The organism is Micromonospora sp. SL1-18 (assembly GCF_047921505.1).
In the GTDB taxonomy this organism is placed as follows: Bacteria; Actinomycetota; Actinomycetes; order Mycobacteriales; family Micromonosporaceae; genus Micromonospora.
This window is the reverse complement of the sequence record NZ_JBLROA010000047.1, coordinates 1-47,609: the sequence shown is the minus strand read 5'-3', so window position 1 is coordinate 47,609 and position 47,609 is coordinate 1. Positions and strand designations below refer to the sequence as shown.

The 47,609-nt window shown below is 71.4% G+C and carries 40 protein-coding genes, 1 tRNA gene and 1 pseudogene; 15 read left to right on the top strand and 27 right to left on the bottom strand.

The window, feature by feature from the left end:
* Positions 1 to 250 precede the first annotated feature (250 nt).
* The 4 genes from uvrC to rsgA form a co-directional block, all read right to left on the bottom strand.
* Positions 251 to 2,191, bottom strand: a complete 1,941-nt coding sequence (gene uvrC, locus ACNAW0_RS21305; protein ID WP_416289706.1) for an excinuclease ABC subunit UvrC — start codon at positions 2,189 to 2,191, stop codon at positions 251 to 253.
* Between the two features lie 92 nt (positions 2,192 to 2,283).
* The gene (locus ACNAW0_RS21300; RefSeq protein ID WP_416289705.1) at positions 2,284 to 2,784 is read right to left on the bottom strand and encodes a Rieske (2Fe-2S) protein; all 501 of its coding nucleotides are present in this window, start codon (positions 2,782 to 2,784) and stop codon (positions 2,284 to 2,286) included.
* Between the two features lie 155 nt (positions 2,785 to 2,939).
* Positions 2,940 to 5,885, bottom strand: coding sequence for an excinuclease ABC subunit UvrA (gene uvrA / locus ACNAW0_RS21295; RefSeq protein WP_416289704.1), 2,946 nt, complete (start codon positions 5,883 to 5,885; stop codon positions 2,940 to 2,942).
* Positions 5,886 to 6,092: 207 nt separating this feature from the next.
* Positions 6,093 to 7,172: a ribosome small subunit-dependent GTPase A gene (gene rsgA, locus ACNAW0_RS21290; protein WP_416289703.1), complete on the bottom strand. Its 1,080-nt coding sequence runs from the start codon at positions 7,170 to 7,172 to the stop codon at positions 6,093 to 6,095.
* A 290-nt stretch (positions 7,173 to 7,462) separates the two neighbouring features.
* Here rsgA and ACNAW0_RS21285 point away from each other — a divergent pair, with 290 nt between their 5' ends.
* Together ACNAW0_RS21285 and ACNAW0_RS21280 are read left to right on the top strand one after the other, a co-directional pair.
* The gene (locus ACNAW0_RS21285) at positions 7,463 to 8,179 is read left to right on the top strand and encodes a maleylpyruvate isomerase family mycothiol-dependent enzyme (RefSeq protein ID WP_416289702.1); all 717 of its coding nucleotides are present in this window, start codon (positions 7,463 to 7,465) and stop codon (positions 8,177 to 8,179) included.
* A gap of 8 nt (positions 8,180 to 8,187) precedes the next feature.
* Positions 8,188 to 8,841, top strand: coding sequence for an MBL fold metallo-hydrolase (locus tag ACNAW0_RS21280; RefSeq protein ID WP_416289701.1), 654 nt, complete (start codon positions 8,188 to 8,190; stop codon positions 8,839 to 8,841).
* Positions 8,842 to 8,923: 82 nt separating this feature from the next.
* On the opposite strand, the gene ACNAW0_RS21275 is transcribed toward ACNAW0_RS21280, so the two are convergent.
* On the bottom strand, positions 8,924 to 9,610 hold the full coding sequence (locus ACNAW0_RS21275) for a class I SAM-dependent methyltransferase (RefSeq protein ID WP_416289700.1): 687 nt from the start codon (positions 9,608 to 9,610) through the stop codon (positions 8,924 to 8,926).
* 166 nt (positions 9,611 to 9,776) lie between these two features.
* Between ACNAW0_RS21275 and ACNAW0_RS21270 the strand changes: the two genes are divergently transcribed.
* A complete protein-coding gene (locus ACNAW0_RS21270; RefSeq protein WP_416289699.1) occupies positions 9,777 to 9,980 on the top strand; it encodes a cold-shock protein in 204 nt (67 codons plus the stop codon).
* A gap of 144 nt (positions 9,981 to 10,124) precedes the next feature.
* Here the strand turns inward: ACNAW0_RS21270 and ACNAW0_RS21265 are convergent, their stop codons facing one another.
* Both ACNAW0_RS21265 and ACNAW0_RS21260 read right to left on the bottom strand, forming a co-directional pair.
* Positions 10,125 to 11,066: a hypothetical protein gene (locus tag ACNAW0_RS21265; RefSeq protein ID WP_416289698.1), complete on the bottom strand. Its 942-nt coding sequence runs from the start codon at positions 11,064 to 11,066 to the stop codon at positions 10,125 to 10,127.
* A 386-nt stretch (positions 11,067 to 11,452) separates the two neighbouring features.
* Positions 11,453 to 12,325 carry a transglycosylase SLT domain-containing protein gene (locus ACNAW0_RS21260; RefSeq protein ID WP_416289697.1) on the bottom strand — a complete coding sequence of 291 codons (873 nt, stop codon included), beginning with the start codon at positions 12,323 to 12,325 and terminating at the stop codon, positions 11,453 to 11,455.
* A 519-nt stretch (positions 12,326 to 12,844) separates the two neighbouring features.
* On the opposite strand from ACNAW0_RS21260, the gene typA reads away from it, so the two are divergent.
* Together typA and ACNAW0_RS21250 are read left to right on the top strand one after the other, a co-directional pair.
* Positions 12,845 to 14,713, top strand: a complete 1,869-nt coding sequence (gene typA, locus ACNAW0_RS21255; protein ID WP_416289696.1) for a translational GTPase TypA — start codon at positions 12,845 to 12,847, stop codon at positions 14,711 to 14,713.
* Positions 14,714 to 14,867: 154 nt separating this feature from the next.
* Positions 14,868 to 15,734: a serine hydrolase gene (locus ACNAW0_RS21250; protein ID WP_416289695.1), complete on the top strand. Its 867-nt coding sequence runs from the start codon at positions 14,868 to 14,870 to the stop codon at positions 15,732 to 15,734.
* A 43-nt stretch (positions 15,735 to 15,777) separates the two neighbouring features.
* Here ACNAW0_RS21250 and ACNAW0_RS21245 read toward each other — a convergent pair whose 3' ends face one another.
* Positions 15,778 to 16,575, bottom strand: coding sequence for a tyrosine-protein phosphatase (locus tag ACNAW0_RS21245; RefSeq protein WP_416289694.1), 798 nt, complete (start codon positions 16,573 to 16,575; stop codon positions 15,778 to 15,780).
* A gap of 44 nt (positions 16,576 to 16,619) precedes the next feature.
* Here ACNAW0_RS21245 and ACNAW0_RS21240 point away from each other — a divergent pair, with 44 nt between their 5' ends.
* Both ACNAW0_RS21240 and ACNAW0_RS21235 read left to right on the top strand, forming a co-directional pair.
* A complete protein-coding gene (locus ACNAW0_RS21240) occupies positions 16,620 to 17,699 on the top strand; it encodes a mandelate racemase/muconate lactonizing enzyme family protein (RefSeq protein ID WP_416289693.1) in 1,080 nt (359 codons plus the stop codon).
* A gap of 73 nt (positions 17,700 to 17,772) precedes the next feature.
* Positions 17,773 to 18,690, top strand: a complete 918-nt coding sequence (locus tag ACNAW0_RS21235; RefSeq protein WP_416289692.1) for an NlpC/P60 family protein — start codon at positions 17,773 to 17,775, stop codon at positions 18,688 to 18,690.
* 57 nt (positions 18,691 to 18,747) lie between these two features.
* Here the strand turns inward: ACNAW0_RS21235 and ACNAW0_RS21230 are convergent, their stop codons facing one another.
* Complete coding sequence (locus ACNAW0_RS21230; RefSeq protein ID WP_416289691.1) at positions 18,748 to 19,746, bottom strand: TerC family protein; 999 nt, start codon at positions 19,744 to 19,746, stop codon at positions 18,748 to 18,750.
* Between the two features lie 407 nt (positions 19,747 to 20,153).
* On the opposite strand from ACNAW0_RS21230, the gene ACNAW0_RS21225 reads away from it, so the two are divergent.
* Positions 20,154 to 20,447, top strand: coding sequence for an antibiotic biosynthesis monooxygenase family protein (locus ACNAW0_RS21225; RefSeq protein WP_416289690.1), 294 nt, complete (start codon positions 20,154 to 20,156; stop codon positions 20,445 to 20,447).
* A gap of 406 nt (positions 20,448 to 20,853) precedes the next feature.
* Here the strand turns inward: ACNAW0_RS21225 and ACNAW0_RS21220 are convergent, their stop codons facing one another.
* From ACNAW0_RS21220 to uvrB, 4 genes are all read right to left on the bottom strand, one after another.
* A complete protein-coding gene (locus ACNAW0_RS21220; RefSeq protein WP_416289689.1) occupies positions 20,854 to 21,810 on the bottom strand; it encodes a DUF5753 domain-containing protein in 957 nt (318 codons plus the stop codon).
* 154 nt (positions 21,811 to 21,964) lie between these two features.
* A complete protein-coding gene (locus tag ACNAW0_RS21215) occupies positions 21,965 to 22,333 on the bottom strand; it encodes a VOC family protein (RefSeq protein WP_416289688.1) in 369 nt (122 codons plus the stop codon).
* A gap of 24 nt (positions 22,334 to 22,357) precedes the next feature.
* Positions 22,358 to 23,242, bottom strand: coding sequence for a DUF6597 domain-containing transcriptional factor (locus ACNAW0_RS21210; protein WP_416289687.1), 885 nt, complete (start codon positions 23,240 to 23,242; stop codon positions 22,358 to 22,360).
* Between the two features lie 14 nt (positions 23,243 to 23,256).
* Positions 23,257 to 25,365: an excinuclease ABC subunit UvrB gene (gene uvrB, locus ACNAW0_RS21205; RefSeq protein WP_416289686.1), complete on the bottom strand. Its 2,109-nt coding sequence runs from the start codon at positions 25,363 to 25,365 to the stop codon at positions 23,257 to 23,259.
* 296 nt (positions 25,366 to 25,661) lie between these two features.
* Here uvrB and ACNAW0_RS21200 point away from each other — a divergent pair, with 296 nt between their 5' ends.
* Complete coding sequence (locus tag ACNAW0_RS21200) at positions 25,662 to 27,503, top strand: hypothetical protein (protein WP_416289685.1); 1,842 nt, start codon at positions 25,662 to 25,664, stop codon at positions 27,501 to 27,503.
* A 21-nt stretch (positions 27,504 to 27,524) separates the two neighbouring features.
* Here the strand turns inward: ACNAW0_RS21200 and coaE are convergent, their stop codons facing one another.
* Together coaE and rpsA are read right to left on the bottom strand one after the other, a co-directional pair.
* Entirely contained in the window at positions 27,525 to 28,703 is a 1,179-nt protein-coding gene (coaE, locus tag ACNAW0_RS21195) for a dephospho-CoA kinase (RefSeq protein WP_416289684.1), read from the bottom strand.
* Between the two features lie 323 nt (positions 28,704 to 29,026).
* Positions 29,027 to 30,511, bottom strand: a complete 1,485-nt coding sequence (gene rpsA, locus ACNAW0_RS21190) for a 30S ribosomal protein S1 (protein ID WP_416289683.1) — start codon at positions 30,509 to 30,511, stop codon at positions 29,027 to 29,029.
* Between the two features lie 342 nt (positions 30,512 to 30,853).
* Between rpsA and ACNAW0_RS21185 the strand changes: the two genes are divergently transcribed.
* Both ACNAW0_RS21185 and ACNAW0_RS21180 read left to right on the top strand, forming a co-directional pair.
* Positions 30,854 to 31,660: a class I SAM-dependent methyltransferase gene (locus tag ACNAW0_RS21185; protein WP_416289682.1), complete on the top strand. Its 807-nt coding sequence runs from the start codon at positions 30,854 to 30,856 to the stop codon at positions 31,658 to 31,660.
* Positions 31,661 to 31,699: 39 nt separating this feature from the next.
* Complete coding sequence (locus tag ACNAW0_RS21180) at positions 31,700 to 31,918, top strand: DUF2945 domain-containing protein (RefSeq protein ID WP_416289681.1); 219 nt, start codon at positions 31,700 to 31,702, stop codon at positions 31,916 to 31,918.
* Between the two features lie 45 nt (positions 31,919 to 31,963).
* Here ACNAW0_RS21180 and polA read toward each other — a convergent pair whose 3' ends face one another.
* The 11 genes from polA to ACNAW0_RS21125 all read right to left on the bottom strand — a co-directional run bounded on the left by polA (position 31,964) and on the right by ACNAW0_RS21125 (position 44,653).
* Entirely contained in the window at positions 31,964 to 34,663 is a 2,700-nt protein-coding gene (gene polA, locus ACNAW0_RS21175; protein WP_416289680.1) for a DNA polymerase I, read from the bottom strand.
* 138 nt (positions 34,664 to 34,801) lie between these two features.
* Positions 34,802 to 35,692 carry an amino acid ABC transporter ATP-binding protein gene (locus ACNAW0_RS21170; RefSeq protein ID WP_416289679.1) on the bottom strand — a complete coding sequence of 297 codons (891 nt, stop codon included), beginning with the start codon at positions 35,690 to 35,692 and terminating at the stop codon, positions 34,802 to 34,804.
* Positions 35,689 to 36,672, bottom strand: coding sequence for an amino acid ABC transporter permease (locus ACNAW0_RS21165; RefSeq protein WP_416289678.1), 984 nt, complete (start codon positions 36,670 to 36,672; stop codon positions 35,689 to 35,691). Before ACNAW0_RS21165 ends, ACNAW0_RS21170 begins: the two co-directional genes overlap by 4 nt.
* A gap of 7 nt (positions 36,673 to 36,679) precedes the next feature.
* Complete coding sequence (locus ACNAW0_RS21160) at positions 36,680 to 37,585, bottom strand: ABC transporter substrate-binding protein (RefSeq protein ID WP_416289677.1); 906 nt, start codon at positions 37,583 to 37,585, stop codon at positions 36,680 to 36,682.
* A 28-nt stretch (positions 37,586 to 37,613) separates the two neighbouring features.
* Positions 37,614 to 38,324: an ABC transporter ATP-binding protein gene (locus tag ACNAW0_RS21155; RefSeq protein WP_416289676.1), complete on the bottom strand. Its 711-nt coding sequence runs from the start codon at positions 38,322 to 38,324 to the stop codon at positions 37,614 to 37,616.
* The gene (locus tag ACNAW0_RS21150; protein WP_416289675.1) at positions 38,314 to 39,159 is read right to left on the bottom strand and encodes an ABC transporter ATP-binding protein; all 846 of its coding nucleotides are present in this window, start codon (positions 39,157 to 39,159) and stop codon (positions 38,314 to 38,316) included. The genes ACNAW0_RS21155 and ACNAW0_RS21150 overlap by 11 nt, the downstream gene beginning before the upstream one ends.
* On the bottom strand, positions 39,152 to 40,297 hold the full coding sequence (locus tag ACNAW0_RS21145) for a branched-chain amino acid ABC transporter permease (protein WP_416289674.1): 1,146 nt from the start codon (positions 40,295 to 40,297) through the stop codon (positions 39,152 to 39,154). Before ACNAW0_RS21145 ends, ACNAW0_RS21150 begins: the two co-directional genes overlap by 8 nt.
* Positions 40,294 to 41,244: a branched-chain amino acid ABC transporter permease gene (locus ACNAW0_RS21140; RefSeq protein WP_416289673.1), complete on the bottom strand. Its 951-nt coding sequence runs from the start codon at positions 41,242 to 41,244 to the stop codon at positions 40,294 to 40,296. The genes ACNAW0_RS21145 and ACNAW0_RS21140 overlap by 4 nt, the downstream gene beginning before the upstream one ends.
* Before the next feature lie 105 nt (positions 41,245 to 41,349).
* Positions 41,350 to 42,510 (bottom strand): branched-chain amino acid ABC transporter substrate-binding protein, encoded by a 1,161-nt coding sequence (locus tag ACNAW0_RS21135; RefSeq protein ID WP_416289672.1) that lies wholly within the window; start codon positions 42,508 to 42,510, stop codon positions 41,350 to 41,352.
* Between the two features lie 261 nt (positions 42,511 to 42,771).
* A complete protein-coding gene (locus ACNAW0_RS21130; protein WP_416289671.1) occupies positions 42,772 to 43,971 on the bottom strand; it encodes a hypothetical protein in 1,200 nt (399 codons plus the stop codon).
* Between the two features lie 61 nt (positions 43,972 to 44,032).
* On the bottom strand, positions 44,033 to 44,653 hold the full coding sequence (locus ACNAW0_RS21125) for an ANTAR domain-containing response regulator (protein ID WP_416289670.1): 621 nt from the start codon (positions 44,651 to 44,653) through the stop codon (positions 44,033 to 44,035).
* A 95-nt stretch (positions 44,654 to 44,748) separates the two neighbouring features.
* Between ACNAW0_RS21125 and ACNAW0_RS21120 the strand changes: the two genes are divergently transcribed.
* Both ACNAW0_RS21120 and ACNAW0_RS21115 read left to right on the top strand, forming a co-directional pair.
* A tRNA-Leu gene (locus tag ACNAW0_RS21120) sits at positions 44,749 to 44,821 on the top strand.
* Between the two features lie 33 nt (positions 44,822 to 44,854).
* Positions 44,855 to 45,604, top strand: a complete 750-nt coding sequence (locus ACNAW0_RS21115; RefSeq protein ID WP_416289669.1) for a helix-turn-helix domain-containing protein — start codon at positions 44,855 to 44,857, stop codon at positions 45,602 to 45,604.
* A gap of 15 nt (positions 45,605 to 45,619) precedes the next feature.
* Here ACNAW0_RS21115 and ACNAW0_RS21110 read toward each other — a convergent pair whose 3' ends face one another.
* Positions 45,620 to 46,777, bottom strand: coding sequence for a trans-sulfuration enzyme family protein (locus ACNAW0_RS21110; RefSeq protein ID WP_416289668.1), 1,158 nt, complete (start codon positions 46,775 to 46,777; stop codon positions 45,620 to 45,622).
* Positions 46,778 to 46,879: 102 nt separating this feature from the next.
* Between ACNAW0_RS21110 and ACNAW0_RS21105 the strand changes: the two genes are divergently transcribed.
* Positions 46,880 to 47,359 carry an Lrp/AsnC family transcriptional regulator gene (locus ACNAW0_RS21105; protein WP_416289667.1) on the top strand — a complete coding sequence of 160 codons (480 nt, stop codon included), beginning with the start codon at positions 46,880 to 46,882 and terminating at the stop codon, positions 47,357 to 47,359.
* A gap of 46 nt (positions 47,360 to 47,405) precedes the next feature.
* A pseudogene (locus tag ACNAW0_RS21100) lies at positions 47,406 to 47,609 on the top strand (hypothetical protein); the annotation flags it as partial.

Below are 47,609 nucleotides of genomic sequence, written 5' to 3'. Positions count from 1 at the left end.
CACCCCCACAGGCCGCACCTGGAGTGGATCAGGCCCGTTCGGCGGCTCGACGAGTGCCCACCGGGCGGCGTGGCCGTGCGGCTGGGCGATACCGGACATGGCGCCCGGTGGGTATGACGGCCGGATCAACAGGCCGCCACGGTCGCATGCCATGGTCCGCACACGATCCGGGAAGTTGCTGCCTCCAGGCGCACGGAGGCAGCAACTTCCCCGATTGCGCGGATCGCGCCGCCCCGCAGGCGCGACAGGATCAGGGGGCGGGGGTGGGTTTGGGGTTCTCGTCGAGGGCGGCGAGGATCGCCTCGGCGGTCCGCATTCCGACGCCGGGGACCTCGGTGATCTCCTCGACCGTGGCGGCGGAGAGCCGCTTGAGCGAGCCGAAATGGCGCAGCAGTGCCTTGCGGCGTACCTCGCCCAGGCCGGGGATGTTGTCCAGCGCCGACTCGGTCATCCGTTTTGAGCGCCGCTGCCGGTGGAAGGTGATGGCGAACCGGTGCGCCTCGTCGCGTACCCGCTGCAGCAGGTAGAGCGCCTCCGAGGCGCGCGGCAGGATGACCGGGAACTCGTCGTCAGGCAGCCAGACCTCCTCCAGCCGCTTGGCCAGCCCGCACAGCGCCACGTCGTCGATGCCCAGCTCGGCGAGGGCCTGCGCGGCCGCCGCCACCTGCGGCGCACCACCGTCGACCACGACCAGCTGCGGCGGGTACGCGAACTTGCGCGGCCGCCCGGTGGTGGGATCGATGCCGGGCCGGTCCGGGTCACTGGCCGTCTCCTCGCCGATCTCCCCGGTCTCGGCACGGGCGTCGAGGTAGCGGGCGAAGCGTCGGCGCAGCACCTCCGACATGGCGGACAGGTCGTCGGTGGCGCCCCGGATGATGAACCGCCGGTACTCGCTCTTGCGCGGCAGCCCGTCCTCGAAGACGACCATGCTGGCAACGACGTCGGTGCCCTGGATCTGGGAGACGTCGAAACACTCGATGCGCAGCGGCGCCGTACGCATGCCGAGCGCCTCGACGATCTCGTCGAGGGCCTTGCTGCGGGTGGTCAGGTCACCCGCCCGCTTGAGCTTGTGCCGGGCGAGCGCGTCCTTCGCGTTGCGTTCCACGGTCTCCAGCAGCGACCGTTTGTCGCCGCGCTGCGGAACGCGCAGCGACACCCGGCTGCCCCGGCGGGCGGAGAGCCAGTCGGCGAGTGCGTCGACGTCGCCGGGCAGCTCGGGGACGAGCAGCTCGCGGGGGACGTCGGCCTCGCCCTGCTCGCCGCCGTAGACCTGGGTGCAGAAGTGGTGCACCAGATCGCCGGTGGTCAGCTCCTCGGTCTTCTCCACCACCCAGCCGCGCTGGCCGCGCACCCGCCCGTCGCGGACGTGGAAGACCTGGACCGCGGCCTCGAGCGGATCCTCTGCGAAGGCCACCACGTCGGCGTCGGTGCCGTCGCCGAGCACCACCGTCTGCTTCTCCATCGCCCGGCGCAGCGCGGCGACGTCGTCGCGCAGCCGGGCGGCCCGCTCGAACTCCAGCTGCTCGCTGGCCTCCTGCATCTCCCGTTCGAGCCTGCGGACCATACTGTCGGTGCGGCCGGCCATGAAGTCGCAGAACCCGTTGACGATCTCGCGGTGCCGCTCGGCGGTCACGCTGCCGACGCACGGCGCGGAGCACTTGCCGATGTAGCCCAGCAGGCAGGGGCGACCGACCTGGCCGGCCCGCTTGAAGACCCCGGAGGAGCAGGTGCGGGCCGGGAAGACGCGCAGCAGCAGATCCAACGTCTCGCGGATGGCCCAGGCGTGCGAGTACGGCCCGAAGTAGCGCACCCCCTTGCGCTTGGCGCCGCGCATCACCTGCAGCCGCGGGAACTCCTCGTCGAGGGTCACCGCCAGGTACGGGTACGACTTGTCGTCGCGGTAGCGGACGTTGAACTTCGGGTCGTACTGCTTGATCCAGGTGTATTCCTGCTGGAGCGCCTCCACCTCGGTGGCCACGGTGATCCAGTCCACCGACTCGGCGGTGAAGACCATCTGCCGGGTGCGCTGGTGCAGGCTGACCGGGTCGGCGAAGTAGGAGTTGAGCCGGCTGCGCAGACTCCGCGCCTTGCCGACGTAGATCACCCGGCCGGTGCCGTCACGGAAGCGGTAGACCCCTGGCGACTCCGGGATGGTGCCAGGTGCGGGACGGTAGGTCGAGGGGTCAGCCACGTGGCAAGCCTAGTGCGCACCTCCGACACCCCACCGCCGCCGCGCGCCCACTCCCCGGCGGGTCACGCGGATCCGGACGCCGCCGGCAGCGGTCAGGCCAGCGAAATCTGGTCGCCGGTGACCTTGATGTTCTTCGGAGGCAGGGGCCGGGTGGCCGGACCCATCTTGACGGAACCGTCGACGATCGAGAAGCGGCTGTTGTGGCAGGTGCAGATGATGGTGTCACCCTCGATCCTCGACACCGGGCAGCCCTGGTGGGTGCAGATCGGGCTGAAGCCCTTGAACTGGCCCGCGTGCGGCTGGGTGACGACGACACCCTTGCTGGCGAATATCTCCCCACCACCGACCGGGATGTCGGTGGTCCGGGCGATGGCTTCGCCGGCGCTGGCGCTCACGCCGGGATCGCTGCTGGTCGCGCCCGGGCCGCCGCTGGTCGGGCCGCCGCTGGTCGGGCCGCCGCCGCTGGTCGGGCTCGTCTCCTCGTCGCTGCCGCAGGCGGCCAGCACCACCGCCGTGCCGACCGCGCCGGCACCCGCGAGCAGGGCCCGCCGGGTCTGCGTACCCGGTGCGGTCAGCATCTGGTCATCACTCATATCCGGCCTTTCTCTCGGCTACCGCCGCCCCGCACTACCAGGGTTCAGATGTGAACACGGAACACTGTGCCGCACGGTTCATACTGGCGCGTCACGAAATGAGTATCCGAACGGGGACGGACCCGGGTGGCCCGCCCCGCCCGTCGTACTGTCGCTCAGCGCGCCCCGGCCGGGACCTTGCGGGTACGCGACTTCACGCCGCTGCCGTTGGCCTTCGCCGCCCGGGTGGTGGCCGCCCTCGCCCCCTTGGCCTCACCGTCGAGCTTGAGCATCGGGCGCAGGAACTGACCGGTGTGGCTCTCCGGGACCTCGGCGACCTCCTCCGGGCTGCCGGTGGCGAGCACCGTGCCGCCCCGGTGGCCGCCTTCCGGCCCCATGTCGATGATCCAGTCGGCCGTCTTGATCACGTCGAGGTTGTGCTCGATGGTGATCACCGTGTTGCCCTTGTCGACCAGGCCCTCCAGGACCATCAGCAGCTTGCGGATGTCCTCGAAATGCAGGCCGGTGGTCGGCTCGTCGAGGACGTAGACCGTCCGGCCGGTGGAGCGCTTCTGCAGCTCGGAGGCGAGCTTGACGCGCTGCGCCTCGCCGCCGGAGAGCGTCGGGGCGGGCTGGCCGAGGCGGACATACCCGAGGCCCACGTCGACCAGGGTCTTGAGGTGCCGGTGGATCGCCGGGATGGCGGAGAAGAACTCGGCCGCCTCCTCGATCGGCATGTCCAGCACCTCGGCGACCGTCCGGCCCTTGTAGTGCACCTCGAGGGTCTCCCGGTTGTACCGGGCGCCCTTGCACACCTCGCACGGGACGTAGACGTCGGGCAGGAAGTTCATCTCGATCTTGATGGTGCCGTCGCCGGAGCACGCCTCGCAGCGGCCGCCCTTGACGTTGAACGAGAACCGGCCCGGCCCGTACCCCCGGACCTTGGCCTCGGTGGTCTCCGCGAAGAGCTTGCGGACGTGGTCCCAGACGCCGGTGTAGGTGGCCGGGTTCGACCGGGGCGTACGGCCGATCGGCGACTGGTCGACGCCGACGACCTTGTCCACGTGCTCCAGGCCGCTGACCCGGGTATGCCGGCCGGGGACCAACCGGGCACCGTTGATCTGGTTGGCCAGGACCGCGTACAGGATGTCGTTGACCAGGGTCGACTTGCCGGAGCCGCTCACCCCGGTGACCGCGATGAGCTGGCCGAGCGGGAAGCTCACCGTGAGGTTGCGCAAGTTGTGCTCGCGCGCCCCGTGCACCACCAGCTCCCGGCCCGGGGTCTGCGGCCGGCGCTGCTTCGGCGTCGGGATCTCCTTTCGCCCGGACAGGTACGCCCCGGTGATCGAGTCCTCGCTGTCCAGCAGGGCCGCCACCGAACCGCTGTGCACGATCCGGCCGCCGTGCTCACCGGCGCCCGGGCCGATGTCGACGATCCAGTCGGCCACCCGGATGGTGTCCTCGTCGTGCTCGACCACGATCAGCGTGTTGCCCAGCCCGCGCAGCCGCAGCAGGGTCTCGATCAGCCGGTGGTTGTCCCGCTGGTGCAGGCCGATGGACGGCTCGTCCAGCACGTAGAGGACGCCGACCAGGCCGGAGCCGATCTGGGTGGCGAGCCGGATGCGCTGCGCCTCCCCGCCGGAGAGGGTGCCCGCCGGGCGGTCCAGGGAAAGGTAGTCCAGCCCGACGTCGAGCAGGAACTTCAGCCGGGCGTTGATCTCCTTGAGCACCCGCTCGGCGATCATCTTCTGCCGGTCGGTCAGCTCGATGCCGGCGAGCAGCTCGGCCGCCTCGCCGACGGACAGGTTGCAGACCTCGGCGATGCTCTTACCGGCCAGGGTGACCGCGAGCACCTCCGGCTTGAGCCGCGTGCCCCCACAGGCCGCACAGGGCACGTCCCGCATGTAGCCCTCGTACTTGTCCCGCGACCACTCCGACTCGGTGTCCGAGTGGCGGCGCTCGATCCACTGCACCACGCCCTCGAAGCCGGTGTAGTAGGAACGCTCGCGCCCGTACTTGTTGCGGTAGCGGACGTGCACCTGGTCGTTGGAGCCGTGCAGGATCGTCTTCTGCGACCGGGACGGCAGCGCCCGCCACGGCGTGTCCAGGTCGAAGTGCTCGGCCTCGCCGAGCGCCTCCAGCAGGCGGAGGAAGTATTCCAGGTTGTGCCCGGTGGACCAGGGCTGGATGGCGCCCTCGCGCAGGCTGCGCTCCGGGTCCGGGATCACCAGCTCCGGGTCGACCTCCTTCTTGGTGCCCAGCCCGGTGCACTCCGGGCAGGCGCCGTACGGGGCGTTGAAGGAGAAGACCCGGGGCTCCAGGTCCTCGATGGCGAGGGGGTGGTCGTTGGGACAGGCCAGGTGCTCGGAGTAGCGGCGCTCCCGCTCCGGGTCGTCCTCGGCCAGGTCGACGAAGTCGAGCAGCACCAGGCCGCCGGAGAGGCCGAGCGCCGCCTCGACCGAGTCGGTCAGCCGCTGCTTGGCGCTGGGCTTGACGCTGAGCCGGTCGATCACCACCTCGATCGTGTGCTTCTCCTGCTTCTTGAGCTTCGGCGGCTCGGTCAGCGGGTGCACCACGCCGTCGACCCGGGCCCGGGCGTAGCCCTTGGCCTGGAGCTCGGCGAACAGGTCGACGTATTCCCCCTTGCGGCCGCGCACGACCGGGGCGAGCACCATGAACCGGGTGCCCTCGGCCATGGCCAGCACCCGGTCGACGATCTGCTGCGGGGTCTGCCGGGAGATCCGCTCGCCGCAGACCGGGCAGTGCGGCTCACCGACGCGGGCGAACAGCAACCGGAGGTAGTCGTAGACCTCGGTGATGGTGCCGACGGTGGAGCGCGGGTTACGCGAGGTGGACTTCTGGTCGATGGACACCGCGGGGCTGAGGCCCTCGATGAAATCGACGTCGGGCTTGTCCATCTGGCCGAGGAACTGCCGGGCGTACGACGACAGCGACTCCACGTAGCGGCGCTGGCCCTCCGCGAAGATGGTGTCGAACGCCAGGCTCGACTTGCCCGACCCGGAGAGCCCGGTGAAGACGATCAGGGCGTCCCGGGGCAGGTCGAGACTGACGTCACGCAGGTTGTGCTCGCGCGCGCCACGGATGATCAGTCGGTCGGCCACGGTACGTGTGCTCCCGGAAGAAGAATGTGAGGCGTATCTGTCCGCTCGGAGGATGATCTGAGCGGTTTCTCAAGGTTGTCGGGGCGCAGGAAACACGCCTCGGCAACTCTAGCCCTGAGGTACGACAAGTTCCGTCGTGCGCACATTCCACCAGGTCAGCCCGGTCGCGCCGGCCCCGGTGGGGCCGGCGCGAGGCGGTGCGCGGGCTCAGTATCCGCCGGGCGACGGCGGCGACGCCGGACGCGCCCTGCGCCGCCGCTCGCCCCGCCAACTCCCCCGCCGCTCGGCGGCCAGCCGGACCTCCCGGCGCCGGCTCTCGTACACCAGCTCCCGCTGGAGCCGGCGCCAGCTCTCCCAACGCCGGACGGGCAGCTCGCCGCTGTCCAGGGCCGCCCGCACCGCGCAGGCCGGCTCGGCCTCGTGCGCGCAGTCGGCGTACCGGCAACCGGCGGCGAGATCGGTGATGTCCGCGAAGGCCCGGTCCAGCCCGGCCGAGCCGTCCAGCAGGCCGACCGCCCGTACGCCGGGGGTGTCCAGCACGGCACCGCCGCCGGGGATCGGCACCAGCGCCCGCCAGGTGGTGGTGTGCCGACCCTTGCCGTCGGAGCGGCGAATCGCCTGGGTACGCATCACCTCCGCCCCGGCGAGGGCGTTGACCAGGCTCGACTTGCCCGCCCCGGAGGGCCCCAGCAGGCCGAGGGTCCGCCCCGGCGCGACGTACGGGCGCAGCGGGTCCAGCCCGGTGCCCTGCTCGGCACTGACCGGCAGCACCGGCACCCCGGGCGCCAGCGCGGCGAGCTGACGGGCGACGGCCGCCGGGTCGGCCGCCAGGTCCGACTTGGTGAGCACGAGCAGCGGCTCCGCACCGGACTCGTGGGCGAGGGAGAGCAGCCGTTCGATGCGTGCGGCGTCCGGCTCGGGGTGCACCGGCTCGACCACCGCGGCGGCGTCGAGGTTGGCGGCGAGCACCTGCCCGCTGGCGTCCTTGCCGGCGGTCCGCCGCACCAGCGCGGTACGGCGGGGCAGCACCGCCTCGACGGTGACCGGCCCGTCCGGCCAGGTGGCCAGCAGCACCCAGTCGCCGGCGCAGGGCAGAGCGGCCAGGTCCCGGGCCGCGGCGGCCAGCACCACCCCGCCCAGGCTGGCCCGCACCGGCCCCTCGGGTCGCAGCACGGTGCAGATCCCGCGGTCGACCCGGGCCACCCGGCCCGGGCGGTGATCGGTGTGTCGTCGTACGTGCGCCGCCCGGTCGGCGTCCCAGCCGAGGGCGGTCAGATCGAGTGTCATGGAATCCTCAGAGGTGTCGAGGGGGTTCATGGCGGAACACGCGTGCTACGACCGGCATGCTCACCACCTCCGCTCCGACTTCCGGCGCCGCGTTCTGCGACGACTTCAGCTCGGCGCGACCTGACGCCGCGCCGCGGCCTGAAGCCGTCGGACCGACGGTAGGGGGCCCGCCGACGCGCCGAAAGCGATTTCCCCGGCGACGCGGCGGTCCCGTACGGCTAGGGTCGGGGCGTGAGCGCGAGGAGTGAGCCGATCCTGCGAGCCCCGCAGTCGCGAACCGAGGTGGCACCGTGACCAGCGATCCGCTGTTGCTGACCGGGGCGGTGGGCGACGCCACGACCGGACTGCTGCGTACCGTCGCCGCCTTCGACGCCGCGGACGTGGCCGCCGCGTCCCTGCTGCCGGGCTGGACCCGCGGCCATGTGCTGACCCACCTGGCCCGCAACGCCGACGGCTTCGTCAACCTCCTCACCGCCGCCCGCACCGGCGAGCCCATCCCGATGTACGCCAGCGCCGAGGCCCGGTCCGCCGACATCGAGGCCGGGGCCGGCCGCCCGCCGGACGACCTCCTCGACGACCTGCGCCACAGCGCGCAGCGGTTCGCGGCGGCGGTCGACGCGATGCCGGTCGAGGCCTGGGCGGCCACCGTGCAGACCCGCCACGGCCCGTCGCCGGCGACCATGCTGGCCTGGTGGCGGCTGCGGGAGATCGAGGTGCACCACGTCGACCTGGTCGCCGGCTACCGGCCGGCCGACTGGCCGGAGGCGTTCGCCCAGCGGCTGCTGCACGAGGTGGCGACCGGGCTGGCCGACAATCCGGAAGCGCCGGCGATGGTGCTGCGCTTCGACGGCTTCCGCCACGAGATCGTCGTGGGTGAGGCCGCGGGGGCGCCCACGATCACCGGCGCGGCGTCGGAGCTGGCCGCGTGGCTGATCGGCCGCAGCGCCGGCGAGGTGCTCACCGTCACCCCCGAGAGCCCCCTGCCGGCCCCGCCAGAATGGATATAGACGTCGTCATGGCCTACACCGGAAATGTCACGCCCGGCGGCGTGCCAGCCGTCCGCGAGCTCGACCGGCTCACCATCACCAAGGTGTCGGTGGGGCCGATGGACAACAACGCCTACCTGCTGCGCTGCCGGGACAGCGGCGAGCAGGTGCTCATCGACGCCGCGAACGAGGCACCCCGCCTGCTCGACCTGGTCGGCGACGGCGGCCTGGCCGCGGTGGCCACCACGCACCGGCACATGGACCACTGGGTGGCCCTGGAGGAGGTGGTCGCCAAGACCGGCGCCCGCCCGCTGGTGCACGCCGACGACGCCGAGGGGCTGCCGATCGACGCCGAACCGCTACGCGAGGGCGACACGGTCCCGGTCGGTGACTGCGCCCTGGAGGTGATCCACCTCAAGGGACACACCCCGGGCTCGATCGCGCTGCTCTACCGGGACCCGTCGGGCATCCCGCACCTGTTCACCGGCGACAGCCTCTTCCCGGGTGGGGTCGGCAACACCGACCAGGACCCGGAACGGTTCGGGCAGCTCATCGACGACGTCGAGCACAAGCTGTTCGACCGGCTGCCGGACGAGACCTGGTTCTACCCGGGGCACGGCAAGGACAGCACCCTCGGCGCCGAACGGCCCGCGCTGCCGCAGTGGCGGGCCCGCGGGTGGTGAGCTGCCCGAATCCGGGCGGCGGCGGGGAACGCCCCGCCGGCCGCGGCCGGCATGGTGCGTACGCCCTGAGCCGCCGTACCGCTCAGCGGGGGCGCAGCACCTGGACCCGGCGTACCGGGGAGTCGACCGCGGGCTCGGTGGTGGCCACCGGGTAGCTGGCCACCACCTCCAGCCGGCCGGGTGGCAGGTATCCCCGGTCCGGGTCGCCGACCAGCACCTCGGCGCCCCGGTCGGCGGCCCGCTGCAGGAACGGCAGCACCCGCTCGGCCAACCCCGCCTCGTAGAGCACGTCGCCGGCCAGCAGCAGGTCGGTGCGGACCGTCGCGTCCAACAGGTCGTCGCCGTTGGCCGCCACGGCCACCTGGTTAGCCCGCGCGTTGACGGTGACGGCGGCGACCGCGTACGGGTCGATGTCGTTGGCGACCACCCGCTCGGCGCCGGCGAGCGCGGCGGCGATGGCCACCAGCCCGGATCCGGCGGCCAGGTCGAGCACCCGCCGGCCGGCGGCCAGCTCGGGGTGGTCGAGCAGGTGGCGGGCCAGCGCCTGACCGCCGGCCCAGACCGAGGCCCAGTACGGCGGCGCCAGCGGGTGGCCGGCCGCCGCCTCCATCCGGGCCCACCAGAGGATCGCGTCCTCGGCGAGGTGCAGCCGTACCTCGGGCACGAACGGCGCGGCGACGAGCCGGAGGCGGTCCGGGCCGCCGCCGGGTACGGCGATCTCCCGTTCCAGTTCGGCCAGCGCCGTCGGTTCCCTCACCGGGGCAAGCATGCCGGGCGTCGACCCGTCGCGGAGGGATTTTCCCGCTCTGAGCTTATTAACGGGGCACGCCGGCACTTCCGCCAGCAGATCCTGGTTCGGACGGTTAGTGTCGGGAAGGTACAGGGCGATCATCGGCCGCGGCCGGTGCCCGCCCGCTTTGAACAGGGAGAGACGCATGGCAACCGGCACGGTCAAGTGGTTCAACTCGGAAAAGGGCTTCGGCTTCATCGAGCAGGACGGCGGAGGGCCGGACGTGTTCGTCCATTACTCGGCCATCCAGACCGGCGGCTACCGGGAGCTGCAGGAGGGCCAGAAGGTCGAGTTCGAGGTGACCCAGGGGCAGAAGGGTCCGCAGGCGGACAACGTCCACCCGCTGTAGTTCCGTGCCGGCGGCGGCGGTCGGGGTTTCCGACCGCCGCCGCAGCCCATCTGCGGACCGGCGACACCGGGCCGTAGGCCTTGAGCACGCCCACGAGTCGGCCGCGCAGCGGATGGGCGGGCGCTGCCGGGACGCGCGAGTCGGTCAGGCGGCCAGCCGCCGCGACAGCTCGTCGGCGACATCCTTGGCCAGCGTCGGCGGGATCGCGGCGGCGATCTTCTCCGGCGTCATGCCCGCGAGCACCCCGGCGATGATCGCCTGAGAGTCAGCGGGGTTCTTGCCGCTCAACGCGGCGATGTCGGACCGGGTCGCGGCGATCTGCGCGGCGATCTGAACCAGGCCCGCCGGGATGGGCTTCCAGTTGCCGTCCTTCTGCGGCGGGTAAAACTTGGCCGTCAGCGGGTCGGCGTTGTCGGCCAGCATCCGCAGCCACCAGGTGGCGGCGTTCTCCGGCTGCCCGTCAGGTCCGGGGGCCAGGCTGGCCTTGAGCAGCTTGTTGAGCATCCGCTCGACGTTGGCAAGTTGCGTGGCCTGGGCAGGGGTCATGTCGTCCTCCAGGAGTCCGATGGTGGTCAGGTAGCGGCGGAACAGCGGGGTCTGGTCCCGGTTCGCCTTGGTGGAGTCGCGGAAGAAGCTGAAGTGGGTGTGGATCAGGTGGCTGCTGTCGCCGGTGCTGCGCTTCTTCAGCCGGTCCCACCGCTTCACGGTCTTGCCGTCCGGGGAGTAGATGATCTCCCTGATGTCCTGGGTGTCGGCGGTACCGGCGACGCACTGCGCCACGCACCAGGTGGAGAAGTTGCGCAGGTCGTGCGTGGCACCGCCGGACTTGACCGTGAACATGCCCACGTCCAGGGCGGACGCGTCGAGGGTCAGCCCGGAGGAGTCCCGGGTGGACTCCACCACCGAGTAGTCGTTCGGCACCACCCGGTCGGAGCCGCAGTGATATCCGCCTTTGTGGTTGGCATCGCCGACGATGCCGACCTCGCCCGGTTCGAGAGCGTCGCTGATAACGGCGTTCTTGTTGACGTTGAGGTAGGTGAGCAGCAAATCGCGGACGGCCAACAGGTTTTCCGGGGCTCGGGTCATGGGATCTCCCTTCCGGGTCGTCAACCTGGCCGGGCACGCGGTCACTCCATGTAGCGTCGCCTGATCCCGGACGCGTCCGGCTCGGACAGTGGTGCACGGCACCGTGCACCTGTCCCGAGAATATCCATGCAGACAAAAATTTGCCCAGGTCAGAGGCACTATCTGGAACTATGAGGAACCTGTGGACAGCGGCCGTGCGAGCGGGAGCGCCCTGGCCGACGGGATACGCGGGGCGTGCGGGATCTCCGGCCGTTCAGCACGAAGAGTGACGGCAGTGCCCAGGGCGCTAAGCGGTGCCCGCCGAGCCGGCCGACGCCCGGGACTGACCTGACGTGCCGAGAGGGGCCCCGGCGATCGCCCGCCGGGGCCCCTCTCGGCACGTCAGGTCAGTAGCTGAGGCATTCGCACTCGGTCATCAGCGCCCGCACGTTGCGCACGTACTGCGGGTTCGGGATGGCCAGGGGCTCGCCCTCCCGGGCCACCGCGTCGTGCCCGTAGTTGTACGCCGAGATGACCGCGTTGAGCAGGCACGAGTTCAGCTCGGACGTGCACAGCGAGGCGTTCAACCGGTAGTCCGACTCGAAGTACATGTCCCCGATGTACTTGGTGAGCCAGGCGAGATAGTTCGCACCCAGGTACGCGTTGTCCCGGTAGGCGTTGATGTCGTACGACTCGCCGAAGCGCTGGTTCATCCAGTCCGCGGTGGCGGGCATGACCTGCATCAGCCCGATGCCACCGTCGCAGGCCACGATGTTGGACTGCCAACCGCTCTCCTGCCAGGCGGTGGCCTTGACCAGGTTCAGCGGGATCTTGATGTCGGGCGCCGAGGTCGGCCAGTACTGCTTCGCGGCCGCGTCCGACAGCGCCGCCTTCACCTGGCTACGGGTCGCCTCGGTGCCCCGGTAGCTCGGCTTGCAACTGCTGGGCGCCGGCTTCGGCCGCGCCGGCGGGACCTTCGTCTCCGTCGGCGGCTTCGGCTTGGGCAGCGGCCCGGCCGCCGTCCGGGTGTGCTTCGGCTTGGGCTTCCCCGTCGGCGTGGCGCTCGGACTCGGCTTGCCGCTGGGCGCCACACCCATCTTCTCGACCGCCGCCGGTGGCGCCCCGTTCGGCTTGTCGGCCGCGGCGTCGACGGGCACCTCGCCGGGCAGCCCGACCGCCACCTCCTGGGACGGGCGTTCCTCGCCGCCGCATCCGGTGAGCCCCACCGCCAGCAGCAGCACAGCGGTCGCCGTGGTCCATCGGCCGATTCCCCGTCGCATCAAACCCCTCCCCCGCGGTTGCCCGCCGCACCCTAGCAAGGATCAATGGCCCGCTGGGGGCACGCGGCTGACGTCCGGGACGAACGCGGCCACCGCGCGCCTGCCCGGCCCGGTGTCGGCCCGGCCGGCACGGGCACCCCACGAGGGCGCCCTGACCAGCGGTCGACGCGGAACGAGAGTGTGTCTCCGATCACCACGACAGCCGCCACCGCCAGCAGCGCCGAACGAGCCGCGGCGCCCGCGTACGCTAGGAAGCCGACCAGCAGCACCGGTCGCCCCGCCCGGCACCAGCAGTCCGAAGATCACGCGGTCTCGCCCGCGACCGATCATCGCGGCGACCAGGTAGATCAGCGGGGCCGGTGGGCCCGGCAGCCACGCCCGCGGCTCGGGCACGGCCCGTCCAGGGCCGGCGGGCCAGTCGCTGAACCGGTCGGGACAGCAGTTTCGGTAGAGAACCGGGCGATCTCGGGGGTGACCCCGCGGCGTCCCACGGCAACCGCAGACAGGAGTATGGAGGGTATGCAGCTACGCACCGACCTCCGCAACGTCGCCATCATCGCCCACGTCGACCACGGCAAGACGACCCTGGTCGACGCCATGTTGCGGCAGGCCGGCGCCTACGGCGCCCGCGGTGAGGTCACCGAGCGGGTCATGGACTCGATGGACCTCGAGCGGGAGAAGGGCATCACCATCCTCGCCAAGAACACCGGCGTGCGGTACCTGCCGGCGGACGGGTCCGAGCCGGTCACCATCAACATCATCGACACCCCCGGCCACGCCGACTTCGGTGGCGAGGTCGAGCGCGGCCTGACCATGGTCGACGGCGTGATCCTGCTGGTCGACGCCAGCGAGGGCCCGCTGCCCCAGACCCGGTTCGTGCTCCGCAAGGCCCTCAAGGCCCGACTGCCGATCATCCTGGTGATCAACAAGGTGGACCGGCCCGACGCCCGGATCAAGGAGGTCGTGGACGAGGCCTACGAGCTCTTCCTCGACCTGGACGCCGACGAGGAGCAGATCGACTTCCCGATCATCTACGCCTGCGCCCGCGACGGCATCGCCTCCCTCACCCAGCCCGCCGACGGCGCGGTCCCGCAGGACAGCCACAGCCTGGAGCCGCTGTTCCGCACCCTGCTCGACACCATCCCGCCGCCCGCGTACGAGGAGGACGCGCCGCTGCAGGCGCACGTCACCAACCTCGACGCCTCGCCGTTCCTCGGCCGGCTGGCGCTGTGCCGGGTCCGGCAGGGCACCATCAACAAGGGCCAGACGGTGGCCTGGTGCCGCACCGACGGCAGCACCCAGCGGGTCCGCATCTCCGAGCTGCTGATGACCGAGGGCCTGGAACGCAAGCCGGCCGAGTCCGCCGGGCCGGGCGACATCATCGCCGTCGCCGGCATCCCGGAGATCATGATCGGCGAGACGCTGGCCGACGCGGAGAACTCGATCCCGCTGCCGCTGATCACCGTCGACGAGCCGGCCATCTCGATGACCATCGGCACCAACACCTCGCCGCTGGTCGGCCGGGTCAAGGGCGCCAAGGTCACCGCACGCATGGTCAAGGACCGCCTCGACAAGGAGCTGATCGGCAACGTCTCGCTGCGGGTGCTGCCCACCGAACGCCCCGACGCCTGGGAGGTGCAGGGCCGCGGCGAGCTGGCGCTGGCGATCCTGGTCGAGCAGATGCGCCGCGAGCAGTACGAGCTGACCGTCGGCAAGCCGCAGGTGGTCACCCGGGAGATCGACGGGAAGACCTGCGAGCCGGTCGAGCGGCTGACCATCGACGCCCCCGAGGAGTACCTCGGCGCGATCACCCAGCTGCTGGCCACCCGCAAGGGCCGGATGGAACAACTGGTCAACCACGGCACCGGCTGGATCCGGATGGAATGGCTGGTCCCGGCCCGCGGCCTGATCGGCTTCCGCACCGAGTTCCTCACCGAGACCCGGGGCACCGGCATCCTCCACCACGTCTTCGAGTCGTACGAGCCGTGGTTCGGCGAGCTGCGTACCCGGGGCACCGGCTCGCTGGTCGCCGACCGCTCGGGCGCGGTCACCGCGTTCGCCATGACCAACCTCCAGGAGCGCGGCCAGCTCTTCGTCGAGCCCGGCACCGAGGTGTACGAGGGCATGATCGTCGGAGAGAACTCCCGCTCCGACGACATGGACGTCAACATCACCAAGGAGAAGAAGCTCACCAACATGCGCTCCTCGACCGCGGAGGAGACCGAGAAGCTGATCCCGCCGCGCAAGCTGTCGCTGGAGCAGGCCCTCGAGTTCTGCCGCGAGGACGAGTGCGTCGAGGTGACCCCGGCCGCGGTGCGTATCCGCAAGGTGCTCCTCGACCAGACCCAGCGCGGCCGCCTCGCCGCCCGCCGCAAGCACGCTGGCTGATCACCGCCCATCCGGAGCCCGGACCGCCCCCCGGCGGCCCGGGCTCCACCGTTTCCGCCCCCACCTCGCCGAGCACGGCGTTGGCGGTCGTCATCTCCGCAGGCCAGCCTGGCCGTAGCCCCACCGATGGCGGTGATCCGCTACGGTCACCGGCATGACCTGGGAGGATCTCGACGCGCACCTCGACAAGGTGCCCGGCACCATCTCCGCGTACGTGGGCCGGCTGGGCGCCCGGCCCACGTGGACCCGCCTGCCCGACGCCACCCACTACGCGGCCAGCACGATGAAGGCAGCCGTGCTGGTGGCGCTGTACCGCGCCGCCGAGGCCGGGCGGCTGGACCTGGACGCCCCGGTCCCCGTGCACAACGGCTTCGACTCCGCCGCACCGGGCGCACCCCGATACGGCTGCGACCAGAGCTACGACGACACCGACAACGCGGTGTGGGCGCGGGTCGGCGGCACCGCACCCCTGCGCTGGCTCGCGGACCGCATGATCGTCCGCTCCAGCAACCTGGCCACCAACATCGTCATCGGCCACGTCGGACTGCCCGCGGTGGCCGAGGCGTGGGCGCTCGCCGGGGCGCGGCACAGCGTCACCGGCCGGGGCATCGAGGACTACGCGGCCCGGGACGCCGGCATCGACAACATGGTCACCACCGCCGACCTGGCCGCCCTGCTCGGCGAGCTGGCCCTCGGCGCGCGCCGGCCCGGCCCCCTGGCCTCCCCGGCCGGCTGCGCGTCCATGCTGGACGTGCTGTTCGCCCAGGAACACCGCGATGACCTCGCCGCCGGGCTGCCCGAGGGCACCCGGATCGCGCACAAGAACGGCTGGATACGCGGCCTCCGGCACGGCGCCGGCGTGGTCTTCCCGGCCGACGCCCCGCCGTACACGGTCGTCGTCTGCACCACCACCGAGCTGGCCGACGGCGGCCCGAGCGGCGAGGAAGCCGACGATGCCTGTCGGCTGATCGCCAACATCTCCGCCCAGGTGTGGGAGTCCCGGCACGAGCTGACCGACTGACTCGGGCGTCGGCCCCGCCGCCACGCGCCGGCGGGGCCGACGCTCACTCCAGCAGGTTGGCGCGCAACGCGGCGACCGTCCCGTCGGTCACCCCCAACCCGTCCCGCAGGTACGCCCCGAACGAGCCGTGCACCCGCCGCACCTCGTCGTACGCGGCGTCCAGATACTCCGGCCGCACCTCCAGCAGCGGTCGCGCGACCGCCGGGTCCAGGTCCGGCCGCTGGCGGATCATCGCCTCGAGCAGCACCTCGCGCAGGCTCTCGGTCAACTCGTTGTGCCGCAGGTAGTCGGCCCGGATCGCAGCCTCGTCCACCCCGAGCGCGGTCAGCAGCACCACCGACAGCCAGCCGGTCCGGTCCTTGCCGGCCGAACAGTGGAACAACAGCGGCAGATTCGCCCCGTCGGCAGCCAACCGCACCGCCGCGCCGAACCCGACCCGGGCCGACTCCCCGGTGACGAACCACCGGTAGATCGCGGCCATCACCGCCGGCATGCCCTCCCGAACCAACGCGTCGTACGCGCCCAGGTCGTGACCGAGCAGCACCGCCGAGACGTACGTGAAGACCGGGTGGGCCGGGTCGTACACCGGCAGGTGCGCCACCCGCGGCTCCCCGACGAGACGGTCCGACGGGGCGACCGCCTGCTCGGTGGCGTGCCGCAGGTCGACCACGCAGGCGGGAGCCAGCTTGCCCAGCACCGGCAGGTCCTCGTCGGTGAGCCGGCCCAGGGCGGCGGTGCGGATCAACCGACCGGCGCGCACCCGCCGCCCGTCCGCCGCGAGCAGGCCACCCAGGTCACGGGCGTTCGGCGCGCCCACCAGTGCCCAGTCCCGTTCCGCCATCGGCCCTCCCCAGTCCTCGGCAACCTGCGTATAGGGTGCCCCACATGACGATCGCCGCGGTACGCACCCACCGGCTCTCCGCCCCCTTACACACCCCGTTCGTCACCGCACTGCGCCGCACGACCACGGTGGACACACTGGTCGTCGAGGTGATCGACGCCGACGGGCGATCCGGGTTCGGCGAGGCCCCGCAGGTCTGGCAGGTCACCGGGGCGTCCATCGCCGGCGCCGAGGCATGCGTCCGTGACCTCCTCGCGCCCGCGCTGACCGGCCGGGACGCCGACGACCTCCAGGCCCGCTGCGCCGAGGTACGCCGCGCGGCGGTCGGCAACGAGTCCGCCAAGGCCGCCGTTGACGTCGCCCTGCACGACCTGGCCGCGCGGCGCCTCGGCGTACCGCTGGTACGGCTGCTCGGCGGCACCACGCTTCGCGTGCCGACGGACGTCACCCTGGCCGCCGGCGACGCGGTGGACCTGGCCGCCGCCGCGAGCCAGCGCCGGGCCGAGGGGTTCACCGTGCTCAAGCTGAAGGTCGGCACCGACGCCGGGGGCGACCTCGACCGGGTACGCGCGGTCCGCGCCGCGGTCGGCCCGGACGTACGCATCCGGCTGGACGCCAACCAGGGCTGGACGCCACGCGAGGCGGTCCGGGTCATCCGCGGCATCGAGGACGCCGGGCTCGACGTCGAGTTGGTCGAACAGCCGGTCCACCGCCGGGACCTGGACGGCCTGGCCTGGGTCAGCGACCGGGTCGACCTGCCGATCCTCGCCGACGAGTCGGTCTTCGACGTCCGCGACCTGGTCGAGGTGATCCGCCGCCGGGCCGCCGACATGGTGAACGTCAAGCTGGCCAAGTGCGGCGGCCTGCACACCGCCCGGACACTGCTCGACCTGGCCGCCGCCCATGGGATGGGCACGATCGTCGGCTCGATGATGGAGAGCCCGGTGGGCGTGGGCGCCGCGGCCAGCCTGGTCGCCGCGTACGGGACCAGTGCCGTCTCGGACCTCGACGCCGCCTGGTGGCTGGCCCGGTCGCCGGTGCGCGGCGGGATCCGGTACGACGGCGCGAGCGTGCTGCTGCCGGACGCGCCCGGCCTGGGCATCACCGACGTGAGTGAAGTTTAGATTCAGCCGCGTGGTTGATGGCTGGCGAAATTTTTCATAGGCTCGCGCCAGAGGGCGCGAGGTGGGGGTCGACATGGAGCTGCAACCGGGCCACGAGGCCCTCGTCCGGGTTCCGGTGGCGACCCTCTGGGCCGCCCCGGAGGCGGTCCGCCCGGTCGACCACCCCGCCCTGGCCGACGCGCCGGACATCGCCGCCTGGATCGCCGGCATGGACCGCGACCAGCGGGTCGGCGAGTGTGTGCTCAGCCAGCTGCTGCTCGGCGAACGGGTGCTCGTCACCGAGGTACGCGCGGACGGCTGGGTCCACGTGGTCGCCCTCGAACAGCCTGCCGGCAAGCTCGACCACCGGGGCTACCCCGGCTGGCTGCCCGCCGCCCAGCTGACCCCCGCGCCCGAAACCCCGTCGACCGCCCCGCTGGTGGTCGACGCCGCGCTCACCGCGCTGCGCTCCGCCCCGGACGGCCCGGTGGCGGTGCCCGCCGTGGTCCTCGGCACCCGCCTCACCCCCGCCGGCCGGCCGGTGGGCGGGTGGCGGCCGGTCCACGTGCCCGGCCGGGCCGACCCGCTATGGGCACCCGAGGGCGACGTCGTGCCGCTGCCCACCGAGCGGCCGGAGGCCAAGGAGGTGCTCGCCGTCGCCGAGCGGCTGCGCGACCTGGTCTACATCTGGGGTGGCGTCTCCAGCCACGGCATCGACTGCTCCGGTCTGGTGCACCTGTCCTGGCGGCGGTACGGGGTGACCCTTCCCCGCGACGCCGACGACCAGGCCGAGGCGACCACTCCCCTGGCGCCGGGCGAGGAGCGCCCCGGCGACCTCTACTTCTTCGCCCGGCCGGGGCGCCGGATCCACCACATCGGCATCGTCAGCAGTGAGCCGCACGGGGAGGTCCGGCGGATGGTGCACGCCTGCTACATCCAGCGCGGGGTGGTGGAGGAGCGGCTCCCGCCGGACCGGGAGGCTACGCTCGTCGCCGCCCACCGCGTCGTCTGACCCCGTACCCGTGAAGGGGTGCTTCCCCGGTCGGGGAAGCACCCCTTCACCACGCGGTCAGCGTCGGGCCTCGGCCAGCTCGCGGCGCCGGTCCCAGGACGACTTGATCAGGCTGGCGGCGGTCGCGAGCAACAGGGTGCCGAGGATGACGGTCAGCGACAGCCAGATCGGGATGTGCGGGGCCCAGGCCACCGGCTGGCCGCCGTTGACGAACGGCAGGTTGTTGCCGGCGAGGGCCTCCAGGACCAGCTTCACGCCGATGAAGCCGAGCACCACGGCCAGGCCGTAGCTGAGGTAGATCAGCCGGTCCAGCAGCCCGCCGAGCAGGAAGTAGAGCTGTCGGAGCCCCATCAACGCGAACACGTTCGCGGTGAAGACCAGGTACGGCTCCTGGGTGATGCCGAAGATCGCCGGAATCGAGTCGAGGGCGAAGATCAGGTCGGTGGTACCGATCGCGATCATCACGATCAGCATCGGGGTGAACCGTCGATGCCCGTTCTCGCGGGTGGTCATCCGCGCGCCGTCGTAGTGCTGGGACAGCGGCAGCGCCTTGCGGCTCCACCGGATCAGCACGTTCTCGCTGAACTCGTCCTCGTTGGGCTCGCCCTGCCGGGCCAGGTTGATCGCGGTGTAGATCAGGAACGCGCCGAAGAGGTAGAAGACCCAGGAGAACTGGGAGATCAGCGCGGCACCGGCGGCGATGAAGCCACCCCGCATGACCAGCGCCAGCAGGATGCCGATGAGCAGCACCTTCTGCTGATACTGCCGGGGCACCGCGAAGCGGGCCATGATGATCACGAAGACGAAGAGGTTGTCCACCGAGAGGCTGTACTCGGTGAGCCAGCCGGTGTAGAACTGGCCGGCGATGCTGGGTCCGGCGGCGAGCCAGAGCCCGCCGCCGAAGAGCAGGGCCAGCCCGACGTAGAAGCCGACCCACAGGGTCGACTCACGGACGCTGGGCTCGTGCGGGCGCCGACCGATGATGAAGAGGTCGGCGAGCAGGACCGCGATCAACGCGACAAGGGTTCCGGCCCACACCAATCCGGACACGTTCAATTTGATCCTCCGGCAGGCACGCAGCGTCGGGCACACCGTACGCCCTGTGAGGGTCCGGGGTGCGTCTACGCTGACTCTGGTGACTGTCGGAGGTCTCTTCCGCCACCGACCCGAGGACCGGGCCGCTGACCGACGGAGCCGGGTCGTATCACCGGGGACCGGTGATCTTCCGTGCTGACGACTCCGTCGCGGGGGAATACTCCCCTCCTCGGGCGCCATTGTTCACCATCAGGCCCGCTCAGCGCATCTCCGGGGGCCAGGATTCGCGAGGAAATCACGTTCCGGGTGTCCGGCGGACCTCAATCCGCAGGTCATCCTAGGAGGCTAGATGTCCTGCCACGCTCGCTCCTCGGACACCCACCACCCCGGGGCGCACGTCACCGCGGCCGGCGTGCAAGGCTTCGGGCATGGTTCTTGAGGTCGCGCTGATCGACGTGACACCCGGACAAGAGGACGCCTTCGCCGCCGCGTACGCGCAGGCGCACCCGATCCTCTGCGGCACCGACGGCTGCCGCTCGGTGCGGATGACCCGGGGTGTCGAGTCGCCGTCGCGGTTCGTGCTGCTGGTGGAGTGGGACTCGGTCGAGGCGCACGACGTCAACTTCCGACAGAGTGAGCGGTTCCAGCAGTGGCGTGCACTGATCGGCCCGCACTTCGCCAACCCGCCGCGCGTCGAGCACTTCCTCGACGTACCGGCCTGAGCGGGGGCTGACCTCCCTCGTCCACGCCCCACCTCCAACCCCCGCCACACCCGGCCGACCGGGCGGACGCACACCTGACGGCCCGCTCTGGAGCTGAGTCGCCTACGACATCAGCGCGGACGGGCGGGGCGGGCAGCGGGTGAGTTGTTTGCGACCTCAGCCCGACAGCGTGCGACGGAGAGCATCCCCAGCCGGGCGAGTTCGTGGAGCAATTAGCCCGCCATTCCTTCAGCTGTCGTACCCCTCGCATAGATTGCGCGCGACGCGCCGGCCACCGGTCCCGACGGCATTCGGGGGCGCCGGGCCCGGTGGCCGCGCGGGGATATTCCGTCGCGGGTCCGGCCAGCGGCCAATTGGCGGCTTCCAGCGGCACCGCTGACACCCACCCCGGGCGCGCCCCGGCCGCTCAGTCGGGGACCGGAGCGTCGCGCGACTCGGGGACCGCAGCGTAGGGCGGCTCGGCGGCCAGCGTGTCGCGCGACTCGCGTGGGCGGGGCACGAATGCCGGCCCGAGGCGGCGCGCCAGCAGCTCCACGCTCTCGTCCACCGACAGCGCCGCAGCGAGCAGCCAGTCGACCAGCCGCCCGTAGCGGGCGACGTCGGCCTCGTCGACCAGCCGCAGGTCGGTGGTGAGGGTCTCCACCAGCACCGTGCGGGGATCGGCCGGATCCGGGTACGCATAGTAGGAGAAGGCGTTCAACGGATGGACATCGGCATGGAGGGCGGCGTCCCGGGGCAGCAGTCGGATGGTGACGTGCGGCCGGTCGGCGAGGGCGACCAGGTGTCGCAGTTGGTCCCGCCAGACATCGGCCGGCGCGCCGCCCGGGTCGCAGACCCGCTCGTCGAGCAGGGCGGTGTAGCGGGGCGGGTCCGGCTGGCGCAGCACCTCCTGGCGCACCGCGCGGCCCCGTACGTCCGCCTCCACGTCCACGCCCTCGTGCAGCAGCGCCCCGGCGGTGACCCGCAGGCGGGCGTACGCCGGGGTCTGGAGCAGCCCGGGCACAAGGGCGGGCTGGTACTCGACGATGCGGGCGGCGCCCGCCTCCAGCTCCGCGTACGCCCGCTGGCGCTCCCCCATCTCGCCGAGGGCCCGGGACCAGGCCCGGCCGGTGGCGGCGTCCCGGGCGATGACGATCAGCTCGTCCCGCTGGCCGGGCGGCACCTCGTAGACGTCGAGCAGGTCGAGCACGTCGGCCAGGTCCGGCCGGCTCTGGCCCAGCTCGATGCGGGACAGCTTGGACGTGGACGCCCAGCCGAGCCGGCCACAGACCTGCCCCAGAGTGAGCGACTGCCGGCGTCGCAGCCGGCGCAACTCCGCGCCGAGCCGCGCCCGCCGGACGACAGGACTTGCTGACAACGGCATACGAGCCTCCCACCGTGGGAGCGTACGCATCGCCATCACACAGAGCAATACCTCGCTTGCGTAGTGCAATCGACCTTGCGCCCCGCCCGCTTCCGGACGACCGGGTGCGGTCGGCACGGCCCCGGCCGGCCGATCGGGTTGCCGCCCCGGCGGATCAGGGCCGGTACGTGCCGAACGACCAGACCAGCCCGGCCGGGTCCCGGGCGACATAGTCGCGGGAGCCGTAGTCGGTGTCGAAGGGCGGCCGGACGATCTCCGCGCCGGCCGCCCGGGCCCGCTCGTGGTGGGCGTCGACGTCGTCCACGGCCACGTAGACGCGGTAGTCGTCGTCGGCCGGCCGGGACGCCGGCGCCGGCCCGGTGGCCAGCATGACGAGGCTGTCGCCGTAGCCGAGTTGGGCGTGTCGCACCGTCCCGTCGGGACCCTCGTGCACCTCGTGCACGGTGAGGTCGAACGCGGACCGGAGAAAGTCGATGGCGGCCTGGGCGTCGGCGTACCGGAAGACCGGGTAGATGCTTCGCATGCGCCGAGTCTGCCGGCGGGCCGGTCAGCTGGGATTGGACGAATGTGACCTCGGGCGAGCCAACGCCTCGGGGGTGCCCCCGGCGAACTCCCGGAAGTCACGGATCAGATGCGACTGGTCGAAGTAGCCGCAGCGCACGGCCAACTCCGCCCACCCCGGCCCGCCGTGCCGGCCCGCTGGCGGGCCCGCCCCGCCGGTCGGCGCCGCACCGGGCCCGGGCGGGCCGGTCAGCTCGCGGCCCAGCGTCGCGTACGCCCGCTGGAAGCGCACCAGCCGGGCGACAGTCTTCGGCGGCAGGCCGAACTCCCGTCGGAACCGGGCGGCCAGGTGCCGGCGGCTCCAGCCGACCTCGCCGGCCAACGCCCCGACAGCGGCAGCGCCTCCGCTGCCGGCGATCAGCCGCCAGGCCTGCAGCAACCGCGGGTCGACCGGCCCGGTCGCGGCCAGCCGGGCGGCGAGGGCCGCGTCGAGCCGGGCGAAGCGTCCCGCCCAGTCGGGGGCGTCGGCCAGCTCGTCGCGTAGCCTCGCCAGCCAACCGGCGAGCCGGTCGGCGGGCACCGCCTGGTTGGTCACCTCGCCCAGCGGCAGCCCGAGCACCCGGCGCGCGGCCGGCGGCGTCAGCAGCACCTGCACCCCGGCGCCCTCCCCCACCGTACGCGTGGTGCAGTATGCGTCGAACGGCCCGGCCAGGAACGCGTTCACCCCGTACGCGCCGCGCTCGACGGCACGGGGATCGATGACGTCGAGCGGGGCACCCCAGCCGAGGATCAGCACCACGAAGGCGCCGGCCACCTCGCGGCGTACCAGGGGCTGGGCCGCCTGCTCGCGGTAGCCGAGGTAGCGGTCCACGTACGGGTGCAGCCGGGGGTCGGGCAGGCCGACGACCGCCTCGGTCAGCACCCCGTCCATTCCCGACCCGCCCCTCACTTCACGCCGGCAACGTCCATCCCGCGCAGTTCCTTCTTGAGATCGGCGATCTCGTCCCGGATCCGGGCGGCCAGCTCGAACTGCAGTTCCCGCGCGGCGGCGAGCATCTGCTCGTTGAGCTCCTGGATGAGGTTGGCCAGGTCGGCCCGGGCCATCCCCTCCCGGGACGGGGTGGCGGCGCCGCCCCGACCACGGCTGCGGGTCTCCTTGACCGGCGCCTTGCCCCGGGACAGCTGCCGGGCGGCCCCGCCGACGCGGGTGCTCTCGGTGTCCTCCGCCTCGCGGTAGATGTCGTCGAGGATGTCGTGGATCTTCTTGCGCAGCGGCTCCGGGCTGATCCCGTGCGCCTCGTTGTGCGCGATCTGCTTGGCCCGGCGCCGGTTGGTCTCATCGATCGCGTCCGCCATCGACGGGGTGATCTTGTCGGCGTACATGTGGACCTGGCCGGAGACGTTACGGGCGGCCCGGCCGATGGTCTGGATCAGCGACCGACCGCTGCGCAGGAAGCCCTCCTTGTCGGCGTCGAGGATCGCCACCAGGGAGACCTCCGGCAGGTCGAGGCCCTCCCGGAGCAGGTTGATGCCGACCAGCACGTCGTAGTCGCCCTTGCGCAGCTCGCGCAGCAGCTCCACCCGGCGCAGCGTGTCGACCTCCGAGTGCAGGTAGCGCACCCGGATGCCGCTCTCCAGGAGGTAGTCCGACAGGTCCTCGGCCATCTTCTTGGTCAGGGTGGTGACCAGCACCCGCTCGTCCCGCTCGGTGCGCAGCCTGATCTCGTGCATGAGGTCGTCGATCTGCCCCTTGGTGGGCTTCACGATGACCTCGGGGTCGACCAGACCGGTGGGCCGGATCACCTGCTCGACGAACTCGCCCTCGGCCTGCTCCAGCTCCCACGGGCCGGGGGTGGCGGACAGGAAGACCATCTGGCCGACCCGCTCGAGGAACTCGTCGAAGCGCAGCGGCCGGTTGTCGGCCGCGCTGGGCAGCCGGAAGCCGTGGTCGATCAGCATCCGCTTGCGGGAGGCGTCGCCCTCGTACATGCCGCCGATCTGCGGGATGGTCACGTGCGACTCGTCCACGACGGTGAGGAAGTCGTCAGGGAAGTAGTCAAGCAGGCAGTGCGGCGGGCTGCCGGGCAACCGGCCGTCGATGTGCATGGAGTAGTTCTCGATGCCGGAGCAGAAGCCGACCTGCCGCATCATCTCGATGTCGTACGTGGTGCGCATCCGCAGCCGCTGCGCCTCCAGCAGCTTGCCCTGCCGCTCCAGCTCGGCCAGCCGCTCGCCCAGCTCGGTCTCGATGTCGCGGATCGCCCGCTCCATCCGCTCCGGCCCGGCCGCGTAGTGGGTGGCCGGGAAGATCATCAGCTGGTCGGCCTCGCGGACCACGTCCCCGGTGAGCGGGTTGAGATAGTAGAGCTTCTCGATCTCGTCACCGAAGAGCTCGATCCGGACGGCCAGCTCCTCGTACGCCGGGATGATCTCCAGCGTGTCACCGCGGACCCGGAAGGTGCCCCGCTGGAACGCCATGTCGTTGCGGGTGTACTGGATGTCGACCAGCCGGCGCAGCAGCTGGTCGCGGTCCAGCTCCTGACCGACGGCCACCCGGACGGCACGGTCCAGGTATTCCTCCGGGGTGCCCAGGCCGTAGATCGCCGAGACGGTCGCCACCACGATGACGTCGCGGCGGGTGAGCAGCGACATGGTCGCCGAGTGTCGCAGCCGCTCGACCTCCTCGTTGATCGAGGAGTCCTTCTCGATGTAGGTGTCGGTCTGCGGGATGTACGCCTCGGGCTGGTAGTAGTCGTAGTAGGAGACGAAGTATTCCACCGCGTTGTGCGGGAGCAGCTCGCCGAACTCCTTGGCGAGCTGGGCGGCGAGGGTCTTGTTGGGCGCGAGCACCAGGGTCGGCCGTTGCAGCCGCTCGACCAGCCACGCCGTGGTGGCGCTCTTGCCGGTGCCGGTCGCGCCGAGCAGCACCGTGTTACGGTCGCCGCACCGTACGCGACGCTCAAGCTCGTCGATGGCCGCCGGCTGGTCGCCGGCCGGCTGGAACTCGCTGACGACCTGGAAGCGGCCGTCGAGCCGGGGAATGTCGAGCGCCATGGCCTCAACGGTACGCCCGAGGTCCGACAGTTCCGGCCCCACCGCCGCAGGTCCGAGACCTGCTTCGATATTCCCATTGTGTGGCCCAACTCGCGCGGCTACGCTCCTACCGTAGGCCGCTCGCGGCGGCCGACCGGGCCGGTGGCCGCCCTTCCAGGGCCCGGCCGCCCCCGGCACGAGGTCGCGGCACCCGGGACGACCGGCGTGCGCACCGACGTGGTCGCGCTGGAGGCGCTGACCGGCCGCCGCGAGCGCCCTTACTCGTCACCCGATCCTCGCAGCCGCGTTCTCCACTTGTGGAGACCTCTCGCGGGCGGCGGTCCCGGCGCACACCGTCATCCGATGCCGGGCCGCTGCCCACCGACGCCGCCCGCACCGACCCGGCCGACACCTCGCCCGTGCCCCCGGCCACCACACCGACCCGTTCGGCCGCCACGCCACCGGAGCGCCAGGCCACCACGCCGCCCGGGAGCCCCGCCGCCGCAAAGCCTGAGAGCCCGACCACGCCACCTGGGCGCCCCACAGCCGCAAAGCCCGAGAGCCCGACCGTCGTACCGCCCGAGGATCCGGCCGCCGCGCCACCGGCGCGTTCGGCCGCCGCCCCGCCACGCGAACCCGGTCGCGGCCACCGGCGCTCCCGCCCCGTCGCCGGGACTCGGGCCGGGACCACCCGGGGCCGGCGGCGGGCGGACCGGGATGCCGGCGGCCGGCCGGTCGGGACCCGTATTCAGGCGGCACCGCCGGACGACCACGACCCGGACGACAGCGGCGACCCGCCGGAGCGGCCAACCCGGCGGCGGGCCGCACTCGTCGCGCTCGGGGTCACCGCCGTCGTCTCGGCGGCGGCCCTGGTCGCCGCGTTGTTGAGCTGGTCGCCCCGGCCGACCGACCCCGCCCGGGCGCTCACCCCGGCCGAGGCCGACCGCCTGGCGGCGATGCGGGTGACCAACCAGCGGGACGTCCGCGCCGGGGTGCGCGTCACCATCGGTACGGGCCGGGCCGCCACCGAACTGGTGGGTTGGGTCGACTGGGCCCGGCCGCTGGTCTACCTGAGTGTGCACGGGCCGCACGCGGGCACCGAGCAGGGACTGGTCCAGGCCACCCGGTCGGCGGTGGTGGTCCGGCCCGACCCGGCCACGGCGTCCGCCCCGCCGCCGCTGGTGCCCCCGGCCGACCGCTGGCGGTTGCGGGAGCCACCCGCCGGGCGCGGCGTGGCCGCCGTACGCGATCTGCTCCTCGGGCTGACCGCGGACCGCACCGACGCCGCGCCCGTGACGGCCCGCTGGGTGGGCCGGGACACCGTGGACGGCAGTCCGGTCGACATCCTCGACACACCCGTGCCCGCGCCCCCGTCCGGCCCCGCCGCGGACGCCCCGGCCAGCGGTGCCGCACCGGGCCGGCCGCTCCGCCTCTGGATCGACCAGGACGCCCGGCTGCACCGGCTGCGGGGGTGGCTGCCGGACAACACACCGGTCACCGTCGAACTGGCCCGCAGCGACCGACCCACCCTCCGCCCGGTGGACGCACTCGGCGGTCCACCCGGCCTGCCGCGCGCACTCGCCGACGCCGAGGCGGACCGACTCGCCCGGCTGTCCGCCCGGCTACGGGCCACCGGCGGTGCCACGCTGACCCTGACCGCCCCGTTCGGCTCCACCGCCAACCTGCGCGCCGCCGGCTGGCTGAGCTGGGCCGCCGCCTCGGCGTACCTGGCGGTGGGCGAGGCCGACGCCCCCGGACGCCGAACCTTGCTGCGCTGGCGGTCGGGGCAGGTGGCCCGGGTGGAGACACCGGCGGATGGCGCGGCGACCGAGGTCCCGGCCGTGCCGCCACTGCCGCCTCCGGCCGGGCTGGCCTGGCCGGCCGCCCGGCCGCCCGGCGACGACCTGGACCGGCTGCTGGAGATGGCGCTGCGCGCCGGTGGGACCGCGGTGCCGGTGGAGTCGGCGGCCCGGCTGCGCGGCGACCGGGTGGCCGGCCATGCCGTGGACGTCGTCGAGGTGCCGTCCCGGCATGCCGCCCTGCGCTACTGGATCGACCGGGCCGGCCTGCTACGCCGACTGGAGCTGCGGACCGTCCATGGCGTGTGGGCTCAGCTCGACCTCACCCCGGGCCGGGTGCCGGCGCTGCCCACCGCCTGATGCGCGGGCGCCGGTGCCGGGTCAGGGCCGCCAGCCGGTCTGCGCGGCCCACTCCTCGGCGCGCAGATGCTCCTCGTCGAACCAGGGATCCTTGAGCGTGCCGTACGTGGCGCTGTCCGGTGCGGACGTAGCCAGTTCCCGCTTCAACTGCAGGTACGCGGCCCGCTGGCCCGGGTCGGCGCGCAGGTGGTCGCGCATCAGCAGCGCGTACCGCCAGCCGGGCGAGCCGGCCGCCCGCAGGTGCAGGTACACCGGGCGGGCCGGGTCGGCGCTGCCATGCAGCCGCTTCTCCCACCGCGTGCTGCCGGGCGGGCGCGGGTTGTCCCACCAGTCGCCGGGCAGCCGCGGGAACCCGGCGTCGGCGAGCCGCTCGGCGAGCGGGCCGTCGGCCTCCGCCAGCGACGGCACACCGAGCTGGATGTCGATGACGTCCTTCGCGGGAAGGCCGGGCACGGCTGTGGAGCCGATGTGGTCCACGCGCAGGTCGGCCCCGACCGCGTGCCGGATCCGGGCGGCCAGCCGGGCGTACTGCCGGGGCCAGGCCGGGTCGGGTTCGGCCAGCACCACCCGCTCCGGCCGGACCGCTCGGCGCTCACGGACGTTGCGCTCGTAGGGCACCAGGCGCTCGTGCCAGAGCGTGTCCACCGCCGAGTGCAGCTCGTCCCGGGTGCCGTCGTTGGTGAGCAGCACGTCGGCCGCCGCCTCCCGGCGGGCGTCGTCGGCCTGCGCGGCGATCCGCCGCTCGGCCTCCGCGCGGTCCATGCCGCGGTCCCGCGCCAACCGGTCCACCCGGATGGTCACGGCCGTCTGCACCACGACCACAAGGTGGTACGTGGGCGCGAGCCCCACCTCGACCAGCAGCGGCACGTCGTTGACCACAATCGCGTCCCGGGGCGCGGCGGCGACCAGCTCGGCGGTACGCGCCCGGACCCGGGGATGGGTGATCGCCTCCAACCGGCGGCGGGCCGCCACGTCGGCGAAGACGATCGTGCCCAGCGCCGCCCGGTCGAGGGCGCCGTTTGCGTCGAGCACCCGGTCGGAGAAGGCGGCGACGATCTCGGCGAGCCCCTCGCTACCCGGAGCGACCACCTCGCGGGCGATCCGGTCGGAGTCGATGACCACGGCGCCGAGCGCGGCCAGCCGGCTCGCCACCGCGCTCTTGCCCGAGCCGATTCCCCCGGTCAGTCCCACCTTCAGCACCGGACCAGTCAACCCGATCACCGCATCCGCGCCAAACCGCCGGACCGGTCGACGGGGTCGCCGCCCGCGGGGGTCGCCGCCCGCGGGGGTCGACTCGCGCTGCGGCAACTCCCCGCCTCCCGTCACCGGGACAGCCCAACCTGCCGCATATCGAGTCGATCAAGGGCCGGCGCGGTGTGTCGGTGGCAGGCGCACCTGATCGGAAACACGCGAGGGCCCCGCCCCCGGCGGTCCGATGGAACCGGATCGCGGGGACGGGGCCGTCGTCGTTCAGTGACGGCTCCAGGTCGCGGCGCAACGCCGCGCTGGAGTCATCGCAGGGGTCACTTGCCGCCGGCGAGCTTCTCCCGCAGTGCGGCGAGCGCCTCGTCGGTGGCCAGGGTGCCGGCCGGCTCCTCGGCCTGCCGGCTCGGGGCCGTGGTCGAGGTGGTGGTGCCGGTCGCGGCCGGAGCCGGGTTGGCAGCGGCCTCGGCGTCGGCGGCCCGGGAGGTCTGCACCTGCTTGGTGTGGGCCTCCCAGCGCTGACGCGCCTCGGCGTACTGGTTCTCCCAGGTCTCCCGCTGCTTGTCGTAGCCCTCGAGCCACTCGCCCGTCTCCGGGTCGAAGCCCTCCGGGTAGATGTAGTTGCCCTGCTCGTCGTAGGTCGCGGCCATGCCGTAGAGGGTCGGGTCGAAGTGCTCCTCGCCCTCGACGAAGCCCTCGTTGGCCTGCTTGAGCGACAGCGAGATCCGGCGACGCTCCAGGTCGATGTCGATGACCTTGACCATGACCTCGGAGCCGACCTGGACGACCTGCTCCGGGATCTCCACGTGGCGCTCGGCCAGCTCGGAGATGTGGACCAGACCCTCGATGCCGTCGTCCACCCGGACGAACGCGCCGAACGGCACCAGCTTGGTGACCTTACCCGGCACGATCTGCTGGATCGCGTGGGTACGGGCGAACTGACGCCACGGGTCCTCCTGGGTCGCCTTCAGCGACAGCGAGACCCGCTCGCGGTCCAGGTCGACGTCCAGGACCTCGACCTCGACCTCCTGGCCGACCTCGACGACCTCGGACGGGTGGTCGATGTGCTTCCAGGACAGCTCGGAGACGTGCACCAGGCCGTCCACGCCGCCCAGGTCGACGAAGGCGCCGAAGTTGACGATCGAGGACACGACGCCCTTGCGGACCTGGCCCTTCTGCAGCTTGTTGAGGAACTCGGTGCGCACCTCGGACTGCGTCTGCTCCAGCCAGGCCCGGCGGGACAGGACCACGTTGTTGCGGTTCTTGTCCAGCTCGATGATCTTGGCCTCGAGCTCGCGGCCGACGTACGGCTGCAGGTCGCGCACCCGCCGCATCTCGACGAGCGAGGCGGGCAGGAAGCCGCGCAGGCCGATGTCGAGGATGAGGCCACCCTTGACAACCTCGATGACCGAGCCGCGAACGACGCCGTCCTCGTCCTTGATCTTCTCGATCGTGCCCCAAGCCCGCTCGTACTGCGCCCGCTTCTTCGAGAGGATCAGGCGACCCTCCTTGTCCTCCTTCTGGAGGACAAGGGCCTCGATGTGGTCACCGACCGAAACCACCTCGGCCGGGTCCACGTCGTGCTTGATCGACAGCTCCCGAGAGGGGATCACGCCCTCGGTCTTGTAGCCGATGTCGAGCAGGACCTCGTCCCGATCGACCTTGACGACGGTGCCTTCGACAATGTCGCCGTCGTTGAAGTACTTGATGGTCTCGTCGATCGCGGCGAGGAAAGCTTCCTCGGAGCCGAGGTCGTCGACGGTGACCTTGTTGGCGCTCGAGGTGGCCTCGATGCTGCTCGTCATGTGGGCGGTTGCTCCGGTCGGATGGGTTGTCACAGCAGGCGTGGCGTCGCGGTGACCTGTCCGCGCCAGCGGATCCGTCGCCGGGCACACCGAACGATCCACCCTGAGAAGATCATTGGCGGCTCCGGTGACCGCGCACCTGCTCCCTGCCGAGGCACACGATCCGCGAGCGCATCGTCTAGCCTACCTGCTGCATTACCACAGCGTGCAAGCCCTCCCGTGTCCTCACGCCCTCGTCAGCTGCGAAAGCGGAGATTTCGCACGGCAAGCGGTCAGGCTTGTCTCATCCGTCACACGTGCCCCACCCGACACGCGGCTCCGGCCCGGCTCTAGCGTAAGCGGGTGGACGACGACAGGGTGACCCGGCGCCGGGTGGGCGCCGCCGAGGTCCGCCGAGCCAACCGAGGCTGGTGGGACGCCGACGCCGACGACTACCAGACCGAGCACGGGGCATTCCTCGGCGACGTGGACTTCGTCTGGTGTCCGGAGGGGCTGCGCGAGGCCGACGCCCGGTTGCTCGGCGAGGTGACCGGCCGCCGGATCCTCGAACTCGGGTGCGGGGCGGCGGCTGCCGCCCGCTGGCTGACCAGCCAGGGGGCTCGGCCGGTCGCCCTGGACCTCTCCGCCGGCATGTTGCGGCACGCCGCGACCGCCGGAGACCGGACCGGCGTACGCGTGCCGCTGGTGCAGGCCGACGCGCTCGCCCTGCCCTTCGCCGACGCCGCCTTCGACACCGTCTGCACGGCGTTCGGCGCGATCCCGTTCGTGGACGACTCGGCGGCGGTGATGCGGGAGGTGGCCCGGGTGCTGCGCCCGGGTGGCCGCTGGGTCTTCTCGGTCACCCACCCGATGCGCTGGATCTTCCTCGACGACCCCGGCGAGGGCGGGCTCACCGCAGTGCACTCGTACTTCGACCGCTCCCCGTACGTCGAGCAGGACGAGCACGGGGTTGCCACGTACGTCGAGCAGCACCGCACCCTCGGCGACCGGATCCGCGAGCTGGTCGGGGCGGGGTTCCGCCTGCTGGACCTGGTGGAGCCGGAGTGGCCGGAGGGGCACGAGGGGATCTGGGGGCAGTGGAGCGCACTGCGCGGCCGGCTCTTCCCCGGCACCGCAATCTTCGTCACGGAGAAACCGGCCGACGCGTAGCCGTCGTTTCCGCCGAGCGGCCACGGGTACCCGCGGGGCATGGCCGAGAAGGAGTTCCGCGAGGGCGACCACGTCTCCTGGGCCAGCCACAGCGGCCGGGCGTACGGCGTGGTCAAGGAGAAGCTGATCGACCGGACCCACGTCCGCGGGCACACCGTGAACGCTTCGCCGGAGGAGCCGCAGTACCGGATCCGCAACGACCACTCCGGTCGGGACGTCGCCCACCGACCGGAGGTCCTGCGCCGTGAGCCCAAATGAGGACGGCCGGGACACCTACCGCGAGAACCCCCGACAGCGAGAGAATCAGTGGCCGGCGCTGTTCCAGTCGCGGCCCTCGCCGACGGACACCTCCAGCGGCACCGACAGCGGGTACGCCTCCCCCATCTCCTTGCGGACCAGGGCCTCCAGGGTCGCCCGCTCGCCGGGGGCGACCTCGAAGACGAGTTCGTCGTGCACCTGCAGCAGCATCCGGGAGCGCAGCCCGGCCTCGCGCAGCGCGGTGTCGACGTGCAGCATGGCGACCTTGATGATGTCGGCCGCCGAGCCCTGGATCGGGGCGTTGAGCGCCATCCGCTCGGCCATCTCCCGGCGCTGCCGGTTGTCGCTGACCAGGTCGGGCAGGTAGCGGCGGCGCCCCAGGATGGTGGAGGTGTAGCCGTCCTGCCGGGCCCGGGCCACCACCTCGTGCAGGTAGTCGCGGACCCCGCCGAAGCCGGCGAAATAGTTCTCCATCAGCCCGCGCGCCTCCTCGGCGCTGATCCCGAGCTGTTGGGACAGGCCGAACGCGCTCAGCCCGTACGCCAGGCCGTAGTTCATCGCCTTGATCTTGCGCCGCTGGTCGGCGGTGACCTGGTCGACCGGGACGGCGAAGACCGAGGAGGCGGTGGCGGCGTGGAAGTCGTGCCCGGAGTTGAACGCCTCGATCAGCGCGTCGTCCGACGACAGGTGCGCCATGATCCGCATCTCGATCTGGCTGTAGTCGGCGGTGAGCAGGCACTCGTCGCCCTGGCTGACCACGAACGCCCGGCGGATGCGCCGCCCCTCCTCCGTGCGGATGGGGATGTTCTGCAGGTTGGGCTCGGTCGAGGAGAGCCGGCCGGTGGCCGCCACGGTCTGGTTGAACGTGGTGTGGATCCGACCGTCGTCGGAGACCGCCTTGAGCAGCCCGTCGACCGTCGACTTGAGCTTGGCCACGTCCCGGTGGCGCAGCAGGTACTCCAGCACCTTGTGCGGATTCTGCGCGTAGAGCCACTGCAGGGCGTCGGCGTCGGTGGTGTAGCCCGTCTTGATCTTCTTGGTCTTGGGCAGGCCCAGCTCGCCGAAGAGGATCTCCTGCAGCTGCTTGGGCGAGCCCAGGTTGAACTCCCGGCCCACCGCCGCGTACGCGCCCTGGGCGGCGGCCTTCACCTCGGCGGCGAAGTGTGCCTCCAGCTCGGACAGGTATTCGGTGTCGGCGGCGATGCCGGTGCGCTCCATGGTGGCCAGCACCCGCATCAGCGGCAGCTCCACGCCGGCCATCAGCCGCGCTGACTGCTCGCCGTCGCGGGACAGCTCGGCGTCGATCGCGTCGGCCAGGTCGAGGGTGGCCCGCGCCTGGAGCATCAGGTTCTGCTCGGCCTCGCCGTCGTTACCCAGCCCCTCAAGGGTGAGCTGGCCGGTCTCCGGCGCGTCGACCCGCAGCTCCCGGTGCAGGTAGCGCAGCGCCAGGTCGGTCAGGTCGTAGGAACGCTGGTCGGGGCGGGCCAGGTAGGCGGCGATCTGGGTATCCCGGGAGATGCCTTGCAGGTCCCAGCCGTGCGCGGCGAACGCCAGCACCGCCGGCTTGCTGTCGTGCAGCACTTTGAGGCGCTCGGCGTCGGCCAGCCAGCCGGCCAGGGCGGCCTCGTCGGCGGGGTCGAGGGTGGCCGGGTCGAACCAGGCGGCCGCGCCTGCGGCGGTGGCCAGGGCCATCCCGGTCACCGCGGCGGTGTGTCGCCGGTTCGGACCGGTGTCGAGCTTGACCGCCACGCCGACCGGGACGCCGGCCGAGGCGTGGGTCTCCAGCCAGCCGGCGAGTGCGCCGGGCGCGGTGAGCACCTCCCCGGTCAGCTCGAATCCCGCCTCGGCCTCCGGCTCGACGGCTTCGAGGTACTGGTAGAGCCGGTCGCGCAGGATGCGGAACTGGAGGGTGTCGAAGACCTGGTGCACGGCCTCCCGGTCCCAGCCCTGCCAGCGGGCGTCCTCGGGGCGGATCGGCAGCTCCAGGTCGTCCACCAGGCAGTTGATGTCGTAGTTGCGGATCACGTCGGCGAGCCGCTCGCGCAGACTGTCGCCGGCCTTGCCCTTGATCTCGTCGGCGCGGGCGATCACGCCCTCGACCCCGCCGTACGCGTTGATCCACTTGGCGGCGGTCTTCGGACCGACGCCGGGAATGCCGGGCAGGTTGTCGCTGGTCTCGCCGACGAGGGCGGCCAGGTCGCGGTAGCGGTCCGGGCCGACACCGTACTTCGCCTCCACCGCGGCCGGATCCATGCGGGCCAGATCGGAGACGCCCTTACGCGGGTAGAGCACGGTGATGCGGTCGCCGACGAGCTGGAACGCGTCCCGGTCGCCGCTGGTGATCAGCACCTCCATGCCCTGGTCGCGGGCCTGACAGGCGAGGGTGGCGATGACGTCGTCGGCCTCGTACCCCTCCTTCTCCACCACCGGGACGCGCAGTGCGGCGAGCACCTCCTTGACCAGGCTGACCTGGCCCTTGAAGTCGGTCGGGGTCTCGCTGCGGCCGGCCTTGTACTCCGCGTACTTCTCGGTGCGGAAGGAGCGGCGGGAGACGTCGAAGGCGACCACGATGTGGGTGGGCTGCTCGTCGCGGAGCACGTTGATCAGCATCGAGGTGAAGCCGTAGACGGCGTTGGTCGGCTGCCCCGTGGTGGTGGAGAAGTTCTCAACCGGCAGGGCGAAGAAGGCCCGGTATGCCAGAGAATGTCCGTCGACGAGGAGCAGGCGCGGCGTCGTAGCTGTCACGGCAGCGACTCTAGTCCGTACCGCCGACAAGCCCGGCCCGCGGCACGGCCGATCGGCCGCGACCTGTCCCGGATCGGCGCGGGTGTCCGTTCCGCGGGACCCGGAGCGGCGGCGGACGCCGCACCGGATCCCACCGGGTCACAGGACCTTGGCCAGGAACGCCTTGGTCCGCTCGTGCTTCGGGTTCGCGATCACCTCGCGCGGGTTGCCCTGCTCGACGACGACGCCGCCGTCCATGAAGACCAGGTGGTCGCCGACCTCCCGGGCGAAACCGATCTCGTGGGTCACCACGATCATCGTCATCCCGTCGCGGGCGAGGTCCTTCATCACCTCAAGCACCTCACCGACCAGCTCCGGGTCCAACGCGCTGGTCGGCTCGTCGAAGAGCATCAGCTTCGGCTGCATGGCCAGAGCCCGGGCGATCGCCACCCGCTGCTGCTGCCCGCCGGAGAGCTGGCCGGGATAGCTGTTGACCTTGTCGGCCAGCCCCACCCGGGCCAACAACGCCAGCGCCCGCTCGCGGACCTCGTCCTTCGCCTTCCGGGCCTGCTTCTTCGACGCCTGGCCCTCCGCCTTCGGCGCCTGATCCTCCGCCTTCGGCTCCTGGGGCTTCACCTTCGGCCTCCGCACCCGCAGCGGGGCCTCCATGACGTTGGCCAGCGCGGTCATGTGCGGGAACAGGTTGAACCGCTGGAACACCATGCCGATCGCCTGGCGCTGCGCGGCCACCTCCTTGTCCCGCATCTCGTGCAGCTTGCCGCCGCGCTCCCGGTAACCGATCAGGTCGCCGTCCACCCAGATCCGGCCGGCGTTGATCTTCTCCAGGTGGTTGATGCAGCGCAGGAACGTCGACTTGCCGGAGCCGGACGGCCCCAGCAGGCAGCACACCTCGCCGGCGCGCACCTCCAGGTCGATGCCCTTGAGCACCTCGAGGGGCCCGAACGACTTGTGCACCTGCTCGGCCCGGACCATCGGGCCCGACTCCGCTGTAGGCGCCCCGGCCTGGCCGGGAACGATCAGCTCGGTCATGACGGATCCACCACCCCCGCGTTGCCTCCGGCCTCCGCCGTCATCCCGCGCAGCCGCATCCGGGCCCGCCCGCTCGTTCCGTACCCCTTGCCGAAGTGCCGCTCCAGGAAGTACTGCCCGACCAGCAGGATGCTGGTCAGGAAGAGGTACCAGAGGACGGCCGCGACGTACATCGGGAAGATCTGGAAGGTGCGCTTGCCCACCGCGTCGAGCTGGAAGAACAACTCCATGCTGTACGGCACCGCCATCAGCAGCGAGGTGTCCTTCAACATCGCGATGGTCTCGTTGCCGGTCGGCGGGATGATCACCCGCATCGCCTGCGGCAGTACGATCCGGCGCAGGATCTGGCCGCGGCTCATGCCCAGCGCCGAGGCCGCCTCGCTCTGCCCCTCGTCCACCGACTGGATGCCCGCCCGCACGATCTCCGCCATGTAGCCCGCCTCGGAGAGCGCCAGGCCGATCAGGCCGGCCACGAAGCCGGTCAGCACGTCCCGGGAGGTGAACCCGAAGACCCGCAGCTGCAGGTTGTCGACCCCGAAGAGGTGCCCGATCTGGGTGTCGAAGGGCACGCCGAACTCGACCCGGCTCCACAGGATGCCGAGGTTGCCACAGACGGCCAGCAGCACCAGCCGCGGCACCGCCCGGAACACCCAGGTGTAGAGCCAGGCGACCACCCGCAGGATCGGGTTGGTCGACAGCCGCATGATCGCCACCACGACGCCCAGCGACACCCCGATCAGCATCGCGGAGACGGTCATCAGCACCGCGCCGCGCAGCAGTCCCTCGATGATCGGCGGCCGGAACATGTTGTCGACCATGAACGACCACTTGAACCTGTCGTTCGTGACCAGCAGATGCACGAACATCGCCGCCAGGACCGCCAGCACAGCGATGGCGACCCAACGGCCGGGGTGCCGTACGGGCACAGCCTTGATCGGCTCAGGCCGCGCCCGTACGGTTGTCGCTTCCTCGGTTGTCATATCCGCGTTACGGGTTGATCGCGGGATCGGTGATCGCGCCGTCGCCGACCTTCCACTTGTCCAGGATGGTCTTGTACGTCCCGTCCGTGATCAGCGCCTTCGTCGCGTCCCGGACGGCCTCGGCGAACGCGGTCTGGTCCTTGGCCACCACGTAGCCGTACGGTGCCGCCTCGTACATCTTGTCGAGCAGCTCCAGCTGGCCCTCGGACTGGGTCACCGCGTACACCCCGACCGGGTAGTCGGCGAGCATGGCGTCGTCCTTGCCGGAAGCCACCGCGGCGGTCGCCGCGTCCTGGCCCGGGAACTGCTCGATGGTGATGGCCGGCTTACCGGCGTCGGTGCAGGCCTTCGACCGCTTCTCGATGTCCTCGACCTGGACGGTGTCCTTCTGCACCGCGACCTTCTTGCCGCAGGCGTTGTCGATCGAGACGCCGGCCGGGTTGCCCTTCTTGGTCGCCCACTGGGTGCCGACCTGGTAGTAGCTGACCATGTTGGCCTGGCCCTTGCGCTCGTCGTTGATCGTGAACGACGAGACACCGATCTCGTACTTGCCCGAGTTGACGCCGGTGATGATGGCGCCGAAGTCCGCGGAGACGAACTCCGCCTTCAGCCCCAGCTTCGCGGCGACCGCGGTGAAGAGCTCGATGTCGAACCCGATGGCCGTCTTGCCGTCGTTGTCGAGGAACTCGGCCGGGGCGTAGGACGTGTCGCTGCCGACCACGATCTTGCCGTCCGCCTTGATCGCGTCCGGCACCTTCGCCGCGAGATCCGAGTCGGCCGACGCCGTGACGGAGGGGCCGGTACCGGCCCCGCCGGAATTCTCCTTCTCGCCGCAGGCGACGAGGGAGAGCAGCAGTACGGCTGCACCGGCGACGCTCATCGCCGCCCGCCGGCCACCGTTGATGTTGCGCATGGTTGAACTCCTTCGAGGGGGTCGCCGGTCAGGCCACGCCGAGGTAGGCCTCTTTGACCGCCGAGTCGTGCAGCAGCTCCGCGCCAGTGCCGCTCTTGACGATCCGGCCGGTCTCCAACACGTACGCCCGGTGCGCCCGGGCCAGCGCCTGCTGCGCGTTCTGCTCGACCAGCAGGACCGTGGTGCCCTGCTGGTTGATCTCGACGATGATGTCGAAGATCTGCTGGATCAACATCGGCGCGAGACCCATCGACGGCTCGTCGAGCAGCAGCAGCTTCGGCCGACTCATCAACGCCCGGCCGACGGCGAGCATCTGCTGCTCGCCGCCGGAGAGGGTGCCTCCGGGCTGCTTGCGTCGCTCCGCCAGCCGAGGGAAGAGATCCATCACCCGCTGCAGGTCCTGCGCGACGCCCGCCCGGTCCCGCCGGGTGTACGCGCCCATGTCCAGGTTATCCAGCACGGTCATGCCCGGGAAGATGCCGCGTCCCTCCGGGGCCTGGCACAACCCGCGCCGCACCCGCAGGTCCGCCCGGAGCTTGGTGATGTCCTCGCCGTTGAACCGGATACGCCCGGAGGCCACCGGTCGGATCCCGGAGATCGCCCGCATCGTGGTGGACTTGCCGGCCCCGTTGGCACCGATCAGGGCGACGATCTCGCCCTCGTCCACGGTGAGGCTGATGCCGTGCAGCGCCTGGATCCGCCCGTACAGCAGGCTCACATCGTCGATCTCAAGCAGCATTGTCCGGCACCCCCAGGTACGCCGCGATCACCTGCGGGTCGTCCCGCACCTCGGCGGGGAGACCCTCGGCGATCTTCTTTCCGAACTCCAGCACCACGATCCGGTCGGTGACCCCCATGACCAGGCGCATGTCGTGCTCGATGAGCAGCACGGTCACGCCGGTGTCCCGGATCTGCCGGATGAGCTGGAGCAGTTCCTCCTTCTCCGCCGGGTTGAAGCCGGCGGCCGGCTCGTCCAGGCAGAGCAGCACCGGGTCGGTGGCCAGCGCGCGGGCGATCTCCAGCCGCCGCTGCTCGCCGTAGGAGAGGTTGCGGGCGAACTCGTGCATCCGCTTGCGGATGCCGACGAACTCCAGCAGGCGCTCGGCCTTCTCGCGGCCCTCCCGCTCCTCCCGCCAGTGCCGGGGCAGCCGGAGCAGCGCGGAGATCACGCTGGTCTTGTGGTGCGCGTCGGCGCCGACCAGGACGTTCTCCAGCGCGGTCATCTCGGGGAAGAGGCGGATGTTCTGGAACGTCCGCGCCATGCCCATCTGGGTGATCTTGTGCCGCTTCTTGCCGCTGATCTTTTGGCCGCGGAACCGGATCTCTCCCTCGGTGGGCTGGTAGATGCCGGTCATCGCGTTGAAGCAGGTGGTCTTGCCGGCGCCGTTCGGGCCGATCAGACCGAGGATCTCACCCTTGTAGAGGGTGAAGTCCACCTGGTTCAGCGCGACCACGCCGCCGAAGCGCAGCGTGACGTTGTCGACCTCCAGCAGCGGCTCCCGGGCGGGCACCGCTTCCGCCGCGGGTGCGGCGGCCTGCGCCGGGACGGCCGGCGTCTGCTCGACGTCACTCACCGACGATCACCTCCTTGCGGCGGTCCTTGAACTCCGCCGCCCGTCGTCGGTTCGGGATCAGGCCCTGCGGCCGGAAGATCATCATCACCACGAGCACCACGCCGAAGAAGAGGAACCGGTACTCGTAGAGCTCCAGGCCGAACAGCTCGATGCCGCGGAACCGCTCGATCATGTACGCCACCAGGCCGCCGCCGACGATGGCGCCGAAGATGTTGCCGGAGCCGCCGAAGATGACCGCGGCCAGGATGATGATCGAGTTCAGCAGCTCGAAGTTCTGCGAGTTGACGAAGTTCTGCTTGCCGGCGAAGAGCGCGCCGGCCAGGCCGGCGATCGCCGCGCCCGACGCGAACGCCCAGAGCTTGAACTTGAACGTCGGCACGCCCATCAGCTGTGCGGCGTCCTCGTCCTCCCGGATGGAGATCCACGCCCGCCCCACCCGGCTGTTGTTCAGGTTCCGCACCCCGATCACCACCAGGATGATCAGCGTGAGCACCAGCCAGTAGTACGGCCGGGCGTCGAGCACGCCGAAGATCGGTTTGCCGTCGGCGTACTTGCCCGGCGGGTGTGGGATCCGGTTGAAGCCCCGCTGACCCTTGAGGAACGGAAGGCTGACCGCCCCGATGCGGATCATCTCGGCGAAGCCGAGCGTCACCAGTGCCAGGTAGTCACCGCGCAGCCGCAGTGTCGGCGTGCCGAGCATGACGCCCGAAACCATGGTCAGCGCGATCGCTACCGGCACCACCAGCAGCCACGGCCAGAGCGTCTTGATGTCGCTGCTCGGCGAGGTCAGCACCGCCACGGTGTACGCGCCAACGGCGAAGAAGCCGAAGTAGCCGAGGTCCAGCAGGCCGGCGAAGCCGACCACGATGTTCAGCCCGACGGCCATCAGCACGTAGATCGAGACGGTGAACATCACCTGGGTGAAGTTCGAGCCGGTGGTCGGGATCGGCCCGAGGTACTGGTAGAACTCCTTGTTCGGCAGCGCGTAGAAGAACACGAGGACCGCTGCCAACACCGCCCAGCGCACCCAGCGCGGCGCGTCACGCCACCGCTGCGCGACCGCCTCGCGGCCGTGGCGCAGCCGGTCCCTTACCGCTTCCCGTTGCTCCGGGTTCGGCGGATTAACAGTCGTCGTCATGCCCGCGCCCTCCCCAGCGACTCGCCCAGCAGACCGGTCGGCCGGAACATCAGCAGCCCTACCAGCACGGCGAACGCCGCGAAGTCCTTCCACTGGGTGCCGAACACGCCCGAGGCGTAGTTCTCCACCAGGCCCAGCAGCAGACCACCGAGCAGCGCGCCGCGCAGGTTGCCGATGCCGCCGAGCACCGCGGCGGTGAACGCCTTGAGGCCCAGCAGGAAGCCCACGCTGTAGGTCAGCGTGCCGATCTTCACGTCGTAGAGCAGACCGGCCACGCCGGCCATCGCCCCACCGGCGATGAAGACCAGCATGATGATGCGGTCCTTGTTCACGCCCATCAGCGCGGCGGTGTTGGCGTCCTGGGCCACCGCCCGGACGCCGCGGCCGAGCCGGCTGCGGTTGATGAACAGGTCCAGCGCGAGCATCATCCCCAGCGCGGCGCCGACGGTGAGCAGCTGCACCGCGTCGATCGGCACGCCGGCGATCTTGAACAACGGCTTGGTGTCGACCAGACTGGGCGCACCCTGCGGGAGCCGTCGGGTGTAGACGCCGAACGCCTCCGAGAGCGCGATCGAGGCACCGATGGCCGTGATGAGGAAGGCCAGCGGCGGGGCGTTCCGCTTACGCAGCGGCCGGTACGCGACCCGCTCGATCACCGTCGCGGTGCCCGCCGACGCGATGGCCGCGGCGATCACCGCCACGAGCAGGTAGAACATGATCGAGCCCAGCCCGCTGACCTGCGAGTTCTGGTCGAGGCCGAAGCCGTTCCAGGTCCACAGTGCGGCGAAGGCTCCGGCGATGAAGACCTCGGAGTGGGCGAAGTTGATGAGTCTCAACACGCCGTAGACCAGCGTGTAGCCGAGCGCGACCAGGGCGTAGATGGCGCCCTGTGTCAGGCCGGTCGTGGTGAGTTCCCCGAAGTTGGAGAACAGTCCGTCAAAGTTCAAGGGGAGGACGCTCCATCAGGTCTGGCGAAAAGATGGGGTGCGGCCGGGAGCCAGCTCCCGGCCGCACCCGCGATCACGACTCAACCGCCGTAGCAGCGACCGTCGTCAGGACTTCTTGATCTCCTGGTCCGGGACCACCTTGCCACCCTGGACCTTGTACGCCCAGACCTTCACCTGAGCCGGGTCCAGCTCGCCGCCCTCGACGAACTTGTAGCTGGCCGCCACACCGTCACCGGTGTAGTTCTTCACGAACTCCAGCAGCGAGGCGCGGTCGGTCTTGCCCGCCTTGATACCGGCCAGCAGGATGTTCGCCGCGTCGTACGCGGTGTCGCTGTAGGTGCCCGGGTCGGTGCCGTTGAGCGCCTTGTAGTCGTCCACGAAGGTGCCACGCGCCTCAGTGGCCGGCTGGCACGGGCAGGTGAGGATGGTGCCCTCGGCCGCCGCCGCGCCCGCGGAGGAGATGTAGGCCGGGTCGTTGACGCCGTCGCCGGCGACCAGCGGAGCGGTGACCCCGGCAGCGGTGAGCTGCTTGCGGATCAGGCCGGCCTCCTGGTAGTAGCCGCCGTAGAAGACCGCTCCGACATTCGCGGCCTTGACCTTGGTGACCACGCCGGAGAACTCGGTCTGCTTGCCATCGCCCTGGACCTTGTCCGAGTTGACAACGGCCGGACCGAGCACCTTCTTGACCTCATCGGCCAGACCCGCGCCGTACGCCGACTGGTCGTCGATGACGAAGACCTTCTCGGCCTTCAGCACGTCCTTGATGTACGTGCCGGCCGCGGGGCCCTGGCTGAGGTCGTTGCCGACCACCCGGAAGAAGGTCTTCCAACCCTGCTTGGCGAGGGTCGGGTTGGTCGCGGACGCGGTGACGTGCACCAGGCCCGCCTCCGCGAACAGCGGGTCGGCGGCCTCCGACTCACCCGAGTAGGCCGGGCCAACGAGGCCGAGGATCTTCTCGTTGTCGATGGCCTGCTGCGCCAGCTGCGGGGCCTGGTCCGGGCTGCCCTGCGAGTCGAGCGGAACGAGCTCGACCTTGCAGTCCGCGTTCTCCTTGTTGTACTTGTCGACGGCCAGCTTGACGCCGTTGTTCTCATTGATGCCGAGCGCCGCGGAGCTGCCCGTCAGCGCACCGAAGAACGCGATCTTGTTGCCACACTTGTCACCACCGGACGCGCTGCCACCATCGCTGCTGCTGCAGGCGGTACCGCCGGCGACGAGCGCCAGCATGGCGGCTCCACCGATCACGCGCGCGAGCTTCTGCTTCAAGGCCCGAACCCTCCTCCGTCGCATGGCCCCAACCACCCGCTGCCAATTGGCCCTTGCGGGGGGCGAACGAACCAGACCGTCGTCGCCGGTCTGGGCCGGGACGTTATCCCACCTGGTAGCTGTGGCGTAAGTCCCACGGGAGCGGGTTGACCGAACCGTTACACGCCGTGGCGGATTGGGCGCGATCGCTGTAAGAGATCTACAGGCGGGGAAGCCGTACACCTACGCGCCCCCGGTAAGCACCCAAAGCCAGTGCACCAGCTACCGACCAATTTCCGACAACCCCGCCCACCAGGCACGAGACCCCACACCGTCATCGGCGACCAACACCAGTCGATCTTCGTCGGACGCCATCGCCACCGCCCCGTCCCCACCATCGGGCACCGCGACCGGCAAGATCACGGGCCGCCATGAACCGCCCGAATCGACCGACAGCCACAGACAGTGACCATTCCCGTCGCCGGTCACCGCCACCAACCCACCGCCGCCCACGGACACCAGCGCGCGCACCGACGACACCCCCACGCCCGCCGCGCCGAACCCACCGACCCGACGCCAGCCGGCCGGACCGACCCGCTCCGCACCACCGCCGGCCGGCGCCGCCCGCCACACCCCGAAACCACCCCGCACCGGACCGACCGCCACCACCGCGCCGCCCACCAGGGCGACCCGCTGCGCCTGACTCCGCCCGTCCGACGCCGGCAGCGCCACCCGCCGCCAGGCCCGCCCGTCCGCCGAAGCCCAGGCCAGCGGCAACATCCCCGCCGCATGCGGCGACAGCACCGCCCCCACCACCAGCCACCCCGACGGTACGGCCACCGCGTCGAGCCCCCGCGTCCTGCCGCGCGCGTCCCCGGCCAACTCCGGCACACCCTCGCGCAGCGTGAAGCGCTCGCCGTCCGGCGAGGTCCAGACCGCCGCCCCGTCGGCCCGGGAGCCGACCACCAACCACCCGCCGGGCCCGGCCACCAGCCGCGAGACGCTCACCGCCCGTGGCCCCCCGTACAACTCGAACGGGGCCGCCACCTCCCGCAGCGTGCCGTCGAGCGCCTGCACCCAGGTGCCCGTACGCGGATTGCCGTGCGCGCCCCCGCTCCTGGCCCCCAGCGCCCCCAGCCGACCCTGCCGGCAGGCCGCCGCGTAGAGCAGGTGCCGCCGGCCGTAGAAGGTGGACGCGGCGATCGGCACGGACGACCACGAGAAACCGTCCGCGCTGGCCCACGCCGCCGGGCGGGTCTCCCCCACCGGGTCGGCCACCCCGCCCACCACGAACCACCGCCCGGCGCAGGCCACCACGTCGCGCAGCAACAGCCGGCCGGGCGTTCCCGGCGGCACCGGCAGCGTCAGCGCCCGCCACCGCGGGCGAAGTGGCTCGGGCTCGACGTGCGCCGGCGATCGCACACAACCGGCGAGCAGCACGGCAAGGACGCCGAGCATCACCGCCAGCCGACGCGCCACCACGGATCACATTCTATCGATCACCGCCGCTCCGGCGGGTCGACGCGTCGGCCAACCGGTGGCGTCAGGCGGTCGGCTGCGCCACCTCACCACCGGAGGTCTCGGCGAGGATCCGCTCGGCGACCTCCTTCATGGTCAGCCGGTGGTCCATCGCCGTGCGCTGGATCCACTTGAACGCCTGCGGCTCGGTCATCCCGTACGTGGTCATCAGGGCGCCCTTGGCCCGTTCGACCGTCTTGCGGATCTCCAACCGGTCGGTGAGGCCGGCGACCTCCGCCTCCAGCGCGGCGATCTCCGAGTAGCGGGACAGCGCGATCTCCACCGCCGGGACCAGGTCGCTCTTCTGGAACGGCTTGACCAGGTACGCCATCGCACCGGCCGCCCGGGCCCGCTCCACCAGATCGCGCTGGCTGAACGCGGTCAAGATGATCACCGGGGCGATCCGGGCACCGGCGATCCGCTCGGCGGCGGCCAGCCCGTCCATGATCGGCATCTTGATGTCGAGGATGACCAGGTCCGGCTTCAGCTCCTCGGCGAGCTTCACGGCGGTCTCGCCGTCACCGGCCTCGCCGACCACCTCGTAGCCCTCCTCGGCCAGCATCTCGGCCAGGTCCAGCCGGATGAGCGCCTCGTCCTCGGCGATCAGTACCCGCCTGCGCTCGGCGTCCGTCTCCGTCTCGGCCACGAGCCACTCCTACCAGTCTGAGCCCCGACACCCGCGGTACCGGGTGTCGCCGTCCTTAGCCTAGTGGGTACCCTATGCAGGCCGAGAAACTGAAGGCCCCTGTAGTCCAACGGCAGAGACGATGGTTTCAAAAGCCATAAAGTGTGGGTTCGAATCCCACCGGGGGCACAAGTTGTCATACAGGCGTTCGAAGATACTTCCGTGTATCCACCGGAAATACGCGCTCGGGCGCGGCGCCTGTACCTCGCGGGCGCAACCGTAGCGGAGGCCGCCCGCGCCGTCGGGGTCTCCTACCCCACGGTCCGTCACTGGTGCAAGATCCAACCGGAGCCAAGACAACAGGGCACCGCTCTGCGCTGCTTCCGCTGCCGCCCGGAGGTCGACAATTTGACGGATCCGGCCGCATACGCCTACCTGCTCGGCCTCTACCTGGGGGATGGGCACCTTGTGATGTCGGCACGGGTGCCCGTGTTACGAATCTCGTGCAGCAACACCTGGCCAGGCCTGATCGACGCCTGCGACCAGGCCATGCGAGCGGTGCTCGCAACCAAGGTTCAGCGCGTCCAACAACAGGGCTGCGTCAATGTCCAGAGTTACGGCAACCACTGGCCGTGCCTGTTGCCGCAGCACGGGCCCGGCATGAAGCATAAGCGGCCAATCGTCCTGGCCGACTGGCAGCGGGGCATCGTGGCGGCCCACCCAGGTGACCTTCTGCGCGGGCTCTTCCATTCCGACGGTTGCCGGTTCAGCAACCGGGTCAGGGTCCGGGGCAAGGAGTACGTCTACCCGCGCTACATGTTCACCAACAAATCCACCGACATCATGGGCCTCTGCCAGTCGTCCCTCGATCTGCTCGGCATCGCCTGGAGGATGAACCGCGGCAACTCGCTCTCTGTCGCGCGGCGGGAGGCAGTCGCCGCGCTGGACCGCCACGTCGGCCCGAAGTCCTGAGCCGCGAGCGACGGCTCAGATCGCGGCGAGCGCCTGTTCCAGGTCCACCCGCAGGTCCTCCGGGTCCTCCAGTCCGACGGAGAGCCGCAGCAGCGCCCCGCCGGGCTTGGCGTCGCCCTCGACCGGCCGGTGGGTGAGCGAGGCCGGGTGCTGAATGAGGGTGTCGACGCCGCCGAGTGACACGGCGTGGGTGATCAGGCGGCAGGCGCCGGCGACGATGGCCGCGGCGGGGGCGCCGCCGCGTACCTCGAAGGCGAGCAGGCTGCCGGTGCCGGACATCTGGCGGCCGACCAGTCCGGCCGGGTCGTGCAGCGTGGGGTGGTGGACCCGCTCGACGTTCGGGTGGCCGGCGAGCCAGGTGGCGAGTTTTTCGGCGCCGGCCTGCTGGGCGCGGACCCGCAGCGGCAGGGTCTGCAGGCCGCGGTGCAGCAGGTACGCGCCGAGGGGGTGCAGGATCGCGCCGGTGACGGCGCGGACCTGGCGGAGCCGGGTGGCCCAGGCGGGGTCGCAGGCGACGGCGCCGGCGAGGACGTCGCCGTGGCCGCCGATGCTCTTGGTGGCGCTGTGCAGCACGAGGGTGGCGCCGTGCCGGGCGGGTTGTTGGAGCACCGGGGTGGCGACGGTGTTGTCGACGAGCAGCGGTACGTCGCCGGCGGCGGTGGCGAGGGCGCCGATGTCGACGAGGTCGAGGGTGGGGTTGGCCGGGGTTTCGACGATGACCAGTGCGGTGTCGGGGCGGATCGCGGCGGCGACCTGGTCGGCGCGGGCCCAGGTGACGTCGGTGCCGAGCAGGCCGGTGGCGAGCACGTGGTCGGTGCCGCCGTAGAGGGGGCGGACGGCGACGACGTGGCGCTTCCCGTCGCGGGTGGCGGCGAGGAGGGTGGCGGTGAGGGCGGCCATGCCGCTGGCGAAGGCGACGGCTTCGGCGGTGCCTTCGAGGGTGGCGAGGGCGGTTTCGAAGCGGGCGACGGTGGGGTTCCAGAGCCGCTGGTAGACGGCGCTGCCGCCGGGCGGGAGGGTGCCTCCGGTGGCGAGGGTCTCGTACGCGTCGCCGCCGCTTTCGACGGACGGTAGCGGGTTGGTGGTGGAGAGGTCGATGGGCGGTACGTGGACGCCGAGCCCGGCGAGGTCGTCGCGCCCGGCGTGCACGGCTGTGGTGTCCACGGCGGTCATGCCTCAAAGCGTCGAACATGAGGATGCTATTGGGCAAGAGCAGCGAAGGAAATTCCGTCCAAAGCCCTTTTGTTATCCGAGGATTCGGATGATGATGCTCGCATGCCCCTCGCACCGAATGATGTACGACCGTTCGCGGCCCTCGACGACGTCGACCGCGCGATCCTGACCGAGTTGGCGGCCGACGGCCGACTGCCGAACAATGCCCTCGCCGAGCGGGTCGGGGTGGCGCCGTCCACCTGCCTGACGCGTACCCGGGCGCTGCGGGAGTGCGGGGCGATCCGCGGGTTCCACGCCGAGGTGGACCCGGCGGCGGTGGGGTTGCCGTTGCAGGCGCTGGTGTCGGTGCGGCTGGCCGCGCACGAGCGGGCGGCGGTGGACGCGTTCCGGGCCCGGTCGGTGCGGCTGCCGGGGGTGGTGGCGGTGTTTCATGTGGCGGGCGCGGAGGATTACGTGCTGCATGTGCGGGCGGCGTCCGGGGATGCGTTGCGGGATTTCGTGCTGGATCATCTGGCGGTGGATCCGGCGGTGCAGCACACCCAGACGAGCCTGATCTTCGAGCAGGCGCGCGGCATGGGGTAGGGCGCTTTCCGGAACAAGTCCGGTGCTCGGCAGGTTGATCAAAGGCGTGATCAACGTACCGCTGTCTGTTCTTGATCTTGCTCCGGTCGCCGCCGACGGCAGCGTCGGGGAGGCCCTGCGGCACACCACCGAGCTGGCCCGGCGTACGGAGGAGGAGCGACTAGTGGTCGCTTTTTCGGCCAGAACTGTCTATTGTCGACGATCGTGGGCAGTGTTTATCGGATCGGCGAGTTCGGCAGGCGGATCGGTT

Bases quoted from the DNA above. Each gene is read 5' to 3' on its own strand.
- ACNAW0_RS21300 (WP_416289705.1), bottom strand. From the start codon at position 2,784: ATGAGTGATGACCAGATGCTGACCGCACCGGGTACGCAGACCCGGCGG.
- rsgA (WP_416289703.1), bottom strand. From the start codon at position 7,172: ATGACACTCGATCTGACCGCCCTCGGCTGGGACGCCGACCGGGCGGCG.
- ACNAW0_RS21280 (WP_416289701.1), top strand. From the start codon at position 8,188: ATGGCCTACACCGGAAATGTCACGCCCGGCGGCGTGCCAGCCGTCCGC.
- ACNAW0_RS21275 (WP_416289700.1), bottom strand. From the start codon at position 9,610: ATGCTTGCCCCGGTGAGGGAACCGACGGCGCTGGCCGAACTGGAACGG.
- ACNAW0_RS21270 (WP_416289699.1), top strand. From the start codon at position 9,777: ATGGCAACCGGCACGGTCAAGTGGTTCAACTCGGAAAAGGGCTTCGGC.
- ACNAW0_RS21265 (WP_416289698.1), bottom strand. From the start codon at position 11,066: ATGACCCGAGCCCCGGAAAACCTGTTGGCCGTCCGCGATTTGCTGCTC.
- ACNAW0_RS21260 (WP_416289697.1), bottom strand. From the start codon at position 12,325: ATGCGACGGGGAATCGGCCGATGGACCACGGCGACCGCTGTGCTGCTG.
- typA (WP_416289696.1), top strand. From the start codon at position 12,845: ATGCAGCTACGCACCGACCTCCGCAACGTCGCCATCATCGCCCACGTC.
- ACNAW0_RS21250 (WP_416289695.1), top strand. From the start codon at position 14,868: ATGACCTGGGAGGATCTCGACGCGCACCTCGACAAGGTGCCCGGCACC.
- ACNAW0_RS21245 (WP_416289694.1), bottom strand. From the start codon at position 16,575: ATGGCGGAACGGGACTGGGCACTGGTGGGCGCGCCGAACGCCCGTGAC.
- ACNAW0_RS21240 (WP_416289693.1), top strand. From the start codon at position 16,620: ATGACGATCGCCGCGGTACGCACCCACCGGCTCTCCGCCCCCTTACAC.
- ACNAW0_RS21235 (WP_416289692.1), top strand. From the start codon at position 17,773: ATGGAGCTGCAACCGGGCCACGAGGCCCTCGTCCGGGTTCCGGTGGCG.
- ACNAW0_RS21225 (WP_416289690.1), top strand. From the start codon at position 20,154: ATGGTTCTTGAGGTCGCGCTGATCGACGTGACACCCGGACAAGAGGAC.
- ACNAW0_RS21220 (WP_416289689.1), bottom strand. From the start codon at position 21,810: ATGCCGTTGTCAGCAAGTCCTGTCGTCCGGCGGGCGCGGCTCGGCGCG.
- ACNAW0_RS21215 (WP_416289688.1), bottom strand. From the start codon at position 22,333: ATGCGAAGCATCTACCCGGTCTTCCGGTACGCCGACGCCCAGGCCGCC.
- ACNAW0_RS21210 (WP_416289687.1), bottom strand. From the start codon at position 23,242: ATGGACGGGGTGCTGACCGAGGCGGTCGTCGGCCTGCCCGACCCCCGG.
- uvrB (WP_416289686.1), bottom strand. From the start codon at position 25,365: ATGGCGCTCGACATTCCCCGGCTCGACGGCCGCTTCCAGGTCGTCAGC.
- rpsA (WP_416289683.1), bottom strand. From the start codon at position 30,511: ATGACGAGCAGCATCGAGGCCACCTCGAGCGCCAACAAGGTCACCGTC.
- ACNAW0_RS21180 (WP_416289681.1), top strand. From the start codon at position 31,700: ATGGCCGAGAAGGAGTTCCGCGAGGGCGACCACGTCTCCTGGGCCAGC.
- ACNAW0_RS21170 (WP_416289679.1), bottom strand. From the start codon at position 35,692: ATGACCGAGCTGATCGTTCCCGGCCAGGCCGGGGCGCCTACAGCGGAG.
- ACNAW0_RS21165 (WP_416289678.1), bottom strand. From the start codon at position 36,672: ATGACAACCGAGGAAGCGACAACCGTACGGGCGCGGCCTGAGCCGATC.
- ACNAW0_RS21160 (WP_416289677.1), bottom strand. From the start codon at position 37,585: ATGCGCAACATCAACGGTGGCCGGCGGGCGGCGATGAGCGTCGCCGGT.
- ACNAW0_RS21155 (WP_416289676.1), bottom strand. From the start codon at position 38,324: ATGCTGCTTGAGATCGACGATGTGAGCCTGCTGTACGGGCGGATCCAG.
- ACNAW0_RS21145 (WP_416289674.1), bottom strand. From the start codon at position 40,297: ATGACGACGACTGTTAATCCGCCGAACCCGGAGCAACGGGAAGCGGTA.
- ACNAW0_RS21110 (WP_416289668.1), bottom strand. From the start codon at position 46,777: ATGACCGCCGTGGACACCACAGCCGTGCACGCCGGGCGCGACGACCTC.
- ACNAW0_RS21105 (WP_416289667.1), top strand. From the start codon at position 46,880: ATGCCCCTCGCACCGAATGATGTACGACCGTTCGCGGCCCTCGACGAC.